At 70.8% G+C, this 56,332-nt stretch carries 51 protein-coding genes and 4 pseudogenes (1 of these 55 cut by a window edge); 29 read left to right on the top strand and 26 right to left on the bottom strand.

The window, feature by feature from the left end; genetic code table 11:
- Together ACFWJ4_RS15415 and ACFWJ4_RS15410 are read left to right on the top strand one after the other, a co-directional pair.
- Positions 1-131, top strand: the 3' portion of a protein-coding gene (locus ACFWJ4_RS15415; protein ID WP_380543779.1) for a hypothetical protein. It extends 499 nt beyond the left edge of the window; 131 of the gene's 630 nt are visible here — the last part of the coding sequence; its start codon lies off the left edge, out of view; the stop codon is at positions 129-131.
- Positions 132-180: 49 nt separating this feature from the next.
- A complete protein-coding gene (locus ACFWJ4_RS15410; RefSeq protein WP_380543776.1) occupies positions 181-783 on the top strand; it encodes an RICIN domain-containing protein in 603 nt (200 codons plus the stop codon).
- Between the two features lie 329 nt (positions 784-1,112).
- On the opposite strand, the pseudogene ACFWJ4_RS15405 reads toward ACFWJ4_RS15410, so the two are convergent.
- The 5 genes and pseudogenes from ACFWJ4_RS15405 to ACFWJ4_RS15385 form a co-directional block, all read right to left on the bottom strand.
- Positions 1,113-1,274 (bottom strand): annotated as a pseudogene (locus tag ACFWJ4_RS15405) (phosphoribosyltransferase); the annotation flags it as partial.
- Positions 1,275-1,474: 200 nt separating this feature from the next.
- The gene (locus tag ACFWJ4_RS15400) at positions 1,475-1,837 is read right to left on the bottom strand and encodes a hypothetical protein (protein ID WP_380543773.1); all 363 of its coding nucleotides are present in this window, start codon (positions 1,835-1,837) and stop codon (positions 1,475-1,477) included.
- Positions 1,838-2,269: 432 nt separating this feature from the next.
- On the bottom strand, positions 2,270-2,677 hold the full coding sequence (locus tag ACFWJ4_RS15395) for a hypothetical protein (protein WP_380543770.1): 408 nt from the start codon (positions 2,675-2,677) through the stop codon (positions 2,270-2,272).
- A gap of 57 nt (positions 2,678-2,734) precedes the next feature.
- Entirely contained in the window at positions 2,735-3,184 is a 450-nt protein-coding gene (locus ACFWJ4_RS15390) for a DUF6973 domain-containing protein (RefSeq protein ID WP_380543767.1), read from the bottom strand.
- A 527-nt stretch (positions 3,185-3,711) separates the two neighbouring features.
- On the bottom strand, positions 3,712-4,110 hold the full coding sequence (locus ACFWJ4_RS15385) for a hypothetical protein (RefSeq protein WP_380543764.1): 399 nt from the start codon (positions 4,108-4,110) through the stop codon (positions 3,712-3,714).
- A gap of 519 nt (positions 4,111-4,629) precedes the next feature.
- Between ACFWJ4_RS15385 and ACFWJ4_RS15380 the strand changes: the two genes are divergently transcribed.
- Positions 4,630-5,052 (top strand): DoxX family protein, encoded by a 423-nt coding sequence (locus ACFWJ4_RS15380; RefSeq protein ID WP_380543761.1) that lies wholly within the window; start codon positions 4,630-4,632, stop codon positions 5,050-5,052.
- A gap of 413 nt (positions 5,053-5,465) precedes the next feature.
- Here ACFWJ4_RS15380 and ACFWJ4_RS15375 read toward each other — a convergent pair whose 3' ends face one another.
- The 6 genes from ACFWJ4_RS15375 to ACFWJ4_RS15350 all read right to left on the bottom strand — a co-directional run bounded on the left by ACFWJ4_RS15375 (position 5,466) and on the right by ACFWJ4_RS15350 (position 11,166).
- Positions 5,466-5,978, bottom strand: a complete 513-nt coding sequence (locus ACFWJ4_RS15375) for a hypothetical protein (protein WP_380543758.1) — start codon at positions 5,976-5,978, stop codon at positions 5,466-5,468.
- A gap of 701 nt (positions 5,979-6,679) precedes the next feature.
- Entirely contained in the window at positions 6,680-7,270 is a 591-nt protein-coding gene (locus tag ACFWJ4_RS15370; protein ID WP_380543755.1) for a hypothetical protein, read from the bottom strand.
- A gap of 326 nt (positions 7,271-7,596) precedes the next feature.
- The gene (locus ACFWJ4_RS15365) at positions 7,597-8,394 is read right to left on the bottom strand and encodes a hypothetical protein (RefSeq protein ID WP_380543752.1); all 798 of its coding nucleotides are present in this window, start codon (positions 8,392-8,394) and stop codon (positions 7,597-7,599) included.
- A gap of 290 nt (positions 8,395-8,684) precedes the next feature.
- Positions 8,685-9,179: a transposase family protein gene (locus tag ACFWJ4_RS15360; protein ID WP_380543749.1), complete on the bottom strand. Its 495-nt coding sequence runs from the start codon at positions 9,177-9,179 to the stop codon at positions 8,685-8,687.
- Between the two features lie 95 nt (positions 9,180-9,274).
- Positions 9,275-9,958 carry a response regulator gene (locus tag ACFWJ4_RS15355; protein ID WP_380543746.1) on the bottom strand — a complete coding sequence of 228 codons (684 nt, stop codon included), beginning with the start codon at positions 9,956-9,958 and terminating at the stop codon, positions 9,275-9,277.
- Positions 9,955-11,166: a sensor histidine kinase gene (locus ACFWJ4_RS15350; protein ID WP_380543743.1), complete on the bottom strand. Its 1,212-nt coding sequence runs from the start codon at positions 11,164-11,166 to the stop codon at positions 9,955-9,957. The genes ACFWJ4_RS15355 and ACFWJ4_RS15350 overlap by 4 nt, the downstream gene beginning before the upstream one ends.
- Before the next feature lie 142 nt (positions 11,167-11,308).
- On the opposite strand from ACFWJ4_RS15350, the gene ACFWJ4_RS15345 reads away from it, so the two are divergent.
- The 5 genes from ACFWJ4_RS15345 to ACFWJ4_RS15325 all read left to right on the top strand — a co-directional run bounded on the left by ACFWJ4_RS15345 (position 11,309) and on the right by ACFWJ4_RS15325 (position 16,848).
- Complete coding sequence (locus ACFWJ4_RS15345) at positions 11,309-12,055, top strand: ABC transporter ATP-binding protein (RefSeq protein WP_380543740.1); 747 nt, start codon at positions 11,309-11,311, stop codon at positions 12,053-12,055.
- Between the two features lie 145 nt (positions 12,056-12,200).
- A complete protein-coding gene (locus ACFWJ4_RS15340) occupies positions 12,201-14,555 on the top strand; it encodes an ABC transporter permease (RefSeq protein WP_380543737.1) in 2,355 nt (784 codons plus the stop codon).
- 197 nt (positions 14,556-14,752) lie between these two features.
- Entirely contained in the window at positions 14,753-15,247 is a 495-nt protein-coding gene (locus ACFWJ4_RS15335; protein ID WP_380543735.1) for a hypothetical protein, read from the top strand.
- Between the two features lie 208 nt (positions 15,248-15,455).
- Positions 15,456-16,418 (top strand): 5'-nucleotidase, encoded by a 963-nt coding sequence (locus tag ACFWJ4_RS15330; protein ID WP_380543732.1) that lies wholly within the window; start codon positions 15,456-15,458, stop codon positions 16,416-16,418.
- A 298-nt stretch (positions 16,419-16,716) separates the two neighbouring features.
- Positions 16,717-16,848, top strand: coding sequence for a hypothetical protein (locus ACFWJ4_RS15325; protein ID WP_380543729.1), 132 nt, complete (start codon positions 16,717-16,719; stop codon positions 16,846-16,848).
- Between the two features lie 647 nt (positions 16,849-17,495).
- Here ACFWJ4_RS15325 and ACFWJ4_RS15320 read toward each other — a convergent pair.
- From ACFWJ4_RS15320 to ACFWJ4_RS15310, 3 genes are all read right to left on the bottom strand, one after another.
- Complete coding sequence (locus tag ACFWJ4_RS15320; protein WP_380543726.1) at positions 17,496-17,900, bottom strand: hypothetical protein; 405 nt, start codon at positions 17,898-17,900, stop codon at positions 17,496-17,498.
- Positions 17,901-18,177: 277 nt separating this feature from the next.
- Positions 18,178-19,266 carry an IS3 family transposase gene (locus ACFWJ4_RS15315; RefSeq protein WP_380543723.1) on the bottom strand — a complete coding sequence of 363 codons (1,089 nt, stop codon included), beginning with the start codon at positions 19,264-19,266 and terminating at the stop codon, positions 18,178-18,180.
- Positions 19,267-19,666: 400 nt separating this feature from the next.
- Complete coding sequence (locus tag ACFWJ4_RS15310; protein WP_380543720.1) at positions 19,667-20,167, bottom strand: hypothetical protein; 501 nt, start codon at positions 20,165-20,167, stop codon at positions 19,667-19,669.
- Between the two features lie 475 nt (positions 20,168-20,642).
- Between ACFWJ4_RS15310 and ACFWJ4_RS15305 the strand changes: the two genes are divergently transcribed.
- The 4 genes from ACFWJ4_RS15305 (at position 20,643) to ACFWJ4_RS15290 (ending at position 23,680) form a co-directional block, all read left to right on the top strand.
- A complete protein-coding gene (locus ACFWJ4_RS15305) occupies positions 20,643-21,350 on the top strand; it encodes a TnsA-like heteromeric transposase endonuclease subunit (protein ID WP_380543829.1) in 708 nt (235 codons plus the stop codon).
- Between the two features lie 88 nt (positions 21,351-21,438).
- Positions 21,439-21,594, top strand: coding sequence for a hypothetical protein (locus tag ACFWJ4_RS15300; RefSeq protein WP_380543717.1), 156 nt, complete (start codon positions 21,439-21,441; stop codon positions 21,592-21,594).
- A gap of 93 nt (positions 21,595-21,687) precedes the next feature.
- Entirely contained in the window at positions 21,688-22,935 is a 1,248-nt protein-coding gene (locus tag ACFWJ4_RS15295; protein ID WP_380543714.1) for a hypothetical protein, read from the top strand.
- Positions 22,936-22,942: 7 nt separating this feature from the next.
- Positions 22,943-23,680: a hypothetical protein gene (locus tag ACFWJ4_RS15290; RefSeq protein ID WP_380543711.1), complete on the top strand. Its 738-nt coding sequence runs from the start codon at positions 22,943-22,945 to the stop codon at positions 23,678-23,680.
- A 6-nt stretch (positions 23,681-23,686) separates the two neighbouring features.
- Here ACFWJ4_RS15290 and ACFWJ4_RS15285 read toward each other — a convergent pair whose 3' ends face one another.
- The 3 genes from ACFWJ4_RS15285 to ACFWJ4_RS15275 are packed head-to-tail and all read right to left on the bottom strand — an operon-like array spanning position 23,687 to position 28,025.
- Complete coding sequence (locus tag ACFWJ4_RS15285; RefSeq protein WP_380543708.1) at positions 23,687-24,262, bottom strand: DUF6262 family protein; 576 nt, start codon at positions 24,260-24,262, stop codon at positions 23,687-23,689.
- A complete protein-coding gene (locus ACFWJ4_RS15280) occupies positions 24,259-26,850 on the bottom strand; it encodes a tyrosine-type recombinase/integrase (RefSeq protein WP_380543705.1) in 2,592 nt (863 codons plus the stop codon). Before ACFWJ4_RS15280 ends, ACFWJ4_RS15285 begins: the two co-directional genes overlap by 4 nt.
- Positions 26,847-28,025 carry a tyrosine-type recombinase/integrase gene (locus ACFWJ4_RS15275; protein WP_380543702.1) on the bottom strand — a complete coding sequence of 393 codons (1,179 nt, stop codon included), beginning with the start codon at positions 28,023-28,025 and terminating at the stop codon, positions 26,847-26,849. Before ACFWJ4_RS15275 ends, ACFWJ4_RS15280 begins: the two co-directional genes overlap by 4 nt.
- A gap of 123 nt (positions 28,026-28,148) precedes the next feature.
- Between ACFWJ4_RS15275 and ACFWJ4_RS15270 the strand changes: the two are divergent.
- Together ACFWJ4_RS15270 and ACFWJ4_RS15265 are read left to right on the top strand one after the other, a co-directional pair.
- Positions 28,149-28,583: pseudogene (locus ACFWJ4_RS15270) on the top strand (Mu transposase C-terminal domain-containing protein); the annotation flags it as partial.
- A gap of 63 nt (positions 28,584-28,646) precedes the next feature.
- Positions 28,647-29,396 (top strand): IS5 family transposase, encoded by a 750-nt coding sequence (locus ACFWJ4_RS15265; protein WP_380543826.1) that lies wholly within the window; start codon positions 28,647-28,649, stop codon positions 29,394-29,396.
- A gap of 22 nt (positions 29,397-29,418) precedes the next feature.
- Here ACFWJ4_RS15265 and ACFWJ4_RS15260 read toward each other — a convergent pair whose 3' ends face one another.
- Positions 29,419-29,655, bottom strand: coding sequence for a hypothetical protein (locus tag ACFWJ4_RS15260; RefSeq protein WP_380543699.1), 237 nt, complete (start codon positions 29,653-29,655; stop codon positions 29,419-29,421).
- A gap of 704 nt (positions 29,656-30,359) precedes the next feature.
- Positions 30,360-31,550, bottom strand: a complete 1,191-nt coding sequence (locus ACFWJ4_RS15255; protein WP_380543696.1) for an alpha/beta hydrolase family protein — start codon at positions 31,548-31,550, stop codon at positions 30,360-30,362.
- 167 nt (positions 31,551-31,717) lie between these two features.
- Between ACFWJ4_RS15255 and ACFWJ4_RS15250 the strand changes: the two genes are divergently transcribed.
- The 4 genes from ACFWJ4_RS15250 to ACFWJ4_RS15235 all read left to right on the top strand — a co-directional run bounded on the left by ACFWJ4_RS15250 (position 31,718) and on the right by ACFWJ4_RS15235 (position 35,074).
- On the top strand, positions 31,718-32,857 hold the full coding sequence (locus ACFWJ4_RS15250; RefSeq protein WP_380543693.1) for a sensor histidine kinase: 1,140 nt from the start codon (positions 31,718-31,720) through the stop codon (positions 32,855-32,857).
- Positions 32,854-33,543, top strand: coding sequence for a response regulator (locus ACFWJ4_RS15245; RefSeq protein ID WP_380543690.1), 690 nt, complete (start codon positions 32,854-32,856; stop codon positions 33,541-33,543). Before ACFWJ4_RS15250 ends, ACFWJ4_RS15245 begins: the two co-directional genes overlap by 4 nt.
- A gap of 381 nt (positions 33,544-33,924) precedes the next feature.
- On the top strand, positions 33,925-34,086 hold the full coding sequence (locus ACFWJ4_RS15240; protein ID WP_380543687.1) for a hypothetical protein: 162 nt from the start codon (positions 33,925-33,927) through the stop codon (positions 34,084-34,086).
- 724 nt (positions 34,087-34,810) lie between these two features.
- Positions 34,811-35,074, top strand: a complete 264-nt coding sequence (locus tag ACFWJ4_RS15235) for a hypothetical protein (protein WP_380543684.1) — start codon at positions 34,811-34,813, stop codon at positions 35,072-35,074.
- Positions 35,075-35,693: 619 nt separating this feature from the next.
- Here the strand turns inward: ACFWJ4_RS15235 and ACFWJ4_RS15230 are convergent.
- From ACFWJ4_RS15230 to ACFWJ4_RS15220, 3 genes are read right to left on the bottom strand one after another with little or no spacing between them, the layout of a single operon-like run.
- On the bottom strand, positions 35,694-36,020 hold the full coding sequence (locus tag ACFWJ4_RS15230; protein ID WP_380543681.1) for a hypothetical protein: 327 nt from the start codon (positions 36,018-36,020) through the stop codon (positions 35,694-35,696).
- Positions 35,992-37,329 carry a caspase domain-containing protein gene (locus ACFWJ4_RS15225; RefSeq protein WP_380543678.1) on the bottom strand — a complete coding sequence of 446 codons (1,338 nt, stop codon included), beginning with the start codon at positions 37,327-37,329 and terminating at the stop codon, positions 35,992-35,994. Before ACFWJ4_RS15225 ends, ACFWJ4_RS15230 begins: the two co-directional genes overlap by 29 nt.
- The gene (locus ACFWJ4_RS15220; protein ID WP_380543675.1) at positions 37,329-37,661 is read right to left on the bottom strand and encodes a hypothetical protein; all 333 of its coding nucleotides are present in this window, start codon (positions 37,659-37,661) and stop codon (positions 37,329-37,331) included. The genes ACFWJ4_RS15225 and ACFWJ4_RS15220 overlap by 1 nt, the downstream gene beginning before the upstream one ends.
- Positions 37,662-37,854: 193 nt before the next feature.
- Here ACFWJ4_RS15220 and ACFWJ4_RS15215 point away from each other — a divergent pair, with 193 nt between their 5' ends.
- The 3 genes from ACFWJ4_RS15215 to ACFWJ4_RS15205 all read left to right on the top strand — a co-directional run bounded on the left by ACFWJ4_RS15215 (position 37,855) and on the right by ACFWJ4_RS15205 (position 41,912).
- Positions 37,855-38,148 (top strand): hypothetical protein, encoded by a 294-nt coding sequence (locus ACFWJ4_RS15215; RefSeq protein ID WP_380543673.1) that lies wholly within the window; start codon positions 37,855-37,857, stop codon positions 38,146-38,148.
- A gap of 1,065 nt (positions 38,149-39,213) precedes the next feature.
- A complete protein-coding gene (locus tag ACFWJ4_RS15210; protein ID WP_380348521.1) occupies positions 39,214-40,419 on the top strand; it encodes a DUF6236 family protein in 1,206 nt (401 codons plus the stop codon).
- Positions 40,407-41,912, top strand: coding sequence for a hypothetical protein (locus ACFWJ4_RS15205; protein WP_380543671.1), 1,506 nt, complete (start codon positions 40,407-40,409; stop codon positions 41,910-41,912). Before ACFWJ4_RS15210 ends, ACFWJ4_RS15205 begins: the two co-directional genes overlap by 13 nt.
- Positions 41,913-41,917: 5 nt before the next feature.
- On the opposite strand, the gene ACFWJ4_RS15200 is transcribed toward ACFWJ4_RS15205, so the two are convergent.
- Positions 41,918-45,364, bottom strand: a complete 3,447-nt coding sequence (locus ACFWJ4_RS15200) for a protein kinase (protein ID WP_380543669.1) — start codon at positions 45,362-45,364, stop codon at positions 41,918-41,920.
- A 217-nt stretch (positions 45,365-45,581) separates the two neighbouring features.
- Between ACFWJ4_RS15200 and ACFWJ4_RS15195 the strand changes: the two genes are divergently transcribed.
- Positions 45,582-45,905, top strand: coding sequence for a hypothetical protein (locus tag ACFWJ4_RS15195; protein WP_380543666.1), 324 nt, complete (start codon positions 45,582-45,584; stop codon positions 45,903-45,905).
- Between the two features lie 281 nt (positions 45,906-46,186).
- Positions 46,187-46,489 (top strand): transposase, encoded by a 303-nt coding sequence (locus tag ACFWJ4_RS15190; RefSeq protein WP_380543663.1) that lies wholly within the window; start codon positions 46,187-46,189, stop codon positions 46,487-46,489.
- A gap of 22 nt (positions 46,490-46,511) precedes the next feature.
- Here the strand turns inward: ACFWJ4_RS15190 and ACFWJ4_RS15185 are convergent, their stop codons facing one another.
- Complete coding sequence (locus ACFWJ4_RS15185) at positions 46,512-47,147, bottom strand: TetR/AcrR family transcriptional regulator (protein WP_380543660.1); 636 nt, start codon at positions 47,145-47,147, stop codon at positions 46,512-46,514.
- A 76-nt stretch (positions 47,148-47,223) separates the two neighbouring features.
- Between ACFWJ4_RS15185 and ACFWJ4_RS15180 the strand changes: the two genes are divergently transcribed.
- From ACFWJ4_RS15180 to ACFWJ4_RS15170, 3 genes and pseudogenes are all read left to right on the top strand, one after another.
- Positions 47,224-48,561 carry an alpha/beta hydrolase gene (locus ACFWJ4_RS15180; RefSeq protein WP_380543657.1) on the top strand — a complete coding sequence of 446 codons (1,338 nt, stop codon included), beginning with the start codon at positions 47,224-47,226 and terminating at the stop codon, positions 48,559-48,561.
- A gap of 218 nt (positions 48,562-48,779) precedes the next feature.
- Positions 48,780-49,783, top strand: a pseudogene (locus ACFWJ4_RS15175) (IS5 family transposase).
- A 195-nt stretch (positions 49,784-49,978) separates the two neighbouring features.
- Positions 49,979-50,389 (top strand): VOC family protein, encoded by a 411-nt coding sequence (locus tag ACFWJ4_RS15170; protein ID WP_380348527.1) that lies wholly within the window; start codon positions 49,979-49,981, stop codon positions 50,387-50,389.
- A gap of 228 nt (positions 50,390-50,617) precedes the next feature.
- Here the strand turns inward: ACFWJ4_RS15170 and ACFWJ4_RS15165 are convergent.
- Both ACFWJ4_RS15165 and ACFWJ4_RS15160 read right to left on the bottom strand, forming a co-directional pair.
- Positions 50,618-50,881, bottom strand: a pseudogene (locus tag ACFWJ4_RS15165) (helix-turn-helix domain-containing protein); the annotation flags it as partial.
- A 59-nt stretch (positions 50,882-50,940) separates the two neighbouring features.
- Positions 50,941-51,978: a medium chain dehydrogenase/reductase family protein gene (locus ACFWJ4_RS15160; protein WP_380543654.1), complete on the bottom strand. Its 1,038-nt coding sequence runs from the start codon at positions 51,976-51,978 to the stop codon at positions 50,941-50,943.
- A 107-nt stretch (positions 51,979-52,085) separates the two neighbouring features.
- On the opposite strand from ACFWJ4_RS15160, the gene ACFWJ4_RS15155 reads away from it, so the two are divergent.
- From ACFWJ4_RS15155 to ACFWJ4_RS15145, 3 genes are all read left to right on the top strand, one after another.
- Positions 52,086-52,739, top strand: coding sequence for a TetR/AcrR family transcriptional regulator (locus ACFWJ4_RS15155; protein ID WP_359896817.1), 654 nt, complete (start codon positions 52,086-52,088; stop codon positions 52,737-52,739).
- 291 nt (positions 52,740-53,030) lie between these two features.
- The gene (locus ACFWJ4_RS15150; protein ID WP_380543651.1) at positions 53,031-54,248 is read left to right on the top strand and encodes a serpin family protein; all 1,218 of its coding nucleotides are present in this window, start codon (positions 53,031-53,033) and stop codon (positions 54,246-54,248) included.
- Between the two features lie 381 nt (positions 54,249-54,629).
- The gene (locus tag ACFWJ4_RS15145; RefSeq protein WP_380543648.1) at positions 54,630-55,892 is read left to right on the top strand and encodes a hypothetical protein; all 1,263 of its coding nucleotides are present in this window, start codon (positions 54,630-54,632) and stop codon (positions 55,890-55,892) included.
- Positions 55,893-56,332: the final 440 nt, after the last annotated feature.

The raw sequence follows: 56,332 nt of genomic DNA, 5'->3' as shown, positions 1-56,332 counted from the left end.
GGATCAAATCCACCTCCGCCGGCGGCACCTTCATCACCTTCGGCAATGTCGAGAAGGGCACCGTCTCCTGCGCCTCGCCCGAGCCGGCCGGCACCCTGCGGGCGGCTGCCCGACTGAAACTCAACTGCTGACTGTCCACCGGTTCGCCGCCAACCCATCAGTTGTGAAAGCGAGTTCACGATGTCCGTTCAGCACCGTTCCCGTCACGGCGTCCGACACCGGGTGACCGCGCTCGGTACCGTCGCCGCCGCCGTCGCCCTCCTGTTCACCGCCGTCCCGGCGGCCGTGGCGGCACCCGCCCCGGCCCCGGCCGCCCTCACCACCACCTGGGGCGAATTCACCTGCGACGGCGGCCCTTACCGCATCAAGGCCCCCACCGCCGACCCCGACACCTTCCTGACCGTCGCCCTGTCGTCCGGGAACCACGGCTCGGTCATCCAGTACTTCTGGGGCAACGAGTCCAACCAGAAGTGGATCTACTGCCACAAGCCCGGGCCCAACGGGAATGAAACGGTGGTCTTCCAGGACGCCTGGCGCCACTGGTGCCTCGCCGTCGACCGCGACTCCCTGAGCCTCGGGGCCTGGATCATCACCACCGGCTGCTTCAGCGACCACATCCCCATCGAGCAGCAGTTCGTGAAGGTGAACCTGCCCGGCAGCAGCAAGCTGATCTCCCTCAAGGGGCTGCACTCCGGCAAGTGGTTGGCGGGCGCCGGTGGCGGGAACGGCAACCAGATCGTCCAGAGCGACTACCCGGACCTCTACGAGCTCCAGCCCGTCTGACGGCGAGCCGCCGGTCGGCTCCGTGCCCGGCGGCCGCATCTCCGGGGGCTCCGTCCGCGACCGGCCGGGTTCCGGTGACCGGCCGGTCGCGAACGGACGATCACCGCAGTGCCGGGAGCCGCCGAAGCCGCCCCGGTGGCGTCGCATTCGACCCGTCAGCGGTGCGCAACGGGCCGTGACACCCGTATTCCGAACCCTCGTGGCACACCCGTCGACCTGCGCGATCTCCTGGGAAGAGCCGGGGTGCAACACGCTGCTGCACCCCGGCTTCCGTGCTCCCCGCGGGAACCGTGGGCGGCGACCCGGCCCGCGGCGCGTACCACCTCCGCTCAGGCGTCGAGCACCTGGCCGTCGCGCCTGACGACCGGCCCTTGCACCGACCATGGGAGCTCGATCCAGTCGTCGGTCCTCTTCCACACGTACTCGCACTTCACCAGAGAGTGCGACTTCTCGTGGATGACGGCGAACCGGACCTCGGCGACACGATCGAGGGGCCGGTCGGTTGGACCGCGCCCCTGTCCGACGGGCCGTGGGGACAAACCGGCTGGATCGCCCTCCTCCACCGGCCCGGCGACGCCGGGCTCCTGGTCGAGTACTTCTCCCGACCCAGGACCCACCCCCTCCGACCTGGCCCTGGACGCGATCCTGCGCGCCCACCAGACCAGGCCCGCCGCCGCTCGCTGACCGGCCCTCACCAAGCGCCGGGACCACCGTGGTGGTGCCTGGCGATGGCCTCGAGCAGCGCCTGGCGGGCCTGGCGTCGGCGGGCGTCCTCGGTACGGCTGGCGTCGGCGGCCCACTCGGGCAGTGGCCGTTCCTGCGCGGCCGCGGTGAGTCCGGCGCCGAGAGCACCGATCGCCCGCTGCCAGTCTTCGAGTTCCAGCAGCAGGCCGCGCACCAGTCGGTCGACGGCGGCCGCCAGGTCGGTGCCGAACGCCCGGGCCGACGGCAGTTGCCGCTCGGCCCCGGCTGCGCTCCCGGACCTGTTGGAAGCGGCGCTCCTGTCCGGCCACGGTTGACCACGGCACCGAGCAGCGGGCGCGCACTGCAGCACAGTCCCGTGTCCTGCAACCAGGAGGGAAACCGCGAAAGGCACCCTGCCCTCGACAGGCCGTCCCGCCCGCCCGGTGAATCCCCGGCCGTTTCGGGGAGTCGTGCGGCGTGTGCGTGCAGGTGTCACGCCCCGGTGGCTGTCGCCGGTTCGAAGAGGCTCTCTTCGGGGTGGCGGTCGGTGAGGCGATGGTGGGCGTGGGCGCCGCCGAGCAGCGGGCGTGCCCATAGTGGGACGGTGTGCAGGCTGCACCGGCGGCGTCCGGGGTGAGACCGGATTGGCTGCCCCCGCCGGTGGCATCTGGAGGCACCTGGTCGGAGACCGGCATGAGGGAAGGCAATGCAGGGCCGCCCAAGTGCGTCAGCACACAGCAGGGGTTCGGCACCTGTGTGGGTGCCGAACCCCTGCCTCATTTGCGCTGCGGCGCCCCTCGCGTCAAGCCGAAGGCTTTGCGAATGCGGGCCTCACAAGTACGGAGAGAAGAGCCAGCACGGTCGCCGCGAAGAGCGTGAACAGGTGCTCCCCCGACAGCAGACCGTAGCCAAGCAGCACGACCTGCACCGATCCCGCCCCCACCAGAGCGTAGGAACTGCGGGACGTCTTACTCGGCGACTGCATTGCCCACAGGCCCCGAGCCGCCCAACCGTTGATCCCAACCATAACAATTCCTACAGAAAGGAATCCATACGGCAGGAAGTGCGGAGTGGGCTCCATCTCATCTTCGAAAGCGATACCGCCCGCAAGCAGCGGCATAGCAATGCAGAAGAAGAGGACGATTGCGATCGTCTCAAGCAGAATCAGGGCCATTGCACCCAGCAGGGCAGCAGTGGAGGAGCGGGTCATCTTGCCTTCCAAGCGTTTCGGCCAGATCGATTGTGAGTCAAAACATCAATTTCGCGCTCAAGGTGACAGTGAGTACAAACCTCCGTCTGCCACCGCAATCGCACACCAGGTGCGGATCTGGGCATGGTAGTCCACTACGGGGTCATCCTTCATGTGATCCGGCATATGCTGCCCGAAAAATCTACCCGTCGCATTGCTGTGATAGTCCATCGCATGATGCGCATTGGCAGTCTCTTCTGACATGTTGGCCGGCTTCGGGCCCATCTCATGGCGATCGGCGAACCCCTTTGCGGTTTTCGCACCCATCATAAGAGTCATGCTGCCATTCCATTCGCAATGACGGTAGGCGTCGCGCCTACCGCCGTTACCATTGCTCCCGGGCCAAATTCCATCGTCCTTTCCCTCCTTGTCGGCGTGGTAAATTGCCAACTCGGAGGCATCATATGCCTTGGCGCAGATAATCCAGCGACTCGGCCACTTGCAGAAACTCTTCTCAGCCTCGTTCATATATTCATCGCCACCATATGACGCCGCACTCCTCGATTGCAGCCCAAGGTCCACCGGTGCGCCCTCGTGTACCCAGTCCGGCATGTTGGAATGGGGTAGAAATTCACTGCAGCGGCCGGTCCCGGAGCGGCCGAACGCCCCGCAGGGGAACCATGCCGCACCACCATGCGTCCTGCGGGAGGTGGACGAAACCTCAAGGAAAAGCTGCATTCCAGGCTGCCTGACAGCCCTCACTGGGCTGGCCGCAGGGGCCGGTTCGTGGGCGCTCGCAGACGCAGCGCGCAGGCACTGCGGCTCCTACCAGGAAGAGCACACGAATTGGGGGAGCATCTGGCACTACGAACTCCCTCTGTCAATCACTGCGGGAATATTCGTCGCGCTCGCCGCCTACGGATTAACACATGTCTCCGTGCGCGGATCGAACCGGAGATGGATATCCTCACTCACACCCATCGCGGTCACAGCAATTGCCCTCATCGCAATGACCTGGCTCCAATTCGCCTGGATCGGCACCATCCCCGGAACAGTCAGCGACAGCGGCCTATGCACGACCAGCAATATCCCCGGCTGGTGGCCTCGGTGGCTGCCCGCATGACCCCGACCGGCTCTCGGTGCGGGGCGGGCAGGTCTTCGGGGACGACGGCGGCGATCCGCACGGTCGGCGGCCAGGGCGGCGCGGGGGCGAAGGCGTGCACCACGTTGACGGCCGGGTTGCCCTCGATGCGGGTGGAGTACAGCTCGATGCGCTGGCCGCCCTCGGCGCCGGTTCGGACCAGACGGCCCAGGCGCGGCTGGTATTCCAGCTCGGCGCGCAGCGTCTCCGGAACTTCGCCGGCGCCGAGTTCCTTGGCACGCTGGGCGGCGCAGTAGGTGATCACCGTGACGACGTCGCCGGCGGGGCCGTGCGGGTGGTGCGGGCGGCTCACTTCGCGTCGGTCCGGGCGAACAGGTCGGCGACGGGGGCTTCGAGGTCGGGTGTTCCATCGGTAGAGGGTTCAGGCGCGTCGGATCAGGCACCGGACGGTAACGCTGGCCAGGGCAATAAAAAACTCGACAGGGGTTCTTCATCACTCGGTGCGGCGGCGGAGCTTGCCGAAGTTGTTCATCAGCTCGGCACCTGCTAACGAACGGCCTTGGCTGGGGGCTGCGATGTGGAGTCGGTTGCGTTGCCGCGCGCGGAGATCGGGGACCTGGCGGTCTTCCACGACACCGACGCATGTGGGGCGAGCATGTCGTCGAACTACAAATCCAGACCGCTGATCCCGGAGGTCACGGTCGAGGGCGATCGGGCCGGCCGGGCCGATCCGTGGGCGGCAGACCGTCGGCGAGCTGCTGGCGCTGGAGGTGGGGCTGCCGGAAGACTTTTTCTCCCAGGACCGATGAGTTCAGGCGGTGGCAGCGGTCAAACCTGAGTAAGCAACGGCAGCCGACCAGGGAGACCCGAAATGTTCAGCACCGCCACCGCCGCCACCACGACCACCGCCACGAAGTCCAGCACGACCGTGGTCCGGGTGGTCTGGACGCTGCGGATCCTGCTCGCGCTCTTCTTCGCCCTGGCCAGCGCGCTGCCCAAACTGCTCGCACTCCCCGCCGCCATCACCGTTTTCGACGCCATCGGTGCAGGCCACTGGTTCATGTACCTGACCGGACTGGTGGAGCTGGCCGGAGCGGTCGGCCTGCTGGTCCGTCGGCTGGCCGGGCCGGCCGCGACGGCGCTGATCGTCTTCCTGGCGTTCGCGTTCGTTACCCAGCTCACCGCCATGCACGGCGAGAACGCCGGGACCCCGTTCATCTTCATGGTGCCGCTGGCCGTCATCGCCTGGAACCGGCGCGCCGAGACCGCCGAGCTGCTCGGCCGCTCGCGCTGACCTGGTGCTTGGAAGGGTCCGTCAGCAGAGGGCCAGCGTCGCGGCGCCCTGCCGGGTCCGGCGGGCGCCTGTTGGCAGGCCACCGGGACGTGGCTGGTGGGCCGGGGATTTGTACTCGCCGCAGGACAGTCGGGTTACCCGTGGTGGTAGCGCTCAGATCCGGCGGTCCGGGTCCCTCCCTGCCAGTCGGGGCCTCGGCGTGGAGTGCCGGCGAGCGGGAGGCCTTCGCCAATGACCTGGAGCACTCGCAGCTGGTCGCGGTGTCCGCCGCCTCGAACCGGGCGATCAGCGGCGGCTAGGGCTTTGACCTGCAATCCTTCGGCCGCGGACACGCCATCGGCGGGGCCGTCCCCGTTGGCCGGGAGTCGGACCCGCCGAAGGCGCGGCCTGCAGGTGCGGATGCCGACGGTCCGTCAGCAGATGTACCAGTTGGTCCAGGCGCCGCTGCTGTTGATGGAGTTGCACCAGAAGCTGCCGTTGCTGCCGAGCACCTGCACGACGGGAAGTCCACTGGAGATCTCGAGCCAGACGCCGTCCTGGACGTCGCTGCTGTCGCCGAGGGGGGTCCAGCTGGCCCATGATCCGTTCGCGGTGGTCTGGTAGGTGTGCCAGACCCGGCGGTCGGTACCGACGAGCGCGTACTCGTACCGGCCGTCCGTCCACTGCCAGGCACGGACCTTGGTGTCACACAGGGCCCATGTGCTGGGCGCGCCGGTGTCGGGGAAGGTGAACAGGCAGGCCCGGTCGTCGATACGGGTCCTTTCGACGGCGGGGGCACTTGTGGTGTCCGGACTGTCGACGCTCTGCACACTGACAGCGGTGGGTCCGTTCGGAGCCGGCGCCGCCGACGCCGGCGTGGCGGCGACTCCGAGTGTGAGCGAGGCCGCGGCGACGGCGGCAGCGGCGAAAGTACGCATCTTGATCATGGAATTCCCCTCCCGTAGGTGACAGCAGGGCCGCTCTTGGGTGGAGCCGGCCGCTCTCACTAAGGAGATTAGAAGCTGGAGCCTTCCGGTCGGCGACTCCTGACGGGTGGGAAGACGCCCTGTCAAGAACCGGCGACGCTGTGCCAAGTCGCCGACGGTGCGGCAGCGAGCGGATTCGCACGGCGTTCTCGGCGGACCCCGCCGAATGGCGGGGAACCCGGCCGTTCGGCCCGGGCCTGCGCCTTGGTCCAGCTCGCCCAGGACATGCCCCCGGCCGTCCTTGCCCTCGTGTTCGGTCTGCGCCTCGGCACCGTGACGAGGTGGCGCTCCCGCGCCGCCACCGACCGGACCGCCTACCTGGAATTCAGAGCCTCCAGCCGGACAGCGGCGCCGGCCGGGCCCTGTACCGTTCCGGCCGGTCGCCCTCCTCCAGGCGCACGTGGCTGGTGAGGACCTGGGACTGGTAGCGGAGCAGTTGCACGAACGCGCCCGCTCCCGCGCGACCGGGTCGGCCAGCGTATCGGCGGTGTGCACACCACCTGCCGAGAACGGCCGAACCCGTACCGCACGTTCGGGGCCAGGCCATCGAACGCGATCTCGCCGTGTCATGGCCGACCTGACACTGCCGTGGAACTCTGGCGTCGTCGAAGGCCACGTCAGCCGGATCGTTCTGTGGAATCAGCTCTGTCAAGCAGCGGTTGTCATCCGGTGGCTGTCATGGTCTGCGGTGTGGCCGCGACTCGGGCAGCGGCCTCTTCAACCTGGCGCCGGCCGGATTCACCTCGGCTCCAGATGAATGCGCGCCAAGGACGTGGCGCATCGCTGCTCCAGTTCCGGAACTCCTCGACCGCGACGTTGTCGGACAGCCGCCATCGGATGGTGCTGCCTGATGTTTCGGGGATGTCGGTGAGGCCGTCGAGTTGCTCGGCGAGTGCGAAGCTGTCGACCCCGGCGGTGGTGCGGTCCCAGGTCGAGACCGTGTCGGTGAGAGCGTGGGATTCGATGAGCGCCGGGATGGACGGGGCGATTTCGAGGAACGTGCCGCCTCCATCGTGCACTCCGACTCGTCCGTCCGTGTGCACCAGGTAGCGCACTGGGGTGGACACACGTTCCCCGAACCAATCGAAGTACCAGCCGTTGGCGGAGCCGGTCCACATGATCTGGCCCAGGTCGTAGTGCCAGTCGCGAAGCACCTCGCGGCGTTCGCCCTCGACGGTGAAACTGCTTCGCACCTGGTAGCGGAGTCCGCCGTACTTCTGCTCGAATCCCTCCCGGCGGATCACGAGCATCATGGGTGTGGGAATCAACTGGCCGAAGCAGTCCCGGATCCGCAGGAACTCGGTGGAGAGCCGAGGTTCCTGCGCGGATCATCGCGCCGGCCGGTTCGTTCAAGCACACTCTTTGCACGAGAGGAAAGACCCGTGAGGTCATCCAGGATGTGCATCCTGCACTTCTTTTCCCAAGACAGGGGCATGGATTCGCAGGGCCGCACGATATCCGGTCGAGGTGGCTCGGTGCAGTTCGAACCCCAGTTATCGGCGTACAGGCGAATGTCTCTACCGGGTACTCGTGAAAGCGCTCGTGTTTCGGCTCCGAGAGGGCGCGAGGCGGCACGTCATCAGGCCGCCCAAGGCAGTCGCAGTGCCTCGATCTCAGGGTCGTTCAGCAGCGCTTCGACGAGAGCCGGGGGCCCGACGACCTTGGTGCCCCACAGGTCGTAGTCGGTGCACAGGACCCATGAGCAGTCCTCCGCCCAGAGGTTGGACGGGCTGAAGTCGGCCTCGGGATTCTCGTAGAGAATCCCGGCATCGCCGAGGCGGCCGGCCCTCACATGGAGGTTGTCGAAGTCGACGGTCGTCAGCATCAGCGGGTTGTAGTAGGCCAGACAGGGAGTGTCCGGACCCGCGGGGCTGTGCTCGGTGAGGACGGCGATCAGCCGGTCCCAGGTCTCACGGTCCAGGCTCCCCTCAGTGGACGGGACGACACCGAGCGGCCAACTCCCCTCCTTCTTGGCCGAGGGAAAACAGCGGTGGGAGGGCAGCCGCCCCTCAGGTACGACGGGATCGCCGGTGCGCCGGGCGAGTTCCGCCCAGCGCAGCCGCCGCCAGCCGCGGCCGGGGTGCTCGGCCCGGCCCAGCCCGCCTCCCGTGGCGATACCCACTTCGAGGTCGATGCCCGCCAAGGCGGCGGGCTGGATGCTCCCGTCCGCCAGACGTGCCTGGCGGTACTCGTGGTACGACACCTGGGCCGGCCCCTGCTCGTGTTCGTACATGGCGTTGAGCACCCAGACGGCATCGGGCATCGCGGGTGGCATGAACCCGGTCACACCGTCGCCGCACAACTCCAGCAACCAGTCGGTCGCATCGGACGGCGCGAGCGGCCACAGGTTTGACAGCAGGTTCGATTCCTCGGTCATGCGTTCATGATCCCAGTCGCGGCCACGGCTCCAAGGGGCCGGCACCATGAAGCCGCCCTGCTGCGTGGGCGCATTCCCGTGTACCTGGCTGGGTAGCCCGGGAGGTGTACCCCGACACCAGTGGCGGTGACAGTCCTGGGTTCAGCACTGACCCCCGGACCGCACTCTCCGGGACGGGCGGCCCCATTGAGCTTGCGCCATCCTGAACGGGCTGGTCAGGGTGCTGGTATGACGGTGTTCGTGAGTGCTTCTGCTGTTGGTGGGCGGGTGTCCCGTGGCTGGATCGTCTGTCAGCGGCTCGTTTCGAGGTTGGTCAGGACGAGCAGGGTGCGCAGCAGGTTCGTGGCCCGGGTCGGGTTGAGCCGCAGCCGGGTGAGGATGCGCCAGTTCTTGAGCGCGGCGAAGCCGTGCTCGACGGGGGCGCGGGCGGCGGCGATGATCTGGTTGGCGGTCTTCCGGCCGGCGGTGAGCTTCTTCTTGCGGGTCCGCTTGGCCCCGGTGATGGCCACTGGGTCGTCGCGGTCGGTATCGAGGCCGACGAAGCCGAGATCGGCCAGGGCGCCCAGGCCTGCGGTGCGCAGGTGCTGGCAGATCCTGTCGTGCCGGGCGGTCTTGATCTCGCTGGCCGTGCCGCGGCGGGCCGAGGAGATCCGGACAAGGTTGCCGCGCTCGTCGGTGAGGGCCAGGAACAGAAGGCCGTGTGACTTGTGTTTCCCGCTGTAGTTCTTGCGGTTGGCCTTCCCGGCGCGGCGGCGGGTGCGGATCAGGGTGCTGTCCAGCAGCACGACCTCGTCCCCGGCCCGGGTGATCTTCTTCAGGCCTCGCGCCGGCGCCGCCGGAGGCCCGGCTGGGCGGCCGGTCGGTGCTGCTGATCCTGCCCCTACCGTCTACGCGGCACGAGTCCGGTTTCGAAGGCGATGATCGCCAGGTGGACGCGGTCCCGAGCCTCGAGCTTGGCGAACAGACGCGCGACATGGGTCTTCGCGGTCGCCGCGCTGATCACCAGCCGCTCGGCGATCTCCGGGTTCGACAGTCCTTGTCCGACCAGTGCCAGCACCTCGCGCTCCCGGTCGGTGATCGCCGCGAGGGGACTCGCATCCGCGGCGGGCCCGGCGTCCGGTTCGGGGGCCGCGGGGCCGGACGTTCCGGCGAAGTCCGCGATCAGCCGTCGGGTCACGCTCGGCGCGATCAGCGCGTCGCCCGCGGCCACCACGCGGATCGCTTCGAGGATCGCGTCCAGGGCCATGCTCTTGAGCAGGAATCCGCTGGCCCCGGCGCGCAGTGCGCCGTAGACGTACTCGTCGTGGTCGAAGGTCGTCAGCACCAGGACCTTGGGCGGGTCCGGCTCGGCGGTCGCCTGTCGGGTCGCCTCGATCCCGTCCATGCCCGGCATCCGGATGTCCATCACCACGACGTCCGGCCGCAGTTCACGCACCAGTCGTACCGCCTCGCGGCCGTCGCCGGCCTGGCCGACCACCTCCAGGTCGTCGGTGTCGCCGATCAGGATCCCGAGCCCGACCAGCATCAGCGGCTGGTCGTCGACCAGTAGCACGCGCACGCTCATGCCGGGAGCCTCGCCGTCACCCGGAATCCGCCCTCCGGACGTTGGCCGGCGCTGAACTGGCCGGACAGCAAGGTCACCCGCTCGCGCATGCCGAGAAGGCCGAAGCCGCTGCCGCCGGCCCCCGCCGCGAACCTCGGTCGGCCCGGCCCGCCGAGACCGTCGTCCCCGTCGTCCACCACCTCGATCCTCACTCCTTCCGGCTCGTAACCGACCGCGACCCGGCAGGTCCGCGCCCCGGAGTGCCGCACCACGTTCGTCACCGACTCCTGGATGATCCGGAACGCCGACAGTTCGATCTCCGGCGGCAGTGGACGCCGCTCGCCCCGCCAGGTCACATGAACCCGCACCCCGGCGCCGGCCGTGCGTTCGGCGAGCTGCGGGATGTCGGCCAGGCTGCCGGCCGGCGCCAGCGGAGCGGCTTGCGGCATGGCGTCGTCGGGCTCGGCGCGGCGGAGCGCCCCGAGCATGCGCTGCAGCTCCAGCAGCGTCTCCCGGCTGGTGGTCTCGATGCCGGTCAGCGCCTGCCGCGTCTGCTCGGGCTTGGTCTCCACGACCCGCGCCGCCGCTCCCGACAGCACCGTGATGATCCCGATGCTGTGCGCGACGCTGTCGTGCAGCTCGCGGGCGATCCGCAGCCGCTCGGCCATGACGACGCGGGCCGCGGTCTGCTCCTTAAGGGCTTCGAGGTATTCACGGCGTTTGCGGTACACGCCCCCGAAGACCCAGGCGACCGCGAACCACAACGCGAACTGCCCGGCCCACTGGGACGCGTCGCCGACGGTCTGCCCGGGGACGTGGAGGTCGTTGAAGAACGCGGCCGCGACGGCCGCGACGGAGCCGACGGCGGCAGCCTTGGGCTGCCGGACGGCGAGGTACCCGCCCAGGCCGACGAGCAGGACGAACACGATCGAGGGCCGCGCGCCGAAGGCGTCGCCGAGGACCGCTTCGCCCAGGACCGCCGCGAAGACCGCCGCCGGCAGACGGCGCACCAGCAGAACCGGCAGGGCGAGCACGACGCAGAGACCGAGCATCTGGAAGGGATCGAGGTCGGGGAACCGGAACAGGCCCTCGTAGTGCGCCCAATCAGTGGGCAGCATCGTCAGGGCGAGAATCAGCGCGTACAAGCAGGCGGTGGCCAGCACCACGGCCTGTGACATCAGCCAGGTCACGCGTTTCGATGTCGAGAGACGCTGGAGAAGCTGTTCCATACGAAGATCGTATTCAGTGGCGTCGGCTCTGCGCGTCGCCCCGGGGATGTACGCCGGATACGCCCCCGGGCCGATGGCCTGGGAAGGGGTGACATCCGCCGGCCGACGCGGTGGATCGTGGTCCGTTCCTAGGTTCGTGGTCATGACGAATGCACCGATGATCGATCTTCGCGACACGACGAAGAAGTACGACGACGGCCCGCCCGCACTGGCCGGCGTCACCTTGTCCGTGGCGGCCGGTGAGTGCGTGGCTATCCTCGGCCATTCCGGCAGTGGCAAGTCCACGCTGCTGAACCTGATCGCGGGTCTGGACAAGCCTTCCAGCGGCACCGTGACCGTCGACGGCACCCGCGTCGACCAGCTCGGCGAGGCCGGTTCGGCGAAGTACCGCCGGGCCTCCATCGGCATGATCTTCCAGTTCTTCAACCTGCTGGACGACCTGACCGTGTTGGACAACGTCATGGTTCCGGCGCAGTTGGCCGGGATGGGCAAGGGCGAAGCGAAGCGGCGGGCCGTCGAGTTGCTCGACTCGCTGGGCATCGACCGGCATGTCAAGGCCTATCCGCAGCGGCTGTCCGGCGGGGAACGGCAGCGGGTGGCGGTGGCCAGGGCCTTGATGAACGAGCCGGCGCTGCTGCTGGCCGACGAGCCGACCGGCGCCCTGGACTCGAGCTCGGCCGAGGACGTGCGCGAGCTGCTGCTGGACCTGAACAGCGAGGGCCGGACCATCCTGCTGGTCACCCACGACGTGCAGCTGGCCGCGAGCACCGCGCGCCGCACGATCGAGTTGGTGGACGGGGCGGTCGAGCGGGACGTCGTCAACGACGGCAGCGGCGCCGGCCCGGCCGCCCGCACACCGCTGACCCGTCCGGCGGGAGAGGTCCGATGACACTGCGAAAGCCGCCGATGCCCCGGCGCGTCCTCGAGGTCGGTTTCCGGGCCGTGGCCCGCCCGCTGCCGGCGGTGAGCCGGTGAGCGCCCTGGGCAAGGTCGTACGTTCCGGCGTGGGCCGCCGTCGGGTCCAGTCCCTCGTCATGGCCCTGACGACGTTCGCCGCGGTGACGTCCTCAGTGCTCTCCCTCGGCCTGCTGACTGTCGTGCAGGCCCCGTTCGAGCACGCTTTCAGTTCTCGGAACGGGGCGCACCTGGCGGTCCAGTTCGACGGCTCGAAGGTCACGGCCGCGCAGGCCGCCGCCACCGCGCACGCCGCCGGCGTCACCGAGGCGGCCGGGCCGTACCCGGTCGCCGCCGCCCTGGACACGACGATCGGCACGGACTGCTCCACGAAGGATCGGGCCGGTCACGACAACGGTCCGATCACCGTCACCACCCGGCCCGACCTGGGCAGCACCTCCGGGATGGACCAGCTGGCGCTGACCCGGGGGCGCTGGCCGACGAGCCCGGACGAGATCGCCGTGCCGTGGCAGCACTACGCCCCCGACTGCTTCGGCGATTCGGTGGTGTTCTCCTCCCTGCCGGGCAAGCCGTCGTTCAAGGTCGTCGGCTTCGCCGGCTCGGTGACCGACAGCGCGACCGGCTTCGTCACCGCCGACGGCTTCGCGCGGCTCACCGCTGCCGGTGCCACGTCCGACGAGCAGATGCTCTACCGGTTCGCCGAGGCCGGGAGCGCCGCAGACATCGCCACCGACAAGCAGGCGGTGGCCGCCGCCGCGCCGGCCGGCTCGGTCGAGGCCGGACAGTCGTACCTGACCGCGGAGCAGCAGGCGACCGGCAACGCCAAGGCCTACGTGCCGTTCCTGATCGCCTTCGGGATCCTCGGGCTGTTCATGTCGGTGCTGATCATCTCGATCGTGGTCAGCGGGGCTGTGGCCTCGGGAATCCGGCGCATCGGGATTCTGAAGTCGTTGGGCTTCACCCCGTCGCAGGTGGCCCGCGCCTACACCGCGCAGGCCGTGATCCCGGCGACATTCGGCCTGGTGCTCGGCACGGTTTTCGGCAACCTCCTGGCCGTGCCGATCCTGGCCGGGGCCACCGAGCAGCTCGGCGCGGCCGGTGCGGCCAGTGCCACGATCCCGTTGTGGGTCAGCGCCGTGGTGCCGCTGGGCACCCTGCTGATCGTCGGCGTCACCGCTCTGATCCCGGCACTGCGGGCCGGCCGGATGCCGACGGTGCGGGCCCTGGTGGTCGGCCGCGCCCCCAAGGCCGGGGGCGGTCGGGCGGCGCAGCGTCTGGCCTCGCGGCTGCCGCTGCCCCGGGCCGTGTCGCTGGGGCTGGCCCAGCCGTTCGCCCGTCCGGCCCGGGCCGTACTGGTCGGTGCGGCGGTGCTGTTCGGCGTGGTGAGTGTCACGTTCGCGGTGGGGCTGGAGACCGGGTTCAACAAGTACCTGGACGCCAGCACCTCGGGCTTCAACGTCGCGTCGGAGTTCGTGGAACCCACGGCCGACGCGGGCGTGCCCTGGGGTCGCTACGGCCCCAACGACCCGCGCACCCCGCACCTGGACGCCGCCGAGGTGGCCGCCGCGCTCGCCGGGATCCCGGGCACGAAGGCCGCGTTCGGCTGGGGCGACAGCGGCGCGACCATGGTCGGCGCCCCGCCCGGCGGCGAACCGCCGAAGGTGTTCACGGTCACCGGCGACTTCTCCTGGACGCACCTGGAGCTGCTGTCCGGCCGCTGGTACTCGGCGCCCGGCGAGGCCGTGGTCGGCGACAAGCTGGCCTCGGCGGTGGGGATCCACGTCGGTGACGACGTCGCCGTGGTGCAGCAGAACAGGCAACTGTCGCTGAAGGTCGTCGGTATCAACTTCGACACCAACCAGGGCGACTACACGGTCATGACGGATGCGGCCACCTTCACCGCCGCCGGTCTGACCCCGCACATCGACCTGTTCAACGTCGAGCTGGCCGACAACGTCAACGGATCGGACTGGTCCACCTCGGCCGCCGCCGCGCTGACCCCGCTGAACGCCTCGGTCCGGCCGAGCTCGAGCGGGGGCAAGAACATCATCGTGATCACCATGGGCGCCCTGGTGGCCACGCTCACGCTGATGATGATCGCGGTCGCCGCGCTCGGGGTGCTGAGCACGGTGGTGCAGGACACCCGGGAACGGGTCCATGACCTGGGGATCCTCAAGGCCCTCGGGATGACGCCCAAGCAGACCGTCGCGATGGTGCTGACCTCGGTGTCCCTCACCGGCCTGATCGCCGGGCTGATCGGGGTCCCGCTCGGGGTCGCGGTGGAGAAGGCGACGCTGACCCCGATGGGGAACGCGATCGGCCGGCACCTGCCGCCGAGCGTGTCCCACACCTACACCGCCGGGCTGCTCGTCCCCCTGCTGGCCGGCGGGATCGTGATCGCCCTGCTCGGGGCGCTGCTGCCGGCCGGCCGGGCGGCCCGGTCGCGGACCGCCACCGCGCTGCGGACCGAGTAGGACCGAGTAGGACCGAGCAGAGCCGCCGGTCGCTGCGGCAAAAGCGGTGCCGGGCACTGCACGGCGCGGCAAGAACGCCAATGGCGAGGGCCTGTCATGTTACGTTCAGGTCATCTGCCCGGCGGCCGGAGACCGGGTAGCGTACGCAGCCGGGGTCAGCCGATGAGCCCCCGCGGCCGGCGAGGAGAAGACCGTACGTGACCCTCGACGACCGGAGCGCCTGGGCCCTGCTCCGGCAGCTCGACGACCCCGACCACATGGAGTTCCCCCGCGGCTACGATCACGCTGGCGCCCGGGCGCGGTTCGACCGGCTCGCAGCCCGCCCGGACGAGCGGTTCCGGTGCAGTTGCACCGTCGACCGGTACGTCCAGGACGCCAGCCACCACGGGACGATCACCGTTCCGGAAGCCGCCACCGCCTTCGGGGACCACCTCACCGTGACCGTCAGCAACTTCGGGGACCTGACGACCATGACGTTTTGCAACCCCGGAAGCCATGACGAGGGCGGCGAAGGCGGAGTCCTCCAGGCCTTCGATCGGCACCGGGTCGACGCCGAACTCGAAGCACTCGGTTACGTCGCCATCCCGGAGCACCTGCTCAGGACGGAATACGACGGTGTCAGCGACCTCCTCTCCTATTACCCGCCCGAAGATCCCCCGACGTGGCGCACCCGCTTCTTCCACTACCTGTGACCGGTGTTCGGGGGCGCCGAAGACCCAAGGCGGTCCGCCGGCGCGGGCGCCGTCCCGTACGGCGTGTGCGGTGGGCCGTCCGCCCGATCCGCACTCCACTTCTCCCACTCCGGCCACACCGGCCCACTGGCCAGGCCCCGCGCGCTGGTGTCGCCTCGGCCGGTGGGACGATGTGACCGTCATTTCATGTGTGGAGAAAGAGGCCGGTGTGCCGTACGAACTCGCGGACCGGCTCGTCGTCGGAATCGCCTCCAGCGCCCTGTTCGACCTCGCGGAGAGCGACCGGGTCTTCCGTGAGCAGGGCGAGGAGGCCTACCGCGCCTACCAGCGCGAGCACCTCACCGACACCCTGGAACCGGGCGTGGCATTCCCGTTCGTGCGACGCCTGCTGTCCCTGAACGACCTCGCCGAGGCCGACGACCCGCTGGTCGAGGTCATCGTGCTCTCCCGCAACGACCCGGACACCGGCCTGCGGGTGATGCGTTCCATCCAGTCCCAGGGCCTGGCCATCAGCCGGGCGGTGTTCATGCAGGGCCGCTCGCCCTACCGCTTCATGCCGGCGCTGAACATGTCGCTGTTCCTGTCGGCGAACCAGGACGACGTGCGCGAGGCCGTCGCACTCGGACTGCCCGCCGGACACGTCCTGGGCCCGGTCGCCGAGGACGAGTCGGAGGACACGGACCTGCGGATCGCCTTCGACTTCGACGGCGTCCTCGCCGACGACTCCGCCGAACAGCTCTACCAGAGCGGCGGCATCGAGGAGTTCCGTGCCCACGAGGTGGCGAACGCGGACGTCGCCCACGACGTCGGCCCGCTCAAGGAGTTCCTCGCCGCGGTCAACCGGATCCAACAGCGCGAGGAGGAGGAACGGCGCAAGGACCCCGCCTACCGGCTCCGCGTGCACGTGTCCATCGTCACCGCCCGCAACGCCCCGGCCCACGAGCGCGCGGTGACGAGCCTGAACCGCTGGGGCCTGCGGGTGAACGACGCGTTCTTCCTCGGCGGGATAGACAAGGGCCGGATCATGTCCGTCCTGAAGCCGCACATCTTCTTCGACGACCAGGCCGGCCACCTCGAGAGCACCGCCCGGACCACACCGAGCGTCCACGTCCCCTTCGGCCGGCTCAACCAGCCGTCCGTGCCGTCGGCCACAACTGCGCCCAACCCCTGAGCCGGCCCCGCCCTGCCACGCCCCCTGCCCACCGGCGGTACCCTTCAGCCGGCACGGCCAGGCAACGGCTGATGCTGGTTCCGACCGATCCGGTGAACGGCACGCCCGCCCCGTCCACCCGTGGCCCGGGGGTCGTGTCGCGGCCCGCCGACAACAGGCTGGGGTCGGCTGTAGGCAGAGAGGGGAGGCCAGTATGGCCGTGGGGCGTGCGGGGACAGTCCTATTGGCGTTGGGGGGAGTGCTGATCGCAGCTGGCGGTGTCACAGCAGCGGTCTTTGCCCGGGACTCAGGAGGGGTGGTGACGAAGGAGAACCTCCCGGTCACCCCGGAGATGCAGAAGTATGTCGAGACTCCGGCGGCGTTTGAGGAGTACCTACGTTCGCATCCGCCGACGGCCCTGATAGGTGAGATCCATGGGGGAGACAAGTAGCGCACAGGGGTGGGGCTGCGCCGGCCGAACGCGCAGCCTCCCGACACCGGTCAGTGAGAGTTGAGCCAGTTGATCACACCGGCGGCGTTGCTTCCGTGGTTGGACGAGTACATGTAGTTGTCGGCCCAGTTGTTGCTGTCGTCTGCCATCCGGTGGCTGTTGGCCCCCACGATCTGGCTGTTTCCGCCGAGGCCGGCGATCACGGGGCCGCCGCTGAGCTGTGCCCCACTCAGAGTCGGCTCGCCAGGGTGCAGCTGGGAGGGGTGGTCTCTGGGGCGTCGATCCCGCAACGCGGGCTCCGGATTCGAACTGAATGGATTGGCGCGCTCTGAGCCCAATCGCAGCAGGTCAGGAAGTGTCGGCCCCGCGCTCGCGGGGATAGCTCAAGCCAGGACGGGAGGGCGTCCTGGGGCGCCGCGTCGGCCCCGCGCTCGCGGGGATAGCTCAAGACCGCGGCCCGCAAGAGCACCAGGAAGGCCCTGCCACCGAAGGCGGCGGGGTGGCCCGCGGCAAGGGGCCGACCGGGCGCGCATGACACGGCCGGGCTGCCGGTGCACAAGTGCCCGGGTAGAGGGCCGGCCCCGACAAACCGGGACGGCCGGTCGATCTTCGGATCGACCGGCCGTTTCGCGTTCCGTGGACGCCGGTCAGTTGGCGACGACGGTGGCCGCGGCCCCGCCGCGGTCGAGCTCGGCGTCGTAGATGTGCACGACCACGTTCACCGAGGACCTGATCCACGTGTCACCGGGCGAGGTGACGCCCACCGGAATGGTCACGGTCTCCCCGCCGGTGCAGGGGAGCTGGACCGAGCCGACGCCCGATACGGCGGATTGCGTGGCCTGGACGGTGATCTTGACCCACTCGAATATCGGGAGGCACCGGTAGCTGACGGAGACGTTCAGTGTCCGCCCGGCATCCGCGACGGTGGCGCCGTTGACGCCTATGGAGAGTCCCCCGGCGCTCGCGGGTGCGGCTGCGAGGATCGCGCTCGCCATGGCAAGGGCGGGGACGGCCAGGAAACGGGCGAACTTGGTACGGGTAGATGCGCTCATGACAACCTTCTCTCCGGCAGTGGCAACGGACGGGATGGGGTGATCGAGGGGAGCTTCCGAGCCCCCATGCTGTGGTCCGCCACTGACCCGGGAGTCAGAAGAGTCGGTGGATGTCTGGAATGACACCGCGATGTGGCGTGGAGTCATCCACAAGCTCAGGACGGCTCGCCGTAGCCGTTCTGGTGGGCCCAGGCGACAGCCTCGGTGCGGGTGCGGGTGCGGGTGCGGGTGCGGGTGCGGGTGCCGATCTTCGCGAACAGATGGTTCACATGTGTCTTCACGGTGGACTCGCCGATCGGCAAGTACGGCTCGATGAACGTCCACTGCTCGTCGGTGAGTTGCCTGCGTGCGTCGCGTACGTGCCCAAGGCGGCCCCCGTGCGACTGGTGGGCCGTTCCGGCACCGACTTCACCGAACGGTTCCCGGAGGTCACCGAGGCGCTGACGGAGGTCCGGGGCCCGCTGGTCCTGGACGGCGAACTGGTGGTGATGCGCGCGGGCGTCCCGTCGTTCGCCGCCCTGCAGGGCCGCATCCACCGCACCCGCCCGGAGGCGGTGCAGGCCGGCGCGTGGCCTGCTCGCTCATGGATGAGCAGATCAGCGGTGGACGCCAGCGCGGGTGAGGACGCTGATCGGGAGGCTGTTCCATGTTTCGCACACGGTGGAGTGAGCTTCCCCTTCCCGGGTTCGACGGGTCGGCCGTGCAGGGCGTACTCGAGGGCGGTGAGGACCAGGTCGGCGTCGGCGCGTTCGGAGGTGTGCCGGCCCACGATCCGGCGGGAGAAGGCGTCGCGGATCGTGGCCGGCCACCACGGGCCCTCATTGGTGGGGATCAGCGAGATGTCGGCGACCCACAGCCGGTTCGGCGCGGCGGCGGTGAAGTCGCGCCGGACCAGGTCCGGGGCGAGGCCGGCCGCCGGGTCGCGGCGGGTGAAGGAGCGGGGCCGGCGCGGGCTGACGCCCTGGATTCCGGCCTGGCGCATCAGGCGCTCGACCCGCTTGCGGCCGACGTGGGTGCCCTCGCGCCGCAGGGCGGCGTGGACGCGCGGGGATCCGTAGGTTGCGTCGGAGTCGGGGTGGATGCGGCGGATGTGTTCGGTCAGTTCGGCGTCGTGGCGCTTGCGCTCGCACGGCTCGTGGACGTCGCGGCGCCATCGGTAGTAGGTGGAGGCGGGGATGTGCAGTTCCCGGAGGACGGGCTCGGCCCCGAAGCGGTCCTGGTGCTCGTCGATGAGCTTCAGTACCGTCGCCGGGTCGGGTCGAGCTCCTGGGCGAAAAAAGCCGAGGCGGCCTTGGCATGGGCAAGTGATCTCGGTCTCAAGCGGGTGACCGTTCCTCCAGCGACCGGGCGGTTTCGGCGTACTCACGTCATGGGTTCGAGGTCTCCCCGCGCCTGTTCCAGGCCGAGGTGGGGCAGGGGCGCGCGGGGTAAGTACTCCGACCAGCGGCCGGGGCGAGTCGCCCGCCCCCCGTTGTCGCAGTTCCGGGCCCGGACAACGCGGAGCCTGCCGGGACGCGGCACCGGACGGCCTTGGACGGGGCACAGGCGGACGGCAGAGCGGCCGAGACGGACGCAGCGGACACGGCCCGGCGGCCGACCAGGACAGCGGCCAGGCCAGGCGCGGGCGCGGCCAGGACGGCGGCGAGACGGTGGGAAGCCGCCGAGGCCGGCCAACCGGCGCAGCCCACTGCAACACGGCAGCGCAACACGCCCACCCAGCCAAGGCCCTGGGCAGCCGCCAAGGGCCACAGCGGGGCGAGGTGCAGCTATCCGATCTTTCGCAGGGTGCCGTCCGCAGTCTGACGTGTGCCGGAGCGCTTGTCGCCTGTGTAGGTGTAAGCGACTTCGTCCCGCGTCTTGAGGGTCAGCGTGACCGAGCCCGTGGGAACACAAGGTCCGCTGTCGATCCTTTCGACCATCGTCAGAGTCGTAGGGGTCGCTGTGGAAAGGGTTAGCAGGCCGTGGCAACCGCCATCGACGGCGTAGGAGCTGTCCCCGATGTCTTGGTGGCTGGTTCCGGATCCCACGGTGATCGTCGTTCGGTACGGGCTGGTGCCGTCGTGCTCGTCGGTCTGGCCGACCCAGGTGCCTTGGAAAGCCGCGGGCACGGCGTTTGGTGGGGATGCCTGGCAGCGGACGACGATGAAAGACCCGAGGCCCGCGGCTGCCACTGCGCCCAGCGCTGCGATCAGCGTGGTGATGACCGAGTGCTCGCGAGCCTTGCTCCGTGTGCGGCGGCGTCGGCCCGGTTTGGCCGTGGTACCCACCTCTGCTCCCCTAGATGGTTCGTGTTCCCGTACAACATCCACCATCACGTATGAGCGGGACGCCAGCACGATGGTTCCTCTGACTGGCTTAGCTCACCGGCCTGCCCCACAGCCGCCGGGAACTGAGATCACATGACCACCTGGCCCGGCGACCTGACGGCCACCCAGCCGTCCAGCCGAGACAGACGCGGTGCCCCTCCGGAAGCACAGCGGGACGGCGACGGCGGGACGGCGACGGCGGCGCACAGGGCACCCCCGGACGGCGGCACAGCAGGCGCGGCCTGGACAGCGGCGAGGCGCAGCAGCAGGGCAACACGGACTGACCTGTGACAGTGAAGATGGACCGATTGCCACCGAAGTTTAGCCAACGCTAGTTTGGGACAACGAAGTTGGGCCAGCGGGGGATTCGTCAGGTGGAAGTCGTGGTGGGGCACCTGCCCAGGCAGTCGATCAGGCTGCGCTCGCGGCCTTTGAGCTGGACTTTTCCGTTGACGGGGTACGCAGACGTCGGCTTCTGGGGTCTGGCTGGGATGTCCGGTTCGAGGAGGTGGAGCCGGTCCGTGAGTTTGCGTGGCACAGGTACACGCGGGGTTTCGCGGGCTGGTACTACTCGGCGACGGTGAGGGACCACGTCGGCTACGAGTCGTGGCTGGAGCGGGACCGGCTGGTCCTGCTGGACCGGGATCCGCAGGTGGTCGGCATCGCCTCGCAGCCGTTCTGGCTGCATTGGGATGACGGGGGCCGGGGGCGGCGGCACGCGCCCGACTACTTCGTCCGGCTCGCCGACGGCGGGGCTCGTGTCGTTGATGTCCGGGCCGAGGACGACCTGGACGAGGAGACGAGGGAAGCCTTCGCCGCGACCGAGCACGCGTGCCGGGCCGTGGGCCGGGAGTTCGTCTGGGCGGGGCGGCCGGAGCCCATATTCATGGCGAACGTCCGCTGGCTGGCCCGCTACCGGCGGACCCGCTGCGGCAGGCCGGCGGAGGTGGCGGCCCGGCTGCTGGAGGTGTTCCAGGAGCCGAAGGGTCTGTGGGAGGGCGCCGGGCTGGTCGGGGACCGGCTGCGGGTGCTGCCGGTGCTGTTCCACCTGCTGTGGTCTGGAGCTTTGCAGACGGACCTCGCCGGCGCCTTGATGCAGACCGACAGCGTGGTCTGGACGGAGGGCAGCGGATGGGCGAGTTGAAACGGCCGCCAGCGTTGGCGGTCGGCCACAGGATCCAGCTCCAGGGCCAGGTCCGGGGGTTCTCGAGGTCACCGCCCAGGCGGCGGTGGTGGAGGACGCGGACGCGGGGCATCGGGTGGTCGCGCTGATCGATCTGTTCGAGGCGGCGGACTTCGAGGTCTTGTTCCAGCCCGAGCGGATGCCGCTGCCGCAGGTCGGGCTGCTGGAGGCGTTCCCGCCCGAGGCGGTGAAGCAGGCCCTGTGATGGGAGGCGCACATCCTGGAGGTCCTGCACGGGGTCGCACCGGACGCGGAGCCCGGCACGCAGCCGCGGCCGGGCTACGGACCGGGTTCCTCGGTGACGTCGCGGGAGCGGGTGAAGGCGGCTGAGCTGACCGCCGCCGGCCATGCCGTCCCGGCCAATACGATCGCCAGCCGGCGGCGCCGCTACCAGGCCGAGGGCCTGGTAGGGCTGGCGGACCGCCGTCCGGTCCGCCGGCGGGCGGAGTTCGGGTCGGTGCCCGAGGCGGTGGTCGAGGCGATGCGGAAGGCGATCAAGGAGGGCGTCGATACCTCGACGCGCAACGGGGCCTACCTGATCTGGCGGACCGGGGAGATCCTGCGGGAGTCGGGCGGCGAGGTCGAGCTGCCGGCCCGCCGGACCCTCTACCGGCTGCTGGCGAAGCTGACGAAGAGAACCCACGCGACCGGCTCGGCGGTCACCCGGCGTTCGAAGGCTCACGGGGCGAACGCGCCGTTCGGCGAGCTGACCGTGTCGGCTCCGGGCGAGGTGATGCAGATCGACTCCACCCCGCTGGATGTGATGGTCCGCCTCGACAACGGGGTGATCGGCAAGGTCGAGCTGACCGGGATGATCGACGTCGCGACCCGCACGCTGTCGGCGGCGGTGCTGCGGCCGACGACGAAGTCGGTTGACGCGAGCGTGCTGCTGGCCCGCACCGTCACGCCCGAGCTGATGCGGCCGGGCTGGGTCGACGCGCTGAGGATGTCCCGCTCAGTGCTGCCGCACCGCAGGCTGCTGACCTTGGACGAGCGGCTGGAGCACGCGGCCGCGAAGCCGGTGATCGTTCCGGAGATGATCGTCTGCGATCACGGGAAGGTGTTCATCTCCCGCAACTTCCGGTCCTCCTGCCGGTTCCTGGAGATCGACTTCCAGCCCACGCACAAGGGGGCGCCCTTCCAGAAGGGTCACATCGAGAAGATGCTGGACTCGGTGGCCTTGATGTTCGCGCAATTCCTGCCCGGGTACACCGGCCGCAACACCGACCAGCGCGGTCGGCACCCGGAGCGGGAGAACGTGTGGTCGCTGCCCGAGCTGCAGGACCTGCTGGACGAGTGGGTTATCGCGAAGTTTACCGACCGCAGGAGCTCGAATACCGGCTCTGAACTGCGACGATCCATAGACTACATGTCCGTCACGGTGAGAGATGCCTTTCTCTGTACCTCGTTTGAGTGGTGCCGCAGTAGAGCCCGGCGGTGGTGGGATCACGGGTGCCGGAGTCCCATGGCTTCATCGCTCTTGATCAGATGGCAGACCTGGCTTGCTGGGCATCCCGTGGACGGTCTGCCCGGTCGGGGTGGATGATCCGGTCATGCCGACTGAAGAAGAGCTCGATTCCATGGAGATGCGCATCGAGGCCGCATCCATGGGTGCGTGGATTCCTGTGCTGGAGACTCGCGGTGCGACTGGCGGGGCGAGCTGCATCCAGATCGCCCCAGCCACTGCTGTGGAAGACGATGAGATCTATCTCAGTCGGTTCACGAACGGAGAGCAGGTCCAGGTCAGTCCGGACTTGCAGCTGGATGCCGACCTCGATTTCATCGCTTCCGCGCGACAGGACATGCCTCGCCTGATCGCTGAGGTGAGGCGACTGCGCGCTCTGCTGGAGGGGGACAGTGACCGGCGGCATGCTGCTTTCGCGGCGCTCCGCGAGCTCGGGCGAAGCCAGGACTACCGTGACCGGGCGGATGCCGGTCACGGCCTGGCGGGCTTCGCCGAGATGCAGGAGGCCCATGGACCATTGCTGGAGCTCGTGCTCGACCCGGGTGACACTTTCGTCACCCGGGTGACCGCGGAAGCCGTGCTTCGGCGAAAGGACAGGATCGGGCTGACGATCGTCGCCTCCGCGATGGCTGTCGCCACCCCGAATCACAGCGATTGGATCCACACTGCAATCGTTGACGTGTTCAGCATCTTCTCCGAGGACCGGGACAACGCGCTGCAGCTGTGCGAGGAGATGTTGCGGGACACTGACGACCGCGTTTCCCTGGGGGCCCGTCAGCTGCATGACATCCTGTCCGAGATCGACCCCGTTCTTCGCCCCGCGTAGCGCGGATCAGCCTGCCGGAGCTGCGATCTGGGCTTCGAGGTCGGCGACGCGGCGGTCCTGGAAGCGGAGGTTGGAACGGGCGGCTTTGAGGCGCTCGTCGAGCGTGCGATTGTCGGCGGTGAGCCGGCGAACCCGTTGCTTGAGCGTGGTGTTCTCGGTGGTGATCCGCTGGATGGCTTCCTCGGTCCACTCGGCCTGCAAGTCCCGGATCTGGCCGAGGAGTTCACCGATGCGGGTTCGCTGGGAGATGATCTCGCCGTGGGCTGCCTTGAGGGCGTCCTCGGCGTTCAGGGCGCGTTCGCGCCAGGTTGCCTCGCGTTCGGTGTCTTGGTCGGCGAGGAGCTGGGTCCTGCGTTCGCCGGCGTCGGTCATGGCCGTGGCGACCGCGGCTCTGGCCTCGGCGTTGTCGTAGAGGAAGGTGCGTGAGACGTCGGCGTGACGGGCGACGGCTGCGACGCTGACCTGGGCTTTCTCTCTCCGTAGCCGACGGATGGCTTCGTGGACCCGCTGGAGGGCGGTCTCGGTCTTGCGGCGGCGGGAGGCCAGGGCGGCTGCGGTGCGGGGTTCGGGGACGGTGTTCATGCAGCGTCCTGTTCGGTGTCGTCATCGTCGTGACCGGCCTCGGCGAGGTCGGCGGCGCGGAAGGCGGTGGACCACACGCGGTGGAAGTAGTCCTGGGGTTTGCGCAGGTCCAGGGCGAGGGCGTCGTCGAGGAGTCCGAGGCCGGCCAGGGCCTTCTCCAGGCCGTCGATGGCGCGGGCGGTGGGCTCGAAGTAGCGGTGCAGGTAGTCGGCGGTGGTGTCGTCGGGGGCGCCTTCGGCCAGCAGTCGCCACTGCTCGCGTTTGCGCCGCCAGTAGAGGAGGTCGGCGCCGGACAGGACAAACTTGTCGCAGTTGTGGCAGTCGAGGTTCCAGGGGCAGGCGCCGCCGTCGACGACGGGCTGGAAGGTGCAGAAGCCGCCCTCCGCGGGGGTGCTGCGGCGGGACATGTCGATCGCGAGGGCCTGGGCCTGCTCGCGGGTGAGCGGGGAGGCAGTCTCGGTGAGGAGCTCGCCGGGCTGGTCGGTGCCGGGGCCGGCGACCCAGACCTGCTGGAGGACGTCCTCCAGGTCGGACTGGGTCAGGTGGATGTAGTGCTCGGCCATCCGCTCGGAGACGTGGCCGAGGTAGCGGCGGACGTGGGTCAGGGTCGCGCCGGCCCGCAGCAGGCTGGTGGCCAGCGAGTGGCGGGCCTGGTGAGGGACCCAACGGCCGATGTCGAGTTCGTCGATCCACGGCTTGAAGCCCTTGTGGAACCAGTTGTAGGACAACGGCGTGCGACCGTTGCGGTTGCGCTGGTTCGTCGGGAACAGCGCCATCTGGGCCCGTTCCTCCGCGGTTGGCGGCCGGTTGTTCCGGGTCTCGAACAGGGCGAGGGTCGTGCGCTGGCGGTCCTGTAGGAGTTGGTGGACTCGTTCGGGGATCCTCAGGGCCTGGTCGTAGTTGCCGACCTTGGTCTGGTCGTGCCAGAGCATGGGCAGCCCGCCGTAGCGGCCGAGGCAGTCCAGGCGAAGCTTGAGGACCTCGCTGCAGCGGCGGCCGGTGACGATGATGGTCTCCCAGGCGTCTCGCAGGCCGCGGTCGAGGGGGTCGTAGGTCTCCGCGAGCCTGCGGAGGTTGGTTTCGTCGGCGAGCGCGCGGGCGACGCCATCGGCAAACGGCGGCCGAGCTCGGCTGACCATCCGCCCTGGGGCGGGCATGGCGGCGATGAAGGCCCGGTCCAGGCCCAGGCGTTCGGCGTCTCCCGACTCCAGGGCCCCGCGCAGGAGCCGCCGGGTGCGGTGGAAGACGCGCTGCCGGGTGTTGGCGGTCACGATCGACGGCTTGCCATGGAGACCTCTGGCTGCGAGCGAGACGAGGCCGTCTCGCTCGCGTTGCCGCTGGTCGGCGACGAACTGGTGCATGTGCTCGGCGGTCAGCGCCCGCGGGTCGTGGCCGCCGGTGGGTGCATGGAGTTCCAGGAAGGTGCCCAGTTCCAGGCCGGCTCGGCGCATGTCGTCGAAGGTGCCGCCGCTGCGGGGGCAGCTGGGCGAGCGCAGGATCGCGACCAGGTGGTCCCAGATCAGGTCGCGCAGCCATCGCTGGGAGACGCCGGTGAGGTCGATGCGGATCGCGCGGCCGGTGAGCTTGCGGCCGGAGTGCTCGGTGAGGATGTAGCCGTGCTCGCGGGTCTCCTCCGGCGTCACGTAGAGGGGGTGCAGGGTGTCTGCGATGGCCTGGGCGATGTAGACGCCCTCGCGGGTGACCGCCTTGCGGTGGTCCGCGTTGTCCCAGGACAGGTCGGTCAAGGAGTGCAGGCCGTGCGCGCGGCCGTAGTTCGCCAGCCGCTGCAGCGGAGCCAACTCCCATCGGCCGTGCGGTCGTTGGGTGTTCCAGAACATGCCCCACTGGAGCTCGGCTCGCAGCAGCGGGTGCAGGCCTCGGAGGTTGACCTGCGCGGGCCGCAGCACCGCTGCGGCCGTTGTGCACCAGCGGTGGAAGGCCGGCTCGTCCGCGTACTCGACCGGGGTGGGCCGTCCGGCGCGTTCATAGCGGTTGCCCCACTGGCTGGGCAGGGCCGCCCCGCCGGGGCGGCCCTGGCTGCGGTAGTGCCGATCGTGGCGGAAGCACAGCCGCAGCGGTGAGTCCGCTCGGTCGGGGCAGACCCGGACCAGGCAGTCTCCGTAGCCGGGGGCAGCTTGCTGGTCGGCGAGCCAGTCGTCGAAGTCGGCGTCGGCGCCGTGGCGGTCTCGGTGGTGATACCACCGGAACTGATGATGGTGGCAGAGGTCCAAGGTCAGGTGGCGGGCCGGCCGGTCCGGGCAGATCCGGCACGGACGCTCTTCCACCTCCTGGCCGGGGCCGGCCTGCGGTGCCGTCCGCAGGAAGTCGGCTCGCGATGCTCCGGCATCGCGTTGCCGACGCCAGAGCATCTCATGGGTCGAGCACAGGTCACCATGGCCCATGGTGGTCCGCTCGCAGTCCGTGACCAGGCAGTTCCAACGGTAGACGGGGTGGTCAGGAGGGATCGCGACGATGTCCGGGCGGAACAGCGGATCGAAGGACGGGGAGCCGATCAGTGCGGTGAGGACCTCCAGCCGGTCCCGGCCCGTGCGGGGATCCTGCCGCGGCAGCAACGATGGGACGATCACTTGCCCTCACCCCAGACCGTGCGCAGAGCGGCGTCGAAGGCGGGGTCGTGGATGTCGACGTGTCCGTAGACCTCGTCGACCGTGGCGGCCGAGGCCCAGCCGCCAGCGTCCCGGGCGATCAGCAGGTTGCCGTCGGCGGCGTCGAGAACCGCGGAGGTGAACGAATGCCGGAAGGCATGGGGTTTCACCAGCCCCAGGCCGGCACGTTTCCCGGCCCGGCCGAGCATCCGGCGGGCACCGACCGGGGCCCAGGGCTGCCCCGCATCGGAGCCGTGCAGCTGGATCAGGAACATGCCGTGCCCGGCGCCGCGCGGGTACTCGGTCGTCATGTACTCGAAGTAGGTGTGCACCATCGCCGGGCTCACCCGCTTGATCAGCCCGCCGGTGACCGTGCCGTGCTCGACCCGCCAGGCGTGCTTGGTCTTGGCCTCGGCCCGGTTCGGGTTCCCCGGGCGATGGCAGACGTGCAGGTGGGGGGTGCGGCACTCGCCGCAGGCTGCGTTCTCGCGCAGGTGGAGGTCGACCAGGTGCAGGCCGCAGAGCTCGCCGATCCGCAGCCCGCCGTCGGCGAGCCAGGTCACCACCAGCCGGTCCCGGGCCGCGTTCACCTCCTTCAGCAGCATCTCCCTCGCCCCGTCGGGGAGCATCTTCGGGTGCCGGCGGTGCGGGCCCTTCGGCGCGAGCGGGTTCGCGGGCATCGCCGACTTCACATGCCCGAGCAGCGAGCGCCGTCGGTCCACCCGCGACGGCAGCCGGGTGCCATCCAGTTTCTCGCCGAGCCCAACCCCGATGCCGAGGGAGGCTTGGTGCAGGTAGAAGCCCTTCACGCAGGACGCCGCCGCCGACAGCGCGGCCCGTCCGTAGGGACGCTTGCCGACCCGCCAGGGCTCCCCGAGCGGCATCCGGACTTCGGCCCCGATCATGCCCATGTACCGCTCCAGGTCCCGCAGTTGGACCGTTTCGAAGGCCAGGCACTCGCGCTCCAGCCACCTCAGGTGATCCACCAGCAGGTAGGCGTATGTCCTCTGTGTTCCCGAGCCGTCATGGACGCGCAGGAACCGGTCCGCCTCGGTGTGCACCGTGCCCTCCGGCCAGACGATCGTCCACGACCGGCGTCCGTTCTTCCGCTCGATCTGCTGGACCCTCAGGTCCCCGACCACAAGGTGCCGTACCACTCGTCCTCCGTACCGACTCCGGAACATGACAGACGTCCCGGTCCCGGTCGGTAAACGAGCCCATGACGTACAGGTCACAGGCCCAGACGGACATCACGGGCAGCACAACTCACGGTCGGTAAAGCGAAGTGGCAGAACCGCCCACACGACGGCCTGCGCGACCCCGACCATCCCGGACGGCTGTTCACGCCTAACCAGAAGTACGCCGCCCTGGTCGAGGCATGCGGCTACGTCCCGGTCGCGCTCAGCGGACAGGACTACGTCGAATTGCTGCCCTCGGCCTGGAGAGCCGTCAACTCCTACGGCATCCGGATCAACAACCGCACCTACGACAGCCCCGAGCTGGGTCCGATGCGGCTGAAGGACTCCGGGGTGACTGGGAAGCGGGGGCTCTGGGAGGTTCACCGGGACCCCTACGACGTCTCCTACGCCTGGGTACGCGACCACCGCGGCGACGGCGGCTGGGTGAAGGCGACCTGGAAGCACTTGAACCGGGCCCCGGTCCCCTTCGGGGACCTGGCCTGGGACCACGTCAGCCACCAGCTTCCTAAGAAGACATCTCATTTGGGCTTGTAGGCTGCTTCCGTGACGATCGTGGAGCGCCTGGTGCCGGACGAGTAGCTGGTGGTGCCGGCGGCGCCGACCCGTCCCCAGGGCGGCGGGCGGCGGCGGTACGGGGATCGCGAGGTGCTGGCGGCGATCGTGTTCGTGGCGACGTCGGGGTGCACGTGGGCTCAACTTCCGCCCTGCTTCGGCCCGTCCGGGCCTACCGCCCACCGGCGCTTCACCGAGTGGAGCAGGGCCAGGGTGTGGGCCAAGCTCCACCGGGTCGTCCTGGACGAGCTCGGCGCGCGGCGAGCTGGACCGGTCGAGGTGCGCGGTCGACTCGGTGAACATGCGAGCCCTGAAAAAGGGGAGCTGACAGGTCCGAATCCTGTCGATCGGGGCAAGTACGGGTCGAAGATCCACCTGCTCACCGAACGCACCGGTTTACCCCTGTCGCTCGCGATCTCCGGGGCCAACCTCCACGACAGCCAGGCCCTGATCCCGCTCGTCGACGCCATCCCACCGATCCGCTCGCGACGCGGCCCGAGGAGGCGCCGACCCGGCAAACTGCACGCCGACAAAGCCTACGACCACCGGTTCATCCGCTCCTACCTGCGACGACGGCAGATCCCCGCCCGCATCGCCCGCCGAGGAATCGAGTCCTCCCAGCGTCTCGGCCGCCACCGCTGGGTGATCGAGCGCACCGTGGCCTGGCTGAGCGGATTCCGCCGACTCCACCGCCGCTACGAGGTCAAGGTCGACCACTTCGCCGCCTTCGCCAGCATCGCAGCAGCCGTCATCTGCTACCGCCGACTCTCCAAATGAGATGTCTTCTTAGTAGCCCGCCCTACAGCTGCCGGGCCCCGTACCGGACCCGCGTGTGGTCGGTGAGCGCGTGCCACACCGGGCCGTTGACGCCGCGCTGCTCCAGATCGGCGAGGCGGGCCGCGCCGGCCTTCACGGTCATCAGCATCCGGGCGACCAGCGGGTGGCCGTCGGCGAGGGCCTGGAGGTCGCGGATGCGTTGGCGGGCGGCCTGCTCGCCGGTGTCGGCGAGGACGAACAGTAGCCGGGGGAAGGCCACGTAGTGCTGCTGCCAGGCCGGCAGGACACTCTGCGCGCCAGCCGGTGCGTCGCAGGTGGGGCGGGATCGGGTGGTGCTCGTGGAAGCGGGCGTAGCCGATCGGCTTGGCGGCGAGTTCGGCCTGGTGGCCGTTGAGGGTGTCGTTGAACACCTCGATGGCCTCCTGCCGCTCCGCCTCGGGCAGATTCCGGATACCGGTGACGGTCAGCAGCGTGTTCTCCAGCATCAGGGTGCCGTACCCGGCGATCAGTACCGCGAGCGGCTGCTCACCGGGCGCGTCCTGGGCCAGGGTGGCCAGGGCGGTCGTCGTCGCGCCGCCCAGGCGGCTTCGAGCGCGGCAACGGCGCGAAGGATCTGGTCGGGCGTCAGCATGGGGGAGGCCATGGCCGGCACCGTAGCCGCTCCGAGCACGGCCCCGGCGGATTCGAACCGTCAAGCCCCCAAAGGAACGGCGACCCGCCCCCCACCGCCCCGCGAGACCGCCCCGACCCGGACCACACCGCTGCGCCCTGCAGATGCGGGCCCCGTCCAGGGCACCGTTGCTCTGTCGGGATGGTGGAGGCGCCGCCCCGCAGGATTCCCCGGGGCGTGATCCTCCCTGCGAAGCCGAGGACACCGACGACCCTCCCTCGCTGGATTCCGCCCGGTGAACGCCTCGGCGTCCTACCCCGGAGCCCGGACGGGCGGGCCCGGCGCCAGGGCGTTCACCGGGCGTAGTCGACCTCGGGGAAGCCGGGGGAGGGACCGTCGAGCAGCCGCCCCCGGTCGCGGAGGTGGAGGTCGAAGAAGGCTCGCGGGTAGGCGCGTTGGAACGCCTGTGCCCGGTGCCCGGGAATCGTCCCGACCTCTTCCTCCAGATCGGGCGGTGACATGCCCCGGAGAGGGGCGATCAGCGGCAGGATCAGCACATCGTCGCCGAACGAGTGGTGCGCGGCTCCCCGTACGGTCAGATGCAGGCGCCAGCCGCGCAGATGCGACCAGAACGCGCGCAGGGCGGGGTTGTTCTCCATGCCGCCCTTGCCCGGGGTGTCCACGACCAGGAACGGACGGTCGAGCCCGGCGTCCACCACCGGGCCCGCCGCGCCCCCGTCCAGGCTCATTCCCGCCGTGATCCGCCCGTCGGTGAGCATCGTCGCGGCGGTGGTGGCGCCGCCCAGGGAGTGGCCGAGCATCCCGACGCGCCGCAGGTCGAGCGCCCCGCGCAGGCCTGTGGGCAGCGGGGTGCGGCAGACGCCGGGGTGGCCACCCGAGCGGAGGACGGCGAGCCGGTCCAGGACGAAGCGGATGTCGGCGGTACGGACGTCGAGGGCCTTGGCGTAGTCGCTGACCCCGCCCAGCGGATTCGTCTCGACGCGTCCACCGGGGAAGGCGACCGCCGCCGCGTCGTAGGTGTGGTCGACGGTGACGACCAGGAAGCCGTGACTGGCGAGGTCTTCCACGACGCCGGTGCCGAACGACCGTGACGCGTCGGCGCCGGGGGAGTAGAGCACGACGGGCAGGGGGCCCGGTGGGCCGCCGACGGGAGCGCCCTCGTGGCCGTGGGTGTCTCCCAGCCGCACCCGGCCGGGAGGCAGGCCGAGGAGGCTCAGGTACCGGTCGGCCGCCGCCGGAGGCATCCAGGGAACGGTGGGGCGGTCCGCGCGGCCGCGGGCGGGGTACCAGAGGCTGATCATCAGCTCACGGCAGGGGCGGGAGGGCACCCAGGGGTCCGGCCGCGCGGTGTCGGCCAGGTGCAGCGCGATCGTACCCAGCGGGTACGGTCCGTTCGGGGCGGGCAGCTGGAACCGCACGGGTTCCTCCCGCTTCGGCCGCGCGACGGCCACCGGCGCGAGCGGACCCGTGATCATGGCGGCGGCCAGTCCGGCGGACGAGGACAGCAGTGTTCTCCGATTCATGGCTCCACTGTCGCGTCCGATGGGCCCGGCGGCTTCGCCCCCGGGGAGGAACCCGGTGTCAGCCCAGGAGGGTATGACGGGCATCGGCCGCGCGGATGAGTCAGCCCGCGAGATGACGTCCTCCGGGCTGACAGGTCCCGGGCCCCCGCTTGGATAGCGTGGCCGGCATGGGCGACGGGGAGTCACGGCCGCTGGTGGCCGGACGTCTGCGGGACGGACAGTGGCACGGCGTGGACACGGTCGCGGCCGTGCTCCTCGCCCTGGCGTTCGGCGCGAGCGAGACGCGCAGCGGCGGCTGGGGCGCGGGAGCGGTGGCGGCGGCGGTCTGGCTGCCGGTCGCTGTACGGCGCAGATGGTCCGTCCGGGTTCTGTACACGGTCCTGGCCGGAGCGGTCCTCGCCATGGCGTTCACCGGATGGGAGGAGTCCTGGGTCCCTGTCGGGGCCGCCCTGTACACGGTGGCGGCGCGGGAACCGCGGCGCCGGTCCGCGACGGCGCTCGGCTGCTCGCTGGGCGCCGTCGCGGTGGCCATGGCCCTCGTACCGCGACCGGTCCCGGCCTCCGGGGTCGCGTCGGGCGTCGTCTTCGCCTCCTTGATGATGACGCTGCCCTGGCTGGTGGGCACCGCGCTGAGAGAGCAGCGGTCGTACGCGGAACTCGTCGCCCGGCAGGCCGTGACGGAGGAGCGCCTGCGGATCGCCCGCGAGCTCCACGACGTGGTGGCCCATCATCTGACTGTCATCGCGGTACGGGCCGAGGTGGCCCGTGCGGTGGCCTCCACCAACCCGCAGGAGGCCGAGCGGACCCTCGCACTGGTCGGGACAGCGGGCCGGACGGCGCTCACCGAGATGCGCCGCATGCTCGGCGTTCTGCGATCACCCGGTGACGGAGCCGAGTCGGGGACCGCCCCCGGTCTGGCGGACCTGCGCGCGCTCGCGGACGGCGCAGGCCCGCGCGTGGAGCTGTCCGTCGACCCGGATCCACCGCTCCCCCCGGGGGTGGAACTGGCGGTCTACCGGATCGTTCAGGAAGCCCTCACCAATGTCGTCAGGCACGCGGGATCGGCGGACTGCCGGGTGAACCTTTCCCGGACGGGTCCCGAGGCGGTCGAGATCGAGGTCGTCAACGACGCGCCGTCCCGGCTCCCGTCCCGGTTCCCGCCCCGGCGTCCTGGCGGCGGGCACGGACTCGTCGGGATGCGGGAGCGGGCGGCCATGTGCGGCGGGACCCTCTCCGCCGGCCCCCTGGCGACGGGTGGATTCCGGGTGCACGCGCGACTGCCCTGCGGATCGGAGACAGCACGGTGAACCGGCCGGTCCGGGTTCTCATCGCCGATGACCAGGCGCTGTTGCGGACGGGCTTCCGCCTGCTCATCGAGAACGCGCCGGACCTCACCGTCGCGGGCGAGGCCGTCAGCGGCGAGCAGGCCGTCGAACTCGCCCTGCGGCTGCGGCCCGACGTCGTGCTGATGGACATCCGGATGCCGGGCACGGACGGTCTGGAGGCCACCCGGCGCATCTGCGCGGACCCGGACGCCGTCGGCACCCGGGTGCTGATCCTCACCACGTTCGACCTGGACGAGTACGTGTACGCGGCACTGCGCGGCGGAGCCAGCGGATTCATCCTGAAGGACATCCTCCCCGCCGACCTGCTGACAGCCGTGCGGGTGGTCGCCGCCGGCGACGCCCTGCTCGCGCCCGCGGTCACCCGCCGTCTGATCCGCGAGTTCGCCGGACGCCACGAGCCGCGCCCGCGACTCGCCCGGGAGCTGGCGGGCGTGACCCCACGGGAACGGGAAGTGCTCCGATTGGTGGCCCGGGGACTGCCCAACCGCGTGATCGCCGAGCACCTGGGGCTGAGCGTCGCGACCGTCAAGACACATGTCCGGCGGCTGCTGGCCAAGCTCCACGCCCATGACCGGGCCCAGCTGGTCGTCATCGCCTATGAGACAGGCCTGGTCACCGCGGGCGGGAACCCCCCGTCCGCGGGCTGATGCCTCACCGGCCGGGATGGTGTACCTGGGGACTCCCCCGGCGGTGGGTCGTGCCGGCCCCGCGCGGTTCCGTGTGCGGCGGTCCTCGGCGTCGGTACGGCGCTCGACCAGTCCGGCCGCGACGACACGTTCGACCAGCCGGCCGGGGTTGGTGGCCGCTCTCGCGACGGCCCGGGCAGGGATCCGGGCACCGAATCGCCGCCACGCGGAACCTGGGAGCTGATCGGCACCAAAGCCTTCGATCAGTAGGCAATTTCTTGAACAGAACGTTAAATGCAAGGCCTTGCCTCGTATTTGGGTGTAGGCTCTGAAGCACAGAGGGTGGTCCGAAGGGCCGGCATGACGATGATGCCGACGAATCACCCGGACAGGGGGAGTACCATGATCTACAACATCGAGGTCGCGCGGGCGACGATCGACGAGCGTCTGCGGGAGGCCGAGAAGCACCGCCTCACGCGCGCGCTCCGACTCAAGAGCCGCGCCGAGCGCACCACCCGACGCGCACACCGGGCCCTGGCAGGCCTGATCGGCCCGGCCGTATGAGAACCACCCTCGACGGGCCGCCACCGCAGCACCGGTGACGGCCCGTCCGCTGTCTGCAAAGAAAACTCCCGGTGAACCGGCCCGGTCGGCCACACACAGACGCATGCCGCAGCCTCGGCCGCTGGGCATGAACCACAGCCTCAACCCGGAGGCAGAGAAAGCCGACCGGGAGCGGGGCCGAACAGGACCTGAAGGCCCGCAGGACACGAGACGCTCTGCCGACCGGCGAACAACTCGCCCCGGCGGTCCGGCACGCCCGGGCCGCCCGCCAACACCTGACGGCCCTGTACGGGGCACTCGAGGCCTGCCACCAGGCCGAACAGGCGCCAGGCTCGCCGGGCCGACGACGACCGCCGGGGCCCGCCGGGGCCCGCCAACGGCGGACCGGGGCGGACCCCGGGTGGGACGGACGCCGAGCAAGGCGGCACAGCGGCCGCCGAGGTGCGCGACGCGGGGGCCGACCAGCTGCCGGCCGTCGAGGAGAACCCGGCCGTCGCCGAGCAGAGCCAAGGGCCTAAGGTCCCCCACCCACCTTGAGCTCTCGCCGCGTGTACGGCCGCGGCGTCCTCGGCCAGAGCGGCCGGTGCCTCATTCGGGTGATGCCTGTCCGGGGGTCCTTGTCCGCAGGCGGTGCACCGCCGATGCACTTCGTGCCGGAACGGACGGCCGTGCCCATCCGGCGCCTCACCGGTATCCGCGCGGCCTCTTCCGAAGGAGACCGTCGATGGCGAACCAGGAACCCGTCCTGCAGCTGTGGGGCGACGTCAGCCGCACCGGCGACCCGCTCAGCTTCGCGCCCGGCAACGACGACCTGGCGCTGCCCAGCCCGTTCCGGGCCCATGCGGCGGTGAACGGGTCGCCGTTCACCGCGGAGCTGTACGCCGACGCCGACGGCTCCGGAGAGCCCGCCAAGACCCTCGGCCATGGAGAGACGGCCGTCTTCCCGCTCGGGCAGAGCGTGGGATCGATCCGGTTCATCGAGGAATAGGCAGCAGGCTCCCGGGGGTGTGCGCGGCTGTCCCACGACGGCCGCGCACAGCCGTCCGTCGGCATCGGCCAGGACCACCCGGCCCGTCCAACAACATGCGGTGCAGGCCGAGCGGGTCCGTGCGCCGCCCGCGGCCACGGCCGCACCGGACGGCGCGCCGGCAGCTCTGCGCACCGTCCGGGCCAACCAAGTCAGGCAACGAGGGATGCGCCGTCTCGCCGAGCCGGCAGGCCGGGGACGGGCCCTGCCGACCCAGGGATATCGCCTGCCGAGCGGCAGACCCGGTACCACCGGTGGCGTGTCGCCCCGGCCCATCCTCCCCCTCGGCCGCCGGCCACGACACGGCATCGACCAGCGGGGCGGACAGGGGCTCGATGGCGCAGCGGCCCTCGCCTGTCGGGCCGCCTGGAATGCGCAGCCGGGTGGTTACTCATAGATCGTCGCCGACATCGCCGAAGTCGCGCCGGGCGAAGCCGACCGGTGAGCAGCTGGACCGGCTCGCCGCACTCGACCGGCCTGGGCCGGGCCGTATCTGCCGCCCGTGCCCACCACGACGGGGGAACAGCAGCGGCCGAACCCGGCAGGGGCGGCTGGACGGCCTTTCCGAGACCGGGGTGGGTCAGGGGCGGGTGGCGGCGCGGGCCCGTACCGCGCGGGCCCGTACCGCCAGCAGAGCGAGGTTCCCGGCCGCGGCGGCCGGCCGGAAGTCGAAGACACCGGCGAACGGCCCGGTCACCAACAGCAGGACCTCGTACGTGCGCAGCGCCCGCCACCACTCGCGTCCGGCGGTGACCTGTCCCTCGAACCAGGCCCCGCTGTCGGGCCGGCGCACCGTCAGGTCGGGTCGGTTCGCGATCGCGGTCCAGCCCGGTGCCGGATCGCGTTCCAGGACGCCCGCGTCCCGGTCCCGTGAATCATCATCGGTGGGGAGCGAGCCGGGCGTCATGGTCGATCAGTTCGCGACTGTTGCGGAACATCGGCCTGCCGGCGAACTGCTCGATCGCTGTGTCCAGGGCATGGTCGAATGTTCCGATATCCCGGGCACTGCAGAAGTTGATGTATCCGAGTGTGCGGAAGTCGCTGCCGCCCAGGCGGAACATCCAGTGCGGTAGGCCCGCGGGCCCGGCCAGCATGTCGAGGCGGTCCAGGGCGTGAGGCCGGAGGCGTATCAGCAGGATTTCGGTGATTTCGGCGTGATGAGGATCCCGCTGGAGTATGCCCAGGTATTCGATGTCCTGCCAGGGGATCCGGTGGGACAGTTGTCCGTCGCGCAGGACGACGCCTTCCCTGTCCAGGAGCAGCTTGTAGGTGTACCTGCCCAAGGTCGAGACCAGATAGAGCCCTGATAAAAGGCCGCAGGGGAGGAGAGGCTCGGCGTGGCCGAAGAAGGAGAAGAGGAGAGCCAAGAGGGTCGCCAGGCCCACGAGTCCTATCCAGGCGTTGTGGAGGCGCGACCGTTTGGCCTTGGCGAAGACGATCTCTCCATCGGCCGGGTCCACGGGTGTCGTCCGAGCACGGTCCGCATCGACGGGTCCTTTGACGAGAGCGAGGTCTCCGACGGCGTTGACGGTACGGCGCTGCGGGCGGGGCAGGCCCAGGCCGAAGAGTTCGTGGTCGATGTGGGTGTAGACCTCATCGAGGGTCAGCGGCTGGGGAAGGCTGAGCGCATGCAGCAGGGCGCCGGTGAAAGCGGTGTACCGGTCACCCGGAGGGGCGTGGGAGGGGGCGTTGGGGGTGGTGGAGGTGAGGGTGTATGTGCCTGTGAAGTCGAGCTGGCCTGCGATAACGCTCTGGGGCTCGGCCATGGCGGCGACGGCTCGGCCGGAGAAGCAGCAGTCGAGCAACAGGATCCGGGCTTTGGCCGGGGCGCGGGCGACATCACGTTTGATCAGTTCCAGGGGCACAGCGGTGAAGCCGACCCGAGCGGGATCGGTGCCGACCAGCGCCAGATGCAGTCGGCCGTCCTCGTCGAGCAGGCCATGGCCCGCGTAGTAGACCAGCAGCAGGTCGCTTGCCTCGCGACTCGCCCACTCCAGCGCGTCGCCCACGGCGCGCTGGTCGTCCGGGTCGGGGAGCACACGGCAGTGCTGCGGGGCGAGCAGGCCGTGGTCCGGGTGGGTGAGAGCATGCCGCAGTGCTTCCAGGTTGTCCCGTACCGCCGGGATCGGCGGCAGGGCCTCGGTTCGGAACTTACTCGATCCGATGAGGACTGCACGGCTTGACGGCCCGTGCGGGAACCGGGGGCCGATCGCCACTATTCGGTCGGCGGATCGACGAGTGCTCCGATCTCCCGGACGACGGCCTCCACGTCCCGGGCGCGACGCACATCCACGCTGACACGGCGGCCACTCGCGTCCGTGATGGTCACCTTGACGTCCGCTCGCCGCTGTGACAGCCAGGTCGTCAGCGAGCGTGCGAGCACAGCCCCGGTCCCTCCGGAACCCAGGGCGACGACCAGCACGTCGACCACCGCTCCCATGTGGCCGGGCTCCGGGGTCGGTCGCAGCAGACCCACCCGGCCGCGCAGAGAGTCCTCCGCGGTCAACCAGTCACGCAGTGGCAGCAGATTGGCATCGGCGTCTGTCACGGACAACCGCAGCTCGGTCTCCAGCGCCGTCGGCGTGCTCGGGCCGGGACCGGGACCGGGGTCGTGGTCGACGCCGGCGCCGGCGGCGGCGGCCGTGGGGCACCCGGCATTCGGCCCATCGGGCCCGCCCTCCAAGGGCGACCCCTGCCCGTCCCTGCTACGGCGCCGGCCCGAAATGGCTATGCACATGGTTATGAGAATCACCTGCCGCGCCGCTCTCGGCGTCCCGTTGATGACCGCTGCCGCCCTGGTCCTGCCCGTCGGCCCGGCCACCGCAGCCACCGGAAACCTCTACCTCAACAACGAAGAGGTCTACACGGACCCCTCCGGCTGCTACCCCCTGGAGGACTCCAGCATCGTCGACAACAACACCGACACGGCCGTGACCGTCTACTCGGGTCCGGACTGCAACGGAGAGGAGCTCGGCCGCATCAGCGCCGGTGACGACGAGATCACCACCGGCGCCCAGAGCCTCTTCATCCCCTGAATCCCTGCCCCGATCTCGCCATCAGCCCCGGACCGGCCCGGATCGTCACTGCCCGCCGACGGGTCTCCCGAGGTGGCGGGCAGTGCGCCATCAGCCTCCCGGACGCGCGCCGGGGCGGCCGCCCCCTGCCGAAGGCGGCTACCGGCCGCCCCGCCCTGCACTGCGGCCCCGCCTGCCGACAGGCCGAACACCGCCGGCGCCGCCTCGAAGAAGAAACTCCCGGCTCTGCGCGCCGAGGCCCGCACCCTCCTGGCCCGCCCGGGCGCAGCCGCGCCAGTCCCGGCCCTGCCGGCAGTAGCGGCCGGGTCCGGCAGCGGGGCCGCGTCGACGGAGGCTGCGGCAGCCGCGGCGGGGGCGGTGGCCAGGCAGGTGGTGAGGCCGGTGGCGAGGACGAGTCCCTCGGCCGAGGCGCGCCGGAGGGCGGTGCCGGTGGTGGTCATGCTGCTTTTTCCCGGGGTGGCGGACACGTCCGGCCCGGAGGGCGTCCGGGCCGTGCCGGTCGAGCCGCTCGGCGCACCCCGCCCGAAGGCAGCGCCGTACGGCACGAACTGGCGGTACGTCGGACGCATCAGGGCAGGCCCTTCGGCGTACGTCCGGCGCACCACCCGCCCGCATCCGATCGCGGCGCGGACGCAGTACCGGAACGCGTCGAGGAATCCGTCGAGGCCGGCGGTGACGTCCCCGTGTACGGGCAGGCCATGACGGCCGTCCGTGTCCCGAGGCCGGTCGGGCATCCGCGTCCGGGCCGCCGGGCGATCCGCGGGGAACGGCCCGGCGATGCAACGGTATCGCCCCGAAACCAAGGGAGTTGGGACACACTCGGGGTGTGACAGCTGCCATCATCACGGGACGGGTCCCTTACGCGCTCGGACTCCACCCGCTCATGCCGGAACCGACACCGGAGTCACTGCGGAGGACCGTGGTACCGCGGAACCGGTCCGCGGGCGAAGGGCCACTCGACCTGGGAACCTCGATGACCGGCGAGGGCCGCCTCGACGGCGAACCGCGAGTCCGCGTCCGGGCGGCTGCGATCCTCACCGACGCGCGGCGCGGAGGGAATGCCTGATGGACCGGTTCGCCCTCTACTACCCGCACATCCACGTCCGCGACGACGACTGGCTCAAGTACGCAGCCCTGTACTGGCCCAAGATGGCCCGGATCCGGCCGCCGGGCTACCCGCTCCAGGATTCGCCCGCGGCCCGGGAACTCCACGCCGCGCGCTGGCTGCTCGATGTCGAACCGCCCGCCTGGGCCGCCCGCGAAGTCGCCGAGCCGTTCCTGGAACTGCTCCACGAACACGGTGCCGCCCTCCGGGAGCGCTTCGGCCTCGACCGGATCGAGACCTGGGGCCTACCGGTCGCCGAGGCCGGATTCGGCAACGCCGGCGGGTTCTCGGCGGGCCGGGAGGAGGTCGACGAGGGCGACCCGACCTGGCTCAACCCGCGTTTCGGCTACGTCCACGCCAGCCGCATCAGCGGGCACCTCCTCGACTCGGCCGTCGACCAGGGGCTCGCGCTCGCCCGCCCGGGCCGCGGCGGGATCTGGGTGGCGATGCACCCCGAGCTGGCCACCGTCCACATGCTCGCGCTGGCCGAGCAGATCGCCGCCGAGAACCGCCTGCACCCGATCACCGACCGGACGCTGCCGCACGCCGCCATGTCCGGCTGGACCTTCGAGCGGCTGGCAGCAGTGCTCCTCGGCGACCTCCCGGCCGACAGCTCCGCGGCGCGGCCGGCATCCGAGGAGGCGTTCGTGTTCCTGGCGTTCGCGACGGTGGTCCCCGCGGATCTGCGGGCCGTCCCGATCGAGAAGATCCTTGAGATCCGCGCCGAATTCGGGGCAGAACTGGACGGGTTCCGGGAGTTCACGGCCGAGCAGGTCGGGCTGCTCGGCGCCGTCGAGGACGTGCGGGACGCGGGGCTCTACCAGGAGTACCTGCACACCGAGGTCGACCGCGAGGTCCGCGCGCGGCTCGACGACCTGGACGACCGCATGCGCAGCGCCGGCCTCGAAACCGCCCGGGCCCTGGCCAATGTCAAGTCGGTCGCCCTCCCGCCGCTGGCCGCGGCCGCGGCGGAAGCGGTCGGCGTCACCCCGGCGCTGACCGTCCCCGCCGTGGTCGCCGGCTGCATCGTCGGCGCGCCCCTCCAGTGGCGCCGCAAACGCCGCGAGATCGTGCAGGAGTCGCCCGTCGGCTACCTGTTCCAGCTCAAGCGGGCCCTCGGCCCCGACACACTGATCAGTAGGCTGCGAAGGGCATGGCCGCTGTGACGGGCGACGGCGGCTCCTTCTCGGAGGCCTTTCACGAAGCGTTCCCGGGGCCCGGCACCGACTCCCGCCATGTGCTCGTCCCCGAGCCCGCCGCGGATCCGGCGGTCCTCGCCCTCGCGGACCGGCAGACCCGGCGTCTCGCCGAGTCCCTCCTTGCCGAGGCTCCGTCCGGCTGCCGGCGGATCACCGCGGTGTTCGCCCTGACGCTGCGCCGCGAGGCCTCGCACGTCCTCCATGCGACCGATCGGGCCTCCACCGACGCCGCGCCGGGCCCCGACACGCTCCGGCTGGCCCGCGAGCTGCGCCGGACCACCGCCCGGCTGCCGCGCGGGCCCTGGTGGCGGATGACGCTCGACCTGCACGTCGACGGCGGCGTCGAGGTGGACTTCGACTACGGCGACGAGCCGTTCCCCGACGATCACCTGTTCGCCCCCGAGGACTACCGGGTCGACCTCGAAGCCTTCGACTGGTCCGCGGAGAAGCTCCCCACCTGGTTGTCCGCGTTCGTCGGCCACGGCGGCAGACAGCTGCGCAGCCCGCGGAAGGCCGCCCTGCCGGCCGACTCGCACGGCGCGCGGTCCGCACGGGGTGTCCCGCCGGACGAGATGCCCGGCCTCACCGAGATCTGGGCGCGCTGGGCCGTCCTGTCGGCGGCGTTCGTCGCGGCCGGTTCCGAACGGGGGCCGCGGATGCGGCCTTCCCATGCGTGGTTCGAGAGCTCGACACGCGGCGGTTCGACACTGTGGATGCTCGCGGGCGGCCGCGCCGTCCTGTCCGGCGGCGTCTGGGACGCGCCCGGCCTGGCCGATGCCTATCGCGGCGACGCGCCGCACCCCGAGCTGTTCGCGGGGGCGCCGGAATGGGTGGCCGATCCACTGCTCGACGAACGGGCCGAGTCCGGTCTGCTGTCCTTCTGCTACTGGTGGGAGAGCGGGCGCTGGCTGCGGGGCGAATCGCCGGTGATGGAGGAACTCGCGACGGCGGTTCCCGGGGTCTGGACCGGCGGAACGGTCGCCGGCATCGTGTCGAAGCTGGCCCGGCGCGTCGCGCGGGACACCGAGTCGGCCGTGCTGCGCCTGGTCACAGCCGCCGAAGGGGAGTTCGCCGAGCGCGGCATGCTGGCCGAGGTCTTCGGGGACGGCGAGGGCGTCGACCTCGACGGTGCCTACCACCAGCTGGTGATGGCGGGCGTCGTGCGTCGCACCGACCTGCCGCAGCTGCCCCGCCACCAGGCGATCGCGATCGTGGGCCGCCACATGCTCGCCCACGGACTGGACGGCCCCGACTACCGGGTCGCGGACCTCGTGGCCGACCGGGTGGACTGCGGATGGCAGGTCTACGCGCCGGTCGCCGTCGGCGAGGTCAGGTTCGGACGCGGGCTCTTCTTCGTCGCCGACGACGCGGTCCTGGAGGTCACGGACACCCAGCGCTCGTACCCGCACCAATACGCGGTGGAGTTCGCGCGCCGGTACCGCGAGCGCTGGGGGCTGTGAGCGGGTCAGGCCCGCGGTTCCGCCAGCTCCCAGTCGAGCGTCCACAGGCGTACCCGTCCGTCGCTTCCTCCCGAGACCGCGTACGCGCCGTCGGCCGTCAGAGCGAGCCGGCCCAGTTGCCCGGGCTGGGCCTCCACCGTCCGCGAGCAGGTGCCGGTCGCCAGGTCCCACAGCCGCATCTCTTCGCCGTCATGGGTCGAGACCAGAAAGCGACCGTCGGGGGTGAAGCGCATCTTCCGCGCGTTGCCGCGCTGCCCTTCGAGCACCGCGGTGCAGGAGCCGGTGGCGGTGTCCCACACGCGGACCGACAGGTCGTCGTAGCCGCCGGCGGAGGCCACCAGGCTTCCGTCGGCGCTCATCGTCACGGCCATGACCCAATGCGTGTGACCGCGCAGCACGGCACGGCAGCGGCCGGTCCCGAGGTCCCACAGGCGGACCGTCCCGTCGCTCGCGCCCGTGGCGGCGGTCCGGTCGCCCGGGCCGATCCACACGGCCCTGGGCATTCCCGTGTGGCCCTCGAGCTTGCGCAGGAGGGTGCCGGTCTCCAGGTCCCAGAGCCGGAACCGCCGGTCGTTTCCGTCGCCGCCGATGAGCGCGCGGCGCCCGTCGGCGGTGAACCGGGCCGCGTCGGGACTCATGGCCACGGGAATCATCCACCTGAGCGACTCGGGCATGGCATCCGTGCCGATGAGCCGGTCGTCGGACATCGAGTACCGTTGCGCGCCGCTGCCGGTCGACCAGGCCTTGGCCGATCCGCTGCGGCCCCAGGCCATGACGGTGCCGCCGTCGGCGCTGAGCTGCACCGCGTCGATGCCGACGAAGAAGCCGCGCTCGCGTTCCTCGTGGACGGTGATGGTCCGCAGGAGCGCGCCGGTGCCCGGGTCCCAGAGCCGGATCTCGGCGCCATCGCTGGTGGCCATGACGTCCCCGCCCGCGCTGATGTCGAGCGAACCGACGCCCGACCGGTGCGCCGCGAAACTGCGGGCGGGCCAGACCGCACGGACGCCAGTGTGGACCAGTGACCGGCTGAGGGCGCGCCAGGCGGCCATCACGTCGGGAGCGCGCTCGTACCCGGGGACGGCGCGGGCCTCCCGGAGCGTGTCGAGCGCGGCGGCGCGGTCGCCCGCCGCCTCCCGGGCCGCCGCGGTCCCGACCAGTGCCTTCACCTTCTCCTCCAACAGGTTCAGCACGCCGTGCCTGCGGGGCCGGCTCACCTGGAACGGCGCGGCGGGAGAGCTGGGCATCCGCCACAGCCGCACGGTGTTGTCGAGCGACGCGGACAGCGCGAACCGGTCGCCGGCACCCCAGCGGACATGGCCCGCCTCGCCTCGGTGGCCCCGGAACGTCCGCAGGCACCTGCCGGTCCCCAGGTCCCACAGGCGGACCGCACCGTCGCGGGCACCGACCAGGAGCTTCGCGGCGTCGGCGCTGAGCGCGAGCGACGTGACGGGGCCCCGCAGGGTCCGGACCCGACGCCCGGTCCGCAGGTCCCAGATGCCGACGGCATCCTGGTTGTCGGCGACCGCCGCGACGCCGTTGCCGGTGTCGAAGCACAGAGCGGGCTGGTTCACCCCCTTCCCGGCCAGCACCCGCGCGCATTCCCCGGTGCGCAGGTCCCAGAGGCGGGCGATGCAGTCCTCGTATCCGGCCACCAGGACCCAGCGTCCGTCAGGACTGAGCTCGGCTTCCGGGAACTGCGCCAGCGGGCCGTGCAGCCGCCAGCGGACCCGGCGCCGGCGCAGGTCCCACACGACGACGTCGACGCCGTACACATCGCCCTTCCAGACCGGTTCCGTGGCGACGGCGATGCCCTCCCGCGCACTGACCGCCGCCCATTTGAAGGCCCTCGCCGCCCTGATGGCCCGCAGGCACCTGCCGTCGGACAGGTCCCAGATGCGCATGACCGCGTCGTACTCGACCGAGGCGCAGTACCGGCCGTCGGGAGTGATCCGGACCGACCGGACCTTGGCCCCGTGGCCGCGAAGCGTGCGAAGGCACCGGCCCGTGCGCACGTCCCACACACGGACGTGTTCGTCGCCACCACCGGTCACGGCGGTCCTCCCGTCCGCGGACACGTCGATGTGGAGCAGCCGGGCGGGTTTCCCGTCGGCGGTCGGGTTCCAGCGGATCTCCTTGATCCCGATGCAGTCCGCGTCCGGCACGGTTCCGGAGCCGAGCGTGTCCAGCGCCTCGCCCACGTCCCGCACCCCGGGCTGCTCGCGGTCGATGCGCTCGAGGAGCGGCCGGGCCGTGGCGAGGTCGCCCCGTTCGAGGTGGACGAGCCCGAGCGCGTGCCGCGCGGGACAGGCGTCGTCGGCGTCGGTGCGGACGGCGTCGAGGTCGGCGACCAGTTCCTCGTCGGTGATCTCGCCACGGCGCCAGCGCCACAGTCCCGAGTTCAGGGTCGCCTCGGCGTGCTGCGGGTCGGCCGTCAGCGCCGCGGTGAACGAGGCGGCGGCCTCCTCGTCGCGGTCGAGGTCGAGCAGGGAGAGCGCCCGGTTGTTGAGCTCGTCGGCGCGCAGGTCGGCGGCCTTCGGCTCCAGGCGCCGGTACCGCTCCCCGGTGATCCGCAGGTGGATCGCCGCCAGTTCCCCGGCGACCACCGCCATCGACCCCGGCCGCCTCTCGGGGGCCGGGTCGAGGCAGCGCTCCAGCAGGTCGGCCAGGTCCGACGGCAGCGGAGGCAGGCCAGGCCCGTACGACTCGATCCCGTGGCGCTCCCTGATCGTGTCGTTCGCGAACGGCCCCCGGCCCCAGCGCGGCCCACCGGTGAACATCTCGAGAACCGTGACACCGAGGCTGAAGACGTCCGTCCGCCTCCCGACCGGCCGGTTCGAAAGCTGTTCCGGCGAGGCGTACGCCGGTGTCCGCCCGCCCGCCGAGACCGGAACGCTGACACCGTGCGGAAGGTCTCCGCCGGCCTCGGCGACGATCGGCCGGATGCGGGCCAGGCCGAAGTCGGTGACCTTGGCGACGATGTCGCCGCCCTGCACGTCGAGCAGCACGTTGGCGGGCTTGACGTCCCGGTGCACCAGGCCCTCGGCGTGCGCATGGCCCACGCCCCAGGCCATCTGGATCGCCAGGTCCAGAATGCGTGCCACGGCCGCCTCCGGGCCGCCCTCGTACAGGCGGCGGTCGGCGATCCAGTCGTGCAGACTGCCGTCGCCGACGTACTCGGCGAAGACGCAAGGGACGCCGTCGACCACGCGCACGTAGTGGCACCCGCAGATGTTCGGGTGCAGCCCGAGCGCGACCCACGCCTCGGCCTCGGTGACGAACCGCTCGCGCTGCTCATCGGTCGCGAACACGTCCGGCTTCGGCGTCTTGACCGCCAGGTCGATTCCCCACTGCCGGTGCAGAACCCGCAGCACCCGCCCCATCCCGCCCTCGCCCGCGACCCCCTTGACCTCGTAGCGGTCGTCGAGAACCTGCTCGATTGCCCTGTCGCCCACGTACGACACGCCCTTTCGCCGGACCGGCTGCGACTTCCCGCTCATTAGAAACCGGGCCATCCGGGTCTGTACGGCCAACCGCGGATATCCGAGCGGGAAGTGACGCCCGATGACAGGTGTGATCGCCCGGCCGCCCCGGCCGCCCCGGCCGCCCCGGCCGCCCCGGCCGCCCCGGCCGCCCCGGCCGGCCGGCGGGCGGGGAGTGCCGCCGGGCCGAGTGACCGATCACTCCGTGATCGCCGGGACGCCCGACCGGCAGGTGGGGCGGCTGTGCTTCGGCGGCAGCGAGCCGCTCCACGTGTTCGCGGACGGAAACAGCTTCTCCGCGGGCGAGGAACTCGCCTGCGAACGGCCCCGGCCGGAGCGGCGCGGACGCGGCCCCGGCTCGGCGCGGTCCGGTTCCCGCGGCGCGCAGCCGGTCGAGGGTGCGCTCCAGGCTGCTCTGGGCCGCCGCGACGGCGGCGTCCGGGTCGCCCGCGGCGATCGCCTCGACGAAGGTGTGGTGCGCGCGGTCGATGGTCTCCGTTCGACCGCTCGGTGATGATGGAGATCCTCTTCAACGAGGAGCCGGTCAGGTACGGCGGCACGTGGACGGCCGCGGTGCGGCCGCCGGCGCCGCCATCGGGTCCCACCGGGACAACCGCCAACGGCGCCGGGCGGGCCGGGAGACGACTGGGCCGGACATGGGTGGAGCTCCGATCCTGCTTTCCGGGGAGGGAAGGTCGGACCTTTCGCCGGCCCCGGGCTAGGGCGCGTATTCGGTTGTGACCAATTTGCGGGTTTCGTCCTCGCGGTTGCGCCTGATCCGGTAGACCGTGGTACGTGACCCGCGTGCAATTGACGGACAGCGAGTGGGAGTTCATCGAGCCGCACCTGCCGATCGGCGCGTACGGCCCCTACCCCGAACGGCTGCGCCAGCAGTTCGAGGGCGTGATCTGGCACTTCAAGACCGGCAGCCAGTGGCGCGAGATGCCCGGGGAGTTCGGTGCCTGGTCAACCGTCCACAACCGCTTCCGGCAGTTCGGCGAGTTCGGCGAGGGCGGCCGCTCCCGCCGCGTCGACGAGACCATCCTCCTCCTCGAAGGCCCCGAAGAGCACCGCGCCATCGGCAGTGCCACGTCCTGACCCGAGCCGCGGCCGGGCGCGTCTACGCCTCCGGCCGGACGACGCCGCCGAGTTCGGCCCGGCGAAGCCTGCGGGCCGACGCGGGGGTCGCCCAGCCCCGCAGGGTGGCGTTGATCGTCGCGCGGAACGCGGCCTGGGCCGTGGGGGTGTCGAGAGCCCCGGCCAGTTCGAGGGCCACGAGCCCGTGCAGGGCCACCCAGAGGGAGAGGGCGACGGCCGTCGCCCCGCCGTCGAGGACGGACTCGACGACGCCCCGGTCGATCGCCTCGACGAGCGGCCCGATGGGGTCGCCCGTACCGACCGTTCCTGACGGCTCGAAGGACTGCACCCCGCCGAACAGCACCGTGTACAGCTGCGGGTGTTCGCGCCCCCAGTCCCGGTACGCGCCGGTCAGCGCGTAGATGTCGGCGAGGACGTCCTCGGTGGCCGGCACCGCCGTCACGGCCGCGAACAGGCCGGCGACGGCTTCGTCGCGTACGGCCGCGATCAGCCCGTCCTTGTTGCCGAACAGGGAGTACACCGCCGCCGTGGACGTTCCGGCGGCCGTGGCCACGGCCCGGATGGTGAGCGTCTCGCGCGGGCGGGTGGCGAGCCACTCGGTCGCGCACGCCACGAGCCGCTCTTTGACGGTCTCGTCGTTCATTCTCGGCCTACCCATGACGAGGAGCCTAACGGTTCTGATAACGTCGTTTTGAAACAACGTTTGGAAATCCTGGGGGTCCCCTTTGCCCGCCATGCCCGCGTTCGCCGTCCGCCTTGCCCGCCTTGGGGGTTGGTTACTTCTCGCCCTGGCCGCCGTCGTGGCGTCGGCCGTGCTCTTCCTCGGTCTGATCGCCCTCACGGACGGGGCAGGCTCGGGGCTCGCGGCCTTCGTGCCGACCCTCGCGGTCGGGGTCGCCGTCGCCCTGTGGCGCAGCCAGCGCCGCACCCGGGCGGCGAGGCTCCTGCCGTTCCTACCGGTGCTCGCCGCAGCAGCCCTGACCGCGTCCGTCTGCGTCCCGGCCTCGCCCACGGCCCGGCAGTACCCGCCGGACCTTCCGTTCGTCACCACCGAGCACTGGAACCTGGCCACGGGCAGCCGTGTCGCCGTCTATCACTACCCGCCCGCCGCGGCGGCCGGCGCCAGGCACCCCGTACCGCTCGTCTACATCAACGGCGGCCCGGTGCGCGGAATTTCGCTGCTCGATCACGGGTTCCTGCAACGGCTGGCGCGGCAGGGCTACGACGTCTACACCTACGAGCAGGCCGGCGGAGGCCGCAGTGACCTGCTACCCATGGACCAGTACTCGGTCACCAGGTCCGTCCGCGACCTCGGCGCCTTCCTCGACCGCCTGGGCCGGGGCGAGGCCGACGTCCTCGGCTTCTCGTCGGGTGGGGTCGCGCTCACCCGGGCCCTCGCCGACCCCGAGGTCTCCGCGCGCATGCACCGGGCGATCATCGCCGAACCTGGCCCGATGGACGGCCCGACCGCACGGATCGCCGGGCAGAAGGGACGGCCGTCCGCGCGCGATCTCGCACCGGCGATGAGCGGGCCGCGATCCACCAACACCCCCCGCTACGCGGCGGCGTTCGGCCTGATGCGCCTCGGGCTCCTCAGTCCCGAAACCGGGCTGGTCGGACAGGCCGAGGGTGAGAACGCCTTCACCGCCGCCGACCTCGGCACCGACACCGCCTCCGCCTACTGTGCGAGCGACGCGCACCGCATCCCCGTCGAGAACAGCGCCGAGAACTTCGCCTTCAACCCTGCCGCAAGCCTGAAAGTCGAGGAGACGGTCAAGGACTCGCCCTCTCTCGTGCCGCAGCTGAAACTCTCCCGGGTCCCCGCGATGCTGATGATCGCCGAGTGCTCCTCGCAGGTCCGCCAGTGGGAGACCGCCGTGCTCGACGCCGACCCGGCGATCCAGCGTACCCAGTACATGCCGGGGGTCGGGCACCACCTGTGGAACGGGCTCGACGGCAACGACGAGCGGGCGGCGGCCGTCATCACCGCGTTCCTCCAGGACGCGCCGGCGCCGCTACCGAACTACCCGACGCGGGAGGAGATCCCTGCCTTCCTGCGCGACCACAAGTGAGGTCTTACTCGGCGCCGCCGAAGGCGAGGACCGGCCTCCGGCTGATGTCGGAGGCCGGGCGGCTTGTGGCTCCATGGCGTGCATTTGGTCGTGATCAAGCGGCTCCGGTGAGGTCCTTGATCCAGATCATCGCGCCACGAAGATGGAGGCCGGCGAGGTCGTGATCAATCTGTGGGATTCGCCCTCGTGGTCGCGCCTGATCCGGTAGACCGTGTTGCGTGACGCGAGTGCAACTGACTGACACCGAGTGGGAGTTCATCGGGCCGTACCTGCCGATTGGCGAGTACGGCCCGTACCCCGAGCGGCTGCGCCAGCAGTTCGAGGGCGTGATCTGGAGGTTTCGGACGGGCGGCCAGTGGAGGGAGGTGCCTCAGGAGTTCGGGGCCTGGTCGACGGTCCACAACCGCTTCCGGCAGTGGAGGGACGCCGGGGTCTTCGAGGCCCTGCTGGAGGGCGCGATCGCGGAGGCCGCGAAGCGAGGTGAGGTGGACCTGTCGCTGGTCAGCGTGGATTCCACCACCGTCCGAGCTCACCACGACGCCGCCGGGATGCGCCTCGACCCGAACACGCTGGCCGACCTGGAGAAGGCGGCCGAGGAGGCGGAGAAGGCCCGGCAAAAGGGGGAGGCCCGAAGGAACAAGACGGGCAGGACACCGCAGACGACCCGGAACGGGACGAGCGGCGACGCGTCCGACGCCGACGCAAGCTCCGCCTGAAGGCCGCCCTGCTCGGACGGTCCAGGGGCGGGCAGACCAGCAAGGTCCACGTCGCCGGCGAGCGCAGGTGCCGCCCGCTGGCCATCGTCCTGACCGAGGGGCAGGCCGCCGACAGCCCGCAGTTCATCCCCGTGCTGAAGAAGGTGCGGGTGCGCGGGCCGGTCGGCCGTCCCCGCACCCGGCCCGACGCGATGGCCGGCGACAAGGCCTACTCCTCCCGCGGCAACCGCTCCCACCTGCGCAATCGCGGTATCAAGGCGGTCATCCCGGAGAAGCGGGACCAGGCCGCCAATCGAAAGAAGAAGGGCAGCAGGGGTGGTCGGCCAGTCGGCCACGACGTCGAGCTCTACAAGGAGCGGAACACCGTCGAGCGCCTGATCAACAGGCTGAAGGCCTGGCGGGGCATCGCCACCCGGCTTGACAAGAAGCCCGAGAGCTACCTCGCTGGCCTCCACCTCCGCGCCTCGATGATCTGGATCAAGGACCTCGCCAAGACCATTCCTTGATCACGACCAAATATGCTCCCTAAGCGGCTCCGCCGAAGTCCGCTGCTGATCCGCACCTGCGGTACAAACCTGGCCGCCCCTGGTGAACGGGGTCTGGGGGGCGAAGCCCCCCAGGAACTCTCTGTTCCCGCGCCTCAGCGGGGCTGCTCAGGGCCTGTTGCGAAGTGGGGTGTGAGCTTGTGGCAAGATCACGGGATGCTGCGACTCACCGATTTCATTATCGACTGCCCGGACACGATGAAGCTGGCGGCTTTCTACTCCGAGGTGACGGGCCGTCCGATCAAGGAAGGCAGCTCCGAGGACTGGGCCGGCATCCAGTTCGGCGAGATCGAGCTGGCATTCATCCGGGTGGACGACTACCGCGCTCCGCAGTGGCCCGACAGCGAGCACCCCAAGCAGTTCCACCTCGACTTCGAGGTGGACGAGATCGAGTCCGAGCAGCGCCGCGTCCTCGACCTCGGCGCGACGCTGAGGCAGGACTTCATCGGCCCCGACGGCTACGGCTGGCAGGTCTACACCGACCCGATCGGCCACCCCTTCTGCCTGTGCCGCAACAAGGGCGTCATCTGGACCGACCAGGGCCCGATCTGGCCCAAGCACGACTGACGCGGCTTTGGTGGAGTTGGCTGCTGATCCTTTGATGCGTGTCCGTTGACGGTTCAGGGCTCGGTCGACTGCGGTGCCGACCGCTTCAGCGGTGGTGTGGACACGCTCGGGGTAGTCCTCGTACTTCGCCGAGCGCCACACCCGCTCGATGTCGTTCGGCTCGGGGCTGCGAGGCGGGAGGTGGAAGAGTTCGACGCCGATGGCGGCCAGTTCCTCGCGGTCCTCGCGGGTGCTCGAGGCGGGGCGGCCCGGGCGCGGGGCATCCGCCACTGCGTCGAACCCGCCGGCCGCGAAGCGGTGGACCGCACCCCGGACGGTGACGTCTTTGCATTCGAGCAGGTCAGCAACCTCGGGCACGGTCAGGCCCCGCCCCATCAGCCGTATGCACTCCAGTCGCAGTCCGGCACCCGGTGCGAGATCACGTGCCCGCAGACGCTCACGCACCTCGCGTTCCTGATCAGACGTCAACTCCACACGCAAGATCTTCGGCATGGGCAGCCCCTCCCTGCCCTACCTCATGCCCGAACCGCAGCCCACATCACCGAGACCGCTTAGCGGACGATGACGACCTTGCCCGCGACGGTGCGCGACTCGGCCAGGGCAAGCGCGGCCGCGGCCTCGTCGAGGGGGAACTCCGCGGCGACCTGGGCGGTGAGCGTGCCGTCGGCGAGCAGGGCCAGCACCTGGGTGAGGTCCTCGCGCAGCCGGGCCCGGAAGGCCGCGGGGCGGCGCCTGCCCGCCCACAGGTTGTAGAAGTGCGCGGAGCGCCCGTTGGGGAGCAGGTTCCACAACGCCAACCGGGCGAACAGGTTCAGCACCGGGAGCCGCGAGTCGCCGGCCTCGTCCTTGGTGGCGGCGGTGCCGTAGGACACCAGGACCCCTCCGCGGCGCAGCAGTTGCCAGGACCGCGCCAGTCCGGCGCCGCCGACATGGTCGAACACCGCGTCGACGCCGTCGGGTGCGAGTTCCCGGATGCGCTGGTACGCGTCCGGGTCGCGGTAGTCGACCGGGGTCGCACCGAGGGCGCGGACGGTGTCGTGGTGGCGCGCGGAGGCCGTGCCGATCACCGTGATCCCGGCGTGCCGGGCCAGTTGGACGAGGGTCGAGCCGACGCCGCCGTTGGCGCCGAGCACGACGATCGTCGCGCCCCGGGCCACCTTCGCCGTCCGGTGCAGCATCTGCCAGGCCGTCACGCCGTTGACGACCACGGTCTCGGCGTCGGCGGCCGTCACGCCGTCCGGCACGGGGACGGCGTCCGCGGCGTCGATCAGCAGGTGGCTGGCCCAGGCGCCGGTCTTGGTGACGGCGGCGAAGCGGCGCCCGGTCATCGCCGGTTCGACGCCGGGGCCGGTCGCGACCACCGTGCCGACCACGTCGTAGCCGGGCACGAAGGGGAAGGGCGGCTGGTCGTAGTACTTGCCGCGGCGCATCTGCTGCTCGGCGAAGGAGACGCCGGTGGCGTCCATCCGCAGCAGGACCCGGCCGTCGGTCGGCGGCGGGAGGTCGCGGGTGCGCAGCCGGAGGCCGTCCGGCTCGACCTCGCCCGGCAGGACGACCTCGATGGCGCGGGTGATGACGGCGTCGTTCATGGCGTGCTCCGTTCGGCTCAGCGTTGCTTACGGCCGTAACGTTACGCGCGTAAGCTCACGGCACACAAGGGCTGTCGGCCGTAAGTTTTCACCTGTAAGCTCACGGCATGGGAAACGAATCGAGCACACTGTCCGCCCGCCCCCGCAACCGCCGGGGGGAGGGTGCCCGCCTCCGCGAGGACATCGTGGCCGCCGCGGTCGAGCTGCTCGACGAGACCGGTAGCGAGAGCGCCGTCACCCTGCGCTCCGTCGCCCGCCGGGTCGGGATCGCCGCCCCCTCGATCTACCGCCACTTCCCCGACCAGCCGGCCATCATGCTGGCCGTGGTGCAGCAGGCCTTCGACCAGCTGGAAGCACAGCTCCGCGCCGCCGTGGACGCGGCCGGCGAGGACCCCCGGGCACGTCTGCTCGCCTTCTGCCACGCCTACCTGGGCTTCTCCGAGGACCACCCGGAGCGCTACCGCACCATGCTCGGCGGCGTCTGGGTGCCCGTGCTCCAGGACACCGCCGTGACGCAGGAGGACATGGCCGCCCTCGGCATGGCGCCCCTGCACCTGCTCGCCGATGTCCTGGCCGAGTGCGCCGCCGCCGGCCTGGCCGCCACCGACGACCCCTGGGCGGACGCCGTCGCCCTGTGGCTGGGCCTGCACGGGCTGGCCCACCAGCGGGCGGTGACGATCGCCTTCCCCTGGCCCGAGGGAATCGCCGACCGGCTGATCTCCACGCTGGCGCACCTCAAGAGCCAAGGCCCGTCCAAATAATTGATCATGCGGCGGGTCGAGGCGAGTCGACGGGCACGGCACGGGGCCGTTGACGCGGGAGGACTCGCCGCGCCGGCGCTTCAAGCCGCTCGACCTGCTCGCCGGCGGGTGGGTGATCGAGTTCTACGGGCTGCGCCACCGGCCGGGGGCCGGGTCCTGCCGGTTCCCCGTGCACTCGATGCCCGTGTCGTCGACGAGCCCGTCCGAGCCGAGCTCGCGGTTCGTCACCACGAGCGCCCACGTATATCGCTGGCCGCCCCGGACGGGTCGGCCCTACGCTCCCGGGGTCAGGTGTTCCTCGAAGGGGTGGGCATGATTCGTAGTTCCACCGTCCGGGCCGTCAACGCGTTGACCGCGCGCTGGGCCGCCGCTCTGCCGGAACGCGGCACGGCCTTCACCACCGCCGGGGTGTGGCCGCTGCTGGCTCTGCTGGCGGACGGCGCAACCGCCGCCGTCCGTACGGAACTTGCTGATGCCATCGGCATCCCGGCAGACCGGGCTGCGGGCGAGGCGCGGGGGCTGCTGGCCGCGATCGATGCGATGCCCGGCGTGCAAGGGGCGCTCGGCCTGTGGACCCACGAAGCTCTGCCGATCGAGCGGAGCTGGCTCGCCGCGCTCCCCGAGCGCGTCCACGGACAGCTCACCGGCGACGCGGCCTCGGATCAGGCTCGGCTCGACGCCTGGGCGGCGACGTGCACCGACGGACAGATCCCGTCGATGCCGGTGACCGTCGGGAAGGACACCCAACTGGTGCTGGCCAGCGCCCTCACGGTCCGCACCGACTGGATCCGGCCGTTCGAACCCGGCGGCCTGGAGGCGGCGGCCGGCCCCTGGCGGGGCAGGGACATGGCCGGCCTGTTCCGGGTCACCGCACTCCTCGACCGCGTGGGAGTCACCCAGACCCCGACAGGTCCCGTCACCGTGCTCCACGTTCTCGGCGCCCAGGGAGTCGATGTCCACCTGTTCCTGGGGACGGAGGACGCCCAGCCGGGGCAGGTGCTGGCGGCAGCGGTGCGGACCCTCGACAACCGGAGGACAGTACTCCCGGGCGGTCAACTCCCCGACGGCGCTCCGGGCCCCGGGCTGACGGTCGAGCGTGTTCCCAGCCTCGACGGCGAATCGAAGCTGGTGGTGGACACCGTGCCCTTCACCGTCACCGCCCGCCACGATCTGCTCGAGGCCCCTGAGCTGTTCGGCCTCCGAACGGCGACGGACGGAACCCGAGGTCACTTCCCCGGCATCAGCGGCGAGCCGTTGGCGGTCGAGGCCGCCGCACAGACGGTGACTGCCACGTTCGGCGCCCGCGGCTTCCGTTCCGCGAGCGTCACTGCCCTGAGCGTGGCGGGCGCGGGGCTACCGCCGCGGTACCGCTATCGCGCCCGCATGATCAGCGCTCGATTCGACCGGCCGTTCGGCTTCCTCGCCGTCCACCGCACCTCACGGCTCGTCCTGAACGCCGGCTGGATCACCGAACCCGACGCCTTCGAGGAATCGTCCCGGGAATGGTGAGCCCGTGAAGCAACGGACGGCACGAGGCAGCGTCGGACGGTCGGGTGCGGTGTCAAGGACGCCCGCCCGAAGCGGCGCGAGTGCGACGGTGTCGTGGCGGCGAAGGAGCTTGCTCGCCGACCGCTCCTCGGGGTCGTGGTGCCCGCCCGGCAGGTGGCCACCACTGCGCAGCCGTTCCGCGAACGGCGCGGCCGGCGCCTCCGGCCCTGCGCCTGCCCGAACAGCCGCGTGGATCCGACGCCACCACCTCGGACGACCGGCCCCGCGAGGGGCGGACGCAACGCCGGCGGTGCCGCGTCGTGCGGCACCGCCGGGCGGGGCGAGGGGCCTGCGGCAACAGACGGGGCCTCGGGTGGTGCGTGGCGACCGTCCGGACCGGTCATGACGACCGGAGGGGGCTTCTCGCTGGACGACACCGAGGCGGAGCTGCGCGAGAATGAGCCCGACATAGACCAGATCCGTGCTCACCTCAGCGCCGTGACCGCCGTCGCGGCGCTCACCGACTCTGCCGATACGGTGCCGTATCACCTGCTGTTCACATTGCCGCGGGGGTCACGCGGGCGCACCGAGGGGATCAGTATGGCGACGATCACGGTGGACGTGGCAGTTCCCGACGCGCTGCGGCCGGTCGTGGACGTGGCAGCGCTGCCAGCGGCCCTCGGTGACGCGGGGCCGGCGTGGCTGGTGCTGTCCGAGGACGGACGGCTGGCGCGGTGGACGCCGACGACCGGCGAGGTGCAGGACATGGCCCGGTACCGGGAGGAGAGGCTGGCGTCCGAATACGGTGGCGGCGTTCGACTGCGGCTTCATGTGTCTCGATGCGGCCGTTGGGCGGCGGTGGTTCAAGACCGCGGTCGGTACGGCACCGTCGTCGATCTCACCACCGGTTCGCCCGTGTTGAAGTTGGACGGCGGGGAGTACTGCTGTGAAACCGTCCCGTTCGCGTTGGCGTTCGCCGAACACGGTGGCCGGCCGGTCGTCGTCCACCGCACCGACTGGAACCGGTTGGATGTCACCGATCTCGCGTCCGGCGAGGTGCTCACGGCGCGGGACAGCCCGGATGGAGACGAGGAAGATGCGGAGCACGACCTCGATTACTTCCACGGCGCGCTGTCGCTGAGTCCTGACGGGACTCGTGTCTACGACGGCGGTTGGGTGTGGCAGCCGTGGGGGATGCCGGCGGTGTGGAGCCTGACCGCCTGGCTGCACGACAACCCGTATGAGTCCGAGGACGGGCCCACCCATGCGGTGTATCCCGAGGTCTCGGAGTGGAACTGGCCGGTGGTGTGGATCGACGACGGGCGGATCGCGGTGTATGACCGGGACGATTCCGGCAGCGGTACCGTCCACGTCCTCGACCCCACCTCGATCGAACTGCGCTCGCCGGGCGTCCGATGGATCAAGGCGGTCGCGACGTTCCCCTGGCCGGTCGGCGATTTCGGCTTTTTCACCGACGGAGAGCATCTGCTGATCGCCGACGAGGCCGGTCTGCAGGGCGTCGACATCACCAGCGGACAGCAGGTGTTCGCGATCGACGGGTTCCGCCCGGCGCGTCAGGATCGACATACCGGAACGCTGATCCAGGTCGGCAGCGCCAATGCCCGGTTGTGGACGCCGCCGAAGTGGACTGCGCGCGCTGGCTGAGCTGCCATTTCCCATAGGGTGCCGGGCGGGAGAACATCCGCGAGTCCACACTGGAAGGGCTCGACACCGCCTCTCGCAAGGGCAAACACGGCGGCCGAGCGCCGGTCATCACCGACGACATGCCGCACACCGTGCTGCGGCGCCGTGCGAACGGCGAGTGTCGCCGTGGCTTCTCGTTGCCGGAGCGGTGCTACTCGGCGAAGCCGGCGAGTTCGCCGTCGTCCTGGATCTCGAACCGGGGCTTCTCGGTGTTGTGGGTGACGGACCATGGTTCCTCCTCGTACGGCTGCCTCCGATTATGGTTGAACTCTCAACTTTTACCTTCGGTCGACGCACGGAAGAAGCGTGACGGGCCGTCGCCCTTGCTCGGGGTGCGGCGGCGGCCCCTCACGCGCCTGGTTGCGGGTCGGGACAGGTTCAGGTGGTGTGTCATATAAAAA

Source organism: Kitasatospora sp. NPDC127067 (genome assembly GCF_042724755.1).
Classification (GTDB): Bacteria; Actinomycetota; Actinomycetes; order Streptomycetales; family Streptomycetaceae; genus Kitasatospora; species Kitasatospora lactacystinica.
The sequence above is the reverse complement of the archived record's forward strand: the minus strand, read 5'-3'. Positions and strand labels throughout refer to the sequence as shown.

Coding starts and splice junctions, on each gene's coding strand:
- ACFWJ4_RS15410 (WP_380543776.1), top strand. CDS start 181: ATGTCCGTTCAGCACCGTTCCCGTCACGGCGTCCGACACCGGGTGACC.
- ACFWJ4_RS15395 (WP_380543770.1), bottom strand. CDS start 2,677: ATGACCCGCTCCTCCACTGCTGCCCTGCTGGGTGCAATGGCCCTGATT.
- ACFWJ4_RS15390 (WP_380543767.1), bottom strand. CDS start 3,184: ATGAACGAGGCTGAGAAGAGTTTCTGCAAGTGGCCGAGTCGCTGGATT.
- ACFWJ4_RS15380 (WP_380543761.1), top strand. CDS start 4,630: ATGTTCAGCACCGCCACCGCCGCCACCACGACCACCGCCACGAAGTCC.
- ACFWJ4_RS15375 (WP_380543758.1), bottom strand. CDS start 5,978: ATGATCAAGATGCGTACTTTCGCCGCTGCCGCCGTCGCCGCGGCCTCG.
- ACFWJ4_RS15370 (WP_380543755.1), bottom strand. CDS start 7,270: ATGATGCTCGTGATCCGCCGGGAGGGATTCGAGCAGAAGTACGGCGGA.
- ACFWJ4_RS15365 (WP_380543752.1), bottom strand. CDS start 8,394: ATGACCGAGGAATCGAACCTGCTGTCAAACCTGTGGCCGCTCGCGCCG.
- ACFWJ4_RS15355 (WP_380543746.1), bottom strand. CDS start 9,958: ATGAGCGTGCGCGTGCTACTGGTCGACGACCAGCCGCTGATGCTGGTC.
- ACFWJ4_RS15350 (WP_380543743.1), bottom strand. CDS start 11,166: ATGGAACAGCTTCTCCAGCGTCTCTCGACATCGAAACGCGTGACCTGG.
- ACFWJ4_RS15345 (WP_380543740.1), top strand. CDS start 11,309: ATGACGAATGCACCGATGATCGATCTTCGCGACACGACGAAGAAGTAC.
- ACFWJ4_RS15340 (WP_380543737.1), top strand. CDS start 12,201: ATGGCCCTGACGACGTTCGCCGCGGTGACGTCCTCAGTGCTCTCCCTC.
- ACFWJ4_RS15320 (WP_380543726.1), bottom strand. CDS start 17,900: ATGAGCGCATCTACCCGTACCAAGTTCGCCCGTTTCCTGGCCGTCCCC.
- ACFWJ4_RS15290 (WP_380543711.1), top strand. CDS start 22,943: ATGCCGACTGAAGAAGAGCTCGATTCCATGGAGATGCGCATCGAGGCC.
- ACFWJ4_RS15285 (WP_380543708.1), bottom strand. CDS start 24,262: ATGAACACCGTCCCCGAACCCCGCACCGCAGCCGCCCTGGCCTCCCGC.
- ACFWJ4_RS15255 (WP_380543696.1), bottom strand. CDS start 31,550: ATGAATCGGAGAACACTGCTGTCCTCGTCCGCCGGACTGGCCGCCGCC.
- ACFWJ4_RS15250 (WP_380543693.1), top strand. CDS start 31,718: ATGGGCGACGGGGAGTCACGGCCGCTGGTGGCCGGACGTCTGCGGGAC.
- ACFWJ4_RS15240 (WP_380543687.1), top strand. CDS start 33,925: ATGATCTACAACATCGAGGTCGCGCGGGCGACGATCGACGAGCGTCTG.
- ACFWJ4_RS15235 (WP_380543684.1), top strand. CDS start 34,811: ATGGCGAACCAGGAACCCGTCCTGCAGCTGTGGGGCGACGTCAGCCGC.
- ACFWJ4_RS15230 (WP_380543681.1), bottom strand. CDS start 36,020: ATGACGCCCGGCTCGCTCCCCACCGATGATGATTCACGGGACCGGGAC.
- ACFWJ4_RS15215 (WP_380543673.1), top strand. CDS start 37,855: ATGAGAATCACCTGCCGCGCCGCTCTCGGCGTCCCGTTGATGACCGCT.
- ACFWJ4_RS15210 (WP_380348521.1), top strand. CDS start 39,214: ATGGACCGGTTCGCCCTCTACTACCCGCACATCCACGTCCGCGACGAC.
- ACFWJ4_RS15205 (WP_380543671.1), top strand. CDS start 40,407: ATGGCCGCTGTGACGGGCGACGGCGGCTCCTTCTCGGAGGCCTTTCAC.
- ACFWJ4_RS15185 (WP_380543660.1), bottom strand. CDS start 47,147: ATGGGTAGGCCGAGAATGAACGACGAGACCGTCAAAGAGCGGCTCGTG.
- ACFWJ4_RS15180 (WP_380543657.1), top strand. CDS start 47,224: ATGCCCGCGTTCGCCGTCCGCCTTGCCCGCCTTGGGGGTTGGTTACTT.
- ACFWJ4_RS15170 (WP_380348527.1), top strand. CDS start 49,979: ATGCTGCGACTCACCGATTTCATTATCGACTGCCCGGACACGATGAAG.
- ACFWJ4_RS15160 (WP_380543654.1), bottom strand. CDS start 51,978: ATGAACGACGCCGTCATCACCCGCGCCATCGAGGTCGTCCTGCCGGGC.
- ACFWJ4_RS15155 (WP_359896817.1), top strand. CDS start 52,086: ATGGGAAACGAATCGAGCACACTGTCCGCCCGCCCCCGCAACCGCCGG.
- ACFWJ4_RS15145 (WP_380543648.1), top strand. CDS start 54,630: ATGACGACCGGAGGGGGCTTCTCGCTGGACGACACCGAGGCGGAGCTG.